Below are 53018 nucleotides of genomic sequence, written 5' to 3'. Positions count from 1 at the left end.
CGCCTGCTGCCGGAACTCCGCCCGCCTCACCGCAGGCTGGCGCGCCGCCCCGGCCGCCGGCACCTCCCGCCGGCGCGGCAGCACCGAGTGTCGTCCCCGGCTCGGCGGCCGCAGCGCCGCCGCCGAACAGGGCGCAATACGCTCCGCCGACGGTTGCCCCGGCCTTCCGGGCCGCCCCGACGGTCGCAGCGCCCTTGCCGCCTGCCCCGCGTCCGCCGCAGCGTGACCTCACGCCGCTCGCGGTCGGTGCAGGCGTGGTGGCCGGTGCCGTGATCGGCGCCACCATCGCCGACATGCACAATCAGCGACGCGAGACCATCGAAGGCGGCCGCACCGTCTACACCGAGCCGGACCGCATCATCATCCGCGATCCGGGCGGGCAGGCCTATGTCCGCGGCAACGACCTCTATCGTTTCCGTTACGGCGCCCGTGACATCCGCACGGACACGGTCGGCGGCGAAACCCGCACGGTCGTCGTTCGTCCTGACGGCAGCGAAATCATCACCGTCGTCGGCGCCGACGGCCGGCTGATGCGGCGCATCCGCAGGGATCCCCGTGGACACGAGCTCATCATCATCGACAACACCTACCGCGATCCACGGGCAGTCGGCGGCTTCTATGTCGACGTGCCGCCGCCGGTCGTGAACATTCCTTACGACCGCTACATCGTCGACGCCCAGGAAGCGTCACCTGATGTCATCTACCAGACCATGGTGGCACCGCCTGTGCAGCGGATCGATCGGCGCTACTCGCTCGACGAGATCCGCTACAGCCCGAATGTTCGCATGCAGATGCCGAGCATCGACGTCAACACGATCGTCTTCGAAACGGGATCGTGGACCATCCCGCCGGACCAGGCGGCCCGGCTGCAGACGATCGCCGACGGCCTCAACCAGGCGATCCAGCGCAATCCGCGCGAGGTCTTCCTGATCGAGGGACACACCGACGCGGTCGGCAACGAGGTCGACAATCTGTCGCTGTCCGACCGTCGTGCGCAGGCCGCGGCCGAATTGCTCACGCAGCAGTTCGGTGTCCCCGCCGAGAACCTGACGTCGCAGGGCTATGGCGAGCAGTATCTGAAGGAGCAGACGCAGGGGCCGAGCGCGATCAACCGTCGCGTCACGATCCGCAACATCACGCCGCTGCTCAACGGCGGCCAGGCCTCGCTGCCGCCGCCCCCGCCCGGCACCGCGCCGCCGCGGTAACGGCACACACAAATGCAAAATGGCCGGGAGCGATCCCGGCCATTTTTGTTTGTGCCTTTGGAGGCCGTAGCCCGGAAACTCAGCCCTTGTCGCTCTCGAGCCGGAAGATCTGCGAGCCTTCGCTGCCCGAGAGCAGGCCGGTCTTCGAATAGAGGCCGAGCTTGGCGCGGGTATCGTTGATGTCGAGGTTGCGCATGGTGAGCTGGCCGATGCGGTCGGCTGGCGTGAAGGCGGCGTCCTCGACCTTCTCCATGCTGAGCCGCTCGGGCGCATAGGTGAGGTTCGGACTCTCGGTGTTGAGGATCGAATAGTCGTTGCCGCGGCGCAGCTCCAGCGTCACCTCGCCGGTGACGGCGCGCGCGACCCAGCGCTGCGCGGTCTCGCGCAGCATCAGGGCCTGCGAGTCGAACCAGCGGCCCTGATAGAGCAGACGCCCGAGGCGCATGCCGCTGATGCGGTACTGCTCGATGGTGTCCTCGTTGTGGATGCCGGTGACAAGGCGTTCATAGGCGATGTGCAGAAGCGCCATGCCGGGCGCCTCATAGATGCCGCGGCTCTTGGCCTCGATGATGCGGTTCTCGATCTGGTCGCTCATGCCGAGACCATGACGACCGCCGCTCGCATTGGCTTCGAGGAACAGCGCGACGGGATCACTGAACGTCTGGCCGTTCAGCGCCGTCGGCTGGCCTTCCTCGAAACGCACCACGACCTTCTCGGCCTTCACGGCGCAATCGTCGCGCCAGAACGGCACGCCCATGATCGGGTTGACGATCTTGATGCCGCTGTCGAGGCTTTCGAGATCCTTGGCCTCGTGCGTGGCGCCGAGCAAATTACTGTCGGTCGAATAGGCCTTCTCGGCGCTCATCTTGTAGGCGAAGCCTTGGGCAGTCATGAACGCCGACATCTCGGCGCGGCCGCCGAGCTCGTCGATGAACTGCTGGTCGAGCCAGGGCTTGTAGATCTTCAGGCCGGGATTGGTGAGCAGGCCGTAACGGTAGAAGCGCTCGATGTCGTTGCCCTTGAAGGTCGAGCCGTCGCCCCAGATGTTGACGCCGTCTTCCTTCATCGCCGCGACCAGCATCGTGCCGGTGACGGCACGGCCGAGCGGCGTGGTGTTGAAATAGGTGATGCCGCCGGTCGAGATATGGAAGGCGCCGGACTGGATCGCGGCGATGCCCTCGTGGACCAGCTGCGTGCGGCAATCGACGAGCCGGGCCTTCTCGGCGCCGAACTCCATCGCCTTGCGCGGGATCTCGTTGTAGTCGGCCTCGTCGGGCTGGCCGAGATTGGCGGTGTAGGCGTAGCAGCGCGCGCCCTTCTGCTTCATCCAGAGCAGCGCCGCGGAGGTGTCGAGACCGCCCGAAAAAGCGATGCCGACTTTCTCACCCTTGGGCAGGCTTTTCAGGATCGTGGTCATGGGGCTTCCAATCGGGTCTCAAGGGGCTGATGTGAGGACGGATTGACCGCGCGAATAACAAATTTCGCGGGGCTCGGCACCCATTTAATGGCCTAAACGGACGGTTCGGCACTCGTCTTGCGGCCGAACAGGCGCTGGCGGAGCCGGTAGGCAGGCATGTTCAGCCGGGTCAGGGCGGCATCGACCGCCGCGTCCGAGAACCGGGTCCGCGACCAGCGGTAAATCATGGCGTAGGCAAACCAGATCACGACGAAGGTGACGAGGCCGGCAATTGAGACGTCGGTGAAGAAGTGCCCGCCAAAGGCCATGCGCAGCCCGCTGGTGACGGCGCCGAACACCACGGCGGCGGCATAGGCGAGCGGCCGCCACGCCGGGGGCGCCAGCGCGGCCGGCGCCAGCGTCCAGAACGCGGTCGCACCTTCGCCCGAGAAGAACGAGCAATTGCGCGCGCAGCCGCCGCGCGGATCCCACCACGGCACGAATTGCTGGTCGCCAGCGAACTGCGTCACCACCACCGGACGCGGCCGGCCCCAATAGGTCTTGAAGGTGAGATTGGTGAGAATGCCGGCCGACAGGATGATCGTGACCAGCAGGAACACGATCGCGCGCCCCGACACCATCAAGGGCCGGTCGGGCCTGACCATCTTGACCACGAGCGCCACCAGCGACGGCAACACGAAGGCCCAGGCGACCCACATCGCAGCGTCGCGCGCGAAGCCGGCCCAATCGTTCAGCTTGAGCGGAAAGGTTTTCGTCTGGGGGTCGAAGAACAGCGAGGCGAGCTTGAGATCGAGCTCGGGATAGAGGCCGAAAACGACGCCGATCACGAGCCACAGCGAAAGGCCGATGAAGAGTCCGGTACGGTTCATGGCGCGCGGTTTAGCGGAGTGAGGCGGAGATGGAAACCCTTGCAGCGGTCATTCCGGATTGACGGCGTAAACTACGGCGCATCCGGTCTTGAATTCGACGGCAACGGCGGAGGCGGCATGCGCGGGGGCGGCGGGATGCGCCAGGCGCCGGCGTTGCGGCCGGCGATCAGCCAATAGACCACGCCGGCGACGATGCCCGCGCCGGTCATGATCTCCAGATGACGCCGCACGATGCCCTCGAACTGAAATGTATCGGAGTGGAACGGGACGAGGCCGAGATAGCAGGCGAGCCCGACGAGGCCGCCGCCGACGGCGTAAGCGAGTGCGCTGCGAATGTAGAGCGCCTCGGTGATCGCGACGATCACCATCGCCGGCACCAGTGCAAAGCCCGAGACGAAGATGAAGCCGAAGCCGAGCAGAACGTCGATCGTGCCCTGGTCGACGGGACCGGCGCCGAGATCGGCGAACTCCGGAAACAACAGGGCGACGACGACGATCATGCCGCCGACGAAGCAGGCGGCGAGGAAGCCGATGAAGATGACGACGAGGCGGCCGATCAGGGACATGACGCGAAAGCCACCGTTGCGGTCATTGCGAGAGCGTCGCCGCCATCATCAATCCGTCATCGCCATGGCGCGCAGCGCCTGGCGTTCCCTGGCCGAGAGCTTCTCGGTCTCCGACTTGAGCTGGCCGCAGGCCGCAAGGATGTCGCGGCCGCGCGGGGTGCGCACCGGGGATGAATAGCCGGCGTTGAAGATGTATTCGGAGAATTTTTCGATCTGGTCCCAGTCCGAACATTCATAGGCCGTGCCGGGCCAGGGATTGAACGGGATCAGATTGATCTTGGCGTGAATGCCCTTGAGCAATTTCACCAGCAGTTTTGCATCGTCGAGCGAATCGTTGACGCCCTTGAGCATCACATATTCGAAGGTGATACGGCGCGCGTTCGAGGCGCCGGGATAGTCGCGGCAGGCCTGCAGCAGCTCCTTGATCGGATATTTGCGGTTGAGCGGCACCAGCTCGTTGCGCAGCTCGTCGCGCACCGCATGCAGCGAGATCGCGAGCATGACGCCGATCTCCTCGCCAGCGCGCACGATGTTCGGCACCACGCCCGAGGTCGACAGCGTGATGCGGCGGCGGGAGATGCCGATGCCTTCGTTGTCGCCGACGATCAGCAGCGCATCGCGCACCGCGTCGAAATTATAGAGCGGCTCGCCCATGCCCATCATCACGATGTTGGTGACGCGGCGCGTGCCGTCCTCGCGATCGGCCCAGTCGTTCAGGCGATCGCGCGCGACCATGATCTGGCCGACGATCTCGCCCGCCGTGAGGTTGCGCACCAGGCGCTGCGTGCCGGTGTGGCAGAACGAGCAATTCAGCGTGCAGCCGACCTGCGAGGAGACGCACAGCGTGCCGCGATCGGTCTCGGGGATGTAGACGCACTCGACTTCATGCGCCTTCTGAACATTGTCGCCGCTCGGCAAACGCAGCAGCCATTTGCGGGTGCCGTCGTTGGAGATCTGCTCGGCGACGACCTCGGGACGGTCGACGGTGAAATGCTGCGCGAGCTCGGCGCGAATGCCCTTCGAGATCGATGTCATGTCGTCGAAGCTCTGGGCGCCGCGGAAATAGAGCCAGTGCCACAGCTGCTGCACCCGCATCTTGCGCTGCGCCGGCGCGACGCCGATCTCGCCGAGGCGATCGGCAAGCTCGGTGCGCGACAGGCCGATCAGCGACGGCCTTGCCGGCGGCACATAGGTTTCGAGCGGAGTCTTCTCCACCAGGATTGCGTTGTGCGGCTCGGTCGTCGGTTGCATTGAATAGGCCCGATTGTGTTGTCGTTCCGGGGCGATGCGAAGCATCGAACTATGGTGCGCAATTGCGCACCTGAGAACCTCAAGAATCCGGGTTTGGTCCTTCGGACCATCCCGGAATGACGGAAGAAAATCTGGAACCGCCCCTATATAGCAACCGGAACCGCCGATTGCGACCTTCCCGCCGGCAGGCTTAACGCCTGCAATCCTGCGCGATCTTGTCGAGCGCCTGGGCGAGGCCCTTCAGCGAGAACGTGTCGGTCGTCTCGGTGCCCTTGGCCGAGACCCCCTTGACGACGAGGTCGGCGGATTTGCGCATGGCCTCGACCATCCGCTCCTCCTCGGCCGCGTTCTTGATCCAGAGGCCGTCGCCCTGCGTATACATGGCAAAGGCGGCGCCGCCGACCTCGACCGAGGATTCCGAGCCCGGCTTCAGCGCATAGCCGATCATCACCGAGACTTCGTTGTTCACCTTCTCGGCCGGCCGGGTCGAGACGAAGGCATAGGCGGGATCGCGCGGCCGGTTCGGCGGATTGGTCTTCGACGACGACGGCTTGGCCAGCGCGAAGCAGACCTTCTTGCCGTTGGGCGTCGCCGAATAGGCGCCCCAGGTGCCGAACTGGCCGATCAGGGTCGGCTCCGCGCCACCTGCAACTGAAGCGGGCGGTGCTGCCGGCTTGCTCTCCGGCTTTGCAGCCGATTTTGCGGTCGTGGGAGCAGGCGCGGCCGCCTTCGGTGCAGCGCTCTTGGGCGCCGTCTGCGCCCGCGCGGAATCGGTGATTCCACCGGCCATCACACCAGTCATCAAAGCTAAAATCAGCACCCGCCACATGCTGGAGTGGTTCCCTCAATATTGTGACTGGAAGATGGCCCGGCCGCGCTTTGTCCCCGCGGCAGGGATAGCGGGGAAAGTTCAATTTGGGAAGGCAGTTAGCGGTCTCAACCTTTGGATCGCGCGGCACGCTGGGCGGCCCATTGCGCCTCGGTCCAGCCAAGCAAATCCTCGGCGCCTGAACTGCGCAAATGTGCACCACCGTCAATGACGACCATCTCGCCATTGATGTAACCGGCGCGATCCGAGACCAGGAAGCTGGCGAGATCGGCAAGCTCGCCGTGCTCTCCGGTCCGGCCCAGCGGATTGCGCGCGGTCCAGCCGTCGTCCCGGCCTTCGGGGCGGAGCTGCCCCGACGCGCCCGCGGTCGGGAACGACCCCGGCGCGATGGCGACGGTGCGGATGCCCTTCGGCCCCCATTCCACGGCAAGACTTTTGGTCATCGCCAGCAGCGCCGACTTCGCCATCGCCGACGGCACGGTGAAGGCGCGGCCGGTGATGGTCGAGGTCGAGAGGATCGAGAGCACGACGCCGCCGTGCTTGTCCTCGATCCAGCGCCTGCCGGCCGCAAGCGTGCAGTACATCGCACCGTGCAGCGTCGGCGCCAGGATCGCATCGGCCGCACGGAGCGACAGATGCTCGCTCTGTGCGATGAACGTGGCGGCAGCGTTGTTGACGAGGATATCGAGCGGCGCCTCACGCCAGATCTGGTCCATCATGGTCTCGACGGCAACGCCGTCGCGGATGTCGCAGGCGATGGTGGTGACCTTGCCATTGGTCTGTTCGCGCATCTCGCTTGCCGTGGCCTCGAGCCGGTCGCGCTTGCGGCCGCAGATCACGAGCTCGGCGCCAAGCGCGAGGAAGCGGCGTCCCATCGCGGCGCCGAGGCCCGAGCCACCGCCGGTGACGAGGATGCGCTTGTTCTTGAGCAGACCCGTTTCAAACATCGTTTGAATCCTTCTTCCGTCATTGCGAGCGCCGGGAAGCAATCCAGAGTCCGTGCCGCGGAAATAGCCTGGATTGCTTCGCTGCGCTCGCAATGACGAGGATAAGCCGGTGCGTCGCCGCAGACAAAGAATCCGGATTGTCGCCCGCGGCTAAATCCGGCAGAAACGGCCCAACTATAATTCCACTCGAAACGCTTCAGGTGCCGCCATGAAAGCCATCCTCTGCTCGCAATATTGCCAGCCCGACGATCTCGTGATGGCCGAGGTGCCGGATCCGGTGGCGGGTCCCGGCGAGGCCGTGATCGCGATCAAAGCCGCGGCGCTGAATTTCTTCGACATCCTGATGATCCAGGGCAAGTACCAGATCAAGCCGCCGTTCCCGTTCTCGCCGGCCGCTGAAGTTGCCGGCGTGATCGAGAGCATCGGCGCTGGTGTGAGCGATCTGAAAGTCGGCGATCGCGTCGTCGCCTCCTGCGGCCACAACGGCGCGCGCGAGAAGATCGCGCTGCCTGCGGCCTCGATCGTGAAGATCCCCGACAATCTCGATTACGACCGCGCCGCCGGCATCATCATCATCTACGGCACCGCGCTGCATGCGCTGGAGGATCGCGCCAGCCCGAAGCCGGGCGAGACGCTCGCGGTGCTGGGCGCGGCCGGTGGCACCGGCCTTGCCGCCTGCGAGCTCGGCAAGCTGATGGGATTGAAGGTGATCGCCTGCGCCTCGTCGGACGAGAAGCTCGAATTCGCCAAAGCGCACGGCGCCGAGCTGACGCTGAACTACGCCAAGGAGGACCTGAAGGAAGGCCTGCGCAAGCTCACGGGCGGCAAGGGCGTCGACATCATCTTCGATCCCGTGGGTGGTGCGTATGCCGAACAGGCGCTGCGCTCGATTGCCTGGGAAGGCCGCTTCCTCGTGATCGGCTTTGCCGCGGGCGACATTCCGAAGATGCCGCTCAATCTCGCGCTGCTGAAGGGCTGCGACATCCGCGGCGTGTTCTGGGGCGCCTGGACCCGGCAGAATCCGGAGAAGAACCGCGCCAATCTCGAGAAGCTCGTGAAGTGGACGGCGGAAGGAAAGATCTCATCGCATGTCGACCGCACCTTCCCGCTGGCCCAGACCGCTGACGCGCTGAAGGTGCTTGCGGGACGCCAGGCCATGGGCAAGGTGATTTTGCATCCGTGAGGTCATGCCGTGGCGAATGGTGTCGCGACGCCATCGCCACGAAGGGCCGCGGCGTACTGGATTCCCCACCTTCGCGGGGAATGACAATGGTGGGTGTGGCCGAGACGGCAGCTGTTACGCCGCTTCCGCGTCCCCTTCCTCCACCCCACGCTTCAGCGCGGCGCGGGCAGCCTCGCGGTGCTCGTTGGTGATGTGGCCGGCGACCATGCGGATGGCGGTGGCGAGCACGGCGGCGTCGTCGGCGAAGCCGAGGATCGGCATCACGTCGGCGACGAAGTCGAACGGCAGGATGAAATAGGCGATCGCCCCTAACAGCGAGGCCTGGACGTGGCGCGGCGTCTGCCGGTCGAACGCGCAGTAGTAAGCCGCAAGCAGGTCTTCGGCGAATGGCAGATGCGAGGCGCCACGCTTCAGCTTGCGCCAGAAGCGGCGGCGCACGCTCTCGCGATCTTCCGCGAGCCGATCGGCCGGCTCGAAACCGACACTGTGTTCGGCAGCCATGTTCGATAAACTCCCCGTTCAGCCCCGAAGCGGCGGACCGCCGCATCCTGGTTGATCACAAGATGGGGATGTGGCCGGTCCCTGCAAGACGCCGGTAGGGTCTCAGCCTGCGATCGCGTTCATCGCCTTGGCCAGCGTGACGTCGAGCGCCGTGACGCCGCCGGCGTCGTGGGTCGACAGCACCACCTCCACCGTCTTGTAGACGTTACGCCATTCGGGATGGTGATCCATCTTCTCGGCGACCAGCGCGGCGCGGGTCATGAAGCCGAACGCCTCGTTGAAATCCTTGAAGATAAAGGTCTTGGCGATGGCATCCCGGCCTTGAACCTCGGTCCAGCCGGGCAATCCACCCAAAGCCTGCTTGCGCGCCTCCGCCGAGAGCCGTTCTGCCATGGTCATCTCCGTTCTTCAGGGGAACTTTACCCTAACACGGTGCTGACGCCCGGGTTCATACGGGGATTTCCGGCATCCGCTAACCATGACGGAGATGTAACCCCGCCGGACAAGAAATTTGCTACAATTGCGGGCGTAAATCGCCGGCCAAGATGAAACTGAGCCTCAAGCGCCTGTTTGGGAGATCGATGACCGGGGGATTGGACCTGGCCGAAGCGCCCCCTCCGCCTTCGCCGCGATCCACGGCGCGGAAGACGGCGCTGGTGACTCTCGCATTCGTGCTCGCGATCGTCGGCGCGCTCGCCGGCGGCTATTACTTCGCGATGCGGCCTTTTGCGCTGAGGATCGCGGTCGGCCCCGCCAACAGCGATGACGTCAAGGTCGTGCAGGCGCTGACGCAGGCCTTCACGCAGAGCAAGAGCCAGGTGCGGCTGCGGCCGATCCAGACCGACGGCGCCACAGCCAGCGCAAATGCGCTCGCGGAAGGCAAGGTCGATCTCGCCATCGTGCGCGGCGACGTCGATGTTCCCAAGAACGCGCAAGCGGTCGCGACCCTGCGCAAGAACGTCGTGGTGCTGTGGTCGGTGCCCGGCAAGGGCAAGAAGCGCGGCGCGAAGATCACCAAGATCTCGCAGCTCGCCGGCCACCGCGTCGGCGTGGTCGGCCGCACCCAGGCCAACGTCAATCTGCTCAAGGTGATCCTGCAGCAATACGGCGTCGATCCCGCCAAGGTCGAGATCGTGCAATTCCCGGCCAACGAAGTTGCCGAGGCGATCAAGGGCCAGAAGGCCGACGTCTATCTCGCGGCGGGCCCGGTCAACAGCAAGATCACGGCGGATGCGATCGCCGCCACCACCAAGGATTTCGGCGCGCCCAGCTTCATCGCGATCGATTCGGCGGACGCGATCGCGCAGAACCATCCGGTGTACGAAGCATCCGAGATTCCCGCCGGCACCTATGGTGGCTCGCCGGCCCGCCCCGAGGACGAGGTCAAGACCGTCAGCTTCTCGCACCACATCGTGGCGCGCAAAGGCGTGTCCGAAACCACCATCGCGGCATTCACACGCCAGCTCTTCGCGGTGCGCCAGCAATTGGTGGCGGAATTCCCGCTCGCGGCGAAGATCGAAACCCCTGATACCGACAAGGATGCGGTGATCCCGGTACATCCCGGCGCGGCCGCCTTCGTCGACGGCGAGGAAAAGACCTTCCTCGACAAGTACAGCGATTACATCTGGTGGGGCCTGATGGCACTCTCCGCCATGGGCTCGATCGGCGCCTGGTTCGCCGGCTATTTGAAGAAGGACGAGCGCGACAACAACAGCCATCTGCGCGAACGGCTACTGGACATGATCGCGACCGCGCGCAAATGCGAGACGACCGAGGAGCTTGACCAGATGCAGGCCGAGGCCGACGAGATCCTGCGCGATACGCTGCGCTGCTTCGATCACGGCGCGATCGAAGAGGGCTCGCTCACTGCCTTCAACATCGCGCTGGATCAGTTCCACGCCGCCGTCGCCGACCGCAAGACGGTGCTGTTCAGCCTGCCGCAGAACCTGCAACGCGCGGGCGCGCAGTTCCGGGCCGCCGGCAACGCGTAAGCCCTCGCGCGCGTAATCGCTGCGTCACATTGCCTCAATATAGCTCCTCGTGTCATTCCGGGGCGATGCGAAGCATCGGACCCGGAATCCATCGCGCCGCATTCGCGAGGAGACATGGATTCTCAGGTGCGCAATTGCGCTCCATAGCTCGCGCTACGCACGCCCCGGAATGACTGCCTCTTCTGCAAGCTCGGATTTGGAGCCCTCCTCCATGCACATCAAATTCTCCCGCCGCCGCTTCCTCGCCACCGGCGCCGGTGCGCTCGGCACGATCGCGATGCCCTATCTGTCGCGCGCGGCCGATCGGCCGGCGGTGACGCACGGCGTCCAGTCGGGCGACGTCACGGTCGATGGCGGCGTGGTGTGGGCACGCACCGACCGACCCGCGCAGATGCTGGTCGAGGTGGCAACGACCGATACGTTCAAGAATGCCCGGGCGCTGCCGCCGATCACAGCGCTCCCCGAGAGCGACTTCACCGCAAAGATGCTGATCGAGAACCTGCCGGGCGGCCAGGACATCTTTTACCGCGTCCGCTTCCGCGATCTCTCGCACAGCTCGGTCGAGGGCGAGGCGGTCGTCGGCCGTTTCCGCACCGCGCCGGCCGACCGCCGCGACGTCAGCTTCGTGTGGGGCGGCGACGTTGCGGGCCAGGGCTGGGGCATCAACCCCGACGACGGCGGCATGTTCACCTTCTCGGCGATGCGCACGCACCGGCCGGACTTCTTCCTGCATTCCGGCGACACCATCTACGCCGACGGCCCGATCGCATCCGAGGTCAAGCTCGCCGACGGCAAGATCTGGAAGAACCTCACCATTCCCGAGAAGGCCAAGGTTGCCGAGACGCTGGACGAGTTCCGCGCCGCGCACAAATACAATCTCACCGACGGCAATCTTCGCGCCTTCAATGCCGAGGTGCCGATCTTCGTGCAGTGGGACGACCACGAGGTGACCAACAACTGGTCACTGTCGAAGGAGCTGCCGGCGGCCTACAAGGAACGCAATATCCCGCTGCTCGCCGCGCGCGCGGGCCGCGCCTTCCACGAGATGTATCCGCTGCGCGAGAGCATCAACGAGCCCGGCCGGGTCTATCGCCAGATCGCCTACGGCCCGCATCTCGACGTGTTCGTGCTCGACGAGCGCAGCTATCGCGGCGCGAACGGCCCGAATCAAGAAACGGAATACGGCCCCGCCAGCTATTTCCTCGGGCCGGAGCAGATCGCCTGGCTGAAGCGCGGCCTCATCAATTCGCGCGCGACCTGGAAGGTGATCGCCTCCGACATGCCGCTGAGCCTCGTCGTGTCGGACACGCCGAAAGGCGGCTCGGAAGCCGTCGCGCAAGGCGACGGTCCGGTGCGCGGCCGCGAATTCGAGATCGCCGACATCCTGCGCTTCATCAAGATGGCGCCGATCAGCAACACGGTCTGGCTGACCGCCGACGTGCACTACGCCGCCGCGCATTATTACGATCCGAACAAGGCGCAATTCCAGGAGTTCGAGCCGTTCTGGGAATTCGTCTCGGGCCCGCTGCATGCCGGCACATTCGGTCCGGCCGCGCTCGACAACACCTTTGGACCAGAGGTGCGCTTCGTCAAGGCGCCGGGCAAGGACAGCCAGAACCTGCCGCCGTCCGCCGGCATGCAGTTCTTCGGTCACGTCAAGATCGACGGCGCCTCCGGCCAGATGACGGTAACGCTGCGCGACCGCGCCGATGTCGCGCTGTGGTCGACCACGCTCGATCCGAAGCAGAGCTGACCGCCGGAGGCCTCTTCCGTCACTGGAAAGCGCTTCTATTCGGTGGCGCGCAGCTTCAGCGCCGCCTCCAGGGCGTCGCTCGAACAGGGCTTTTGCAGCCGGGCCTGGCCGGAGAATTCGGGCGGAATGCGCGCTTCGGCACCGTAGCCGGTGACGAAGACGAACGGGATCTTCAGCGCGACCAGCCGCTCGGCGACCGCAAAGCTCGTCTCGCGGACCAGCTCGACATCGAGCAGCGCGAAGTCCGGCGCACGCTCCGCAATGGCGGTCAGCGCCTGGGTTACCGAGCCGACAGTCCGCACATTCGTCACGCCGAAGCCGAGCAGCCGGTCCTCGAAATCGATCGCGATGATCGGGTCGTCTTCGACAATCAGAACGTCAGCCGGCCAGCCTGTGCCATCGGGAACTACGGGTGTCATGATCGGATCTTGGTGCGGGGGTTTTGGATCAGGACAGCCGCGACACGATGCCTGCGCACAGCGCATCGGAGGGTTCCCGGAACGAAACCCACCACATCGCCGTTTCCTAGTCTGTCCACTTGTGCACACAGGACCTCGACGGAACTCGCTAGGGTAGGGAGGAGGATGGGAGTTCACGATGGATGCGCGTATCGGCAAGACAATCGAGGCCGAGAGCCGGCCGGCCAACAATTTGTTGCGGCGTTTGAGCCAGGCGGACTACGCCCTGCTTGCGCCGCATGTGACGGTCGAGACCGCCGCGGCCAATCAATTGCTCTACAGTCCCGGCGATGACGTCCAGGTCGTCCACTTCCCCTGCGGACCGGCGCTCGCAACCTTTCTCGTTCCCAACGAGGACGGCCGCGACGTCGAAACCATCCTGGTCGGCCGCGAGGGCGCGGTGGGCGGCATCGTCAGCGAGGGATACCTGCCGGCCTATACCCGGATCTGCGTGAAATTCGGCGGGCCGTTCGCGCGCATTCATGTCGCCAAGCTGGAAGCGGCCAAGCTGCGCTCGGCGTCGCTGCGCAACATCTTCGCCCGCTATGCCGATTGCATGCTGGCCCAGATCTTCCAGTCGACCGCCTGCAACGCGATCCATTCGATCGAGCAACGCACCGCCAAATGGATTTTGGCGGCGATGGAGCGGACCGGCGACGAGAGCAGCGTGCCGCTGACCCACGAGCAGCTTGCGACGCTGCTCGGCGTTGGCCGCTCCTATGCCAGCCGCGTGCTTCAGTCGTTCAAGGCAGAACGGATTCTCGACACGCGGCGCGGCTCGATCCTGGTCCTCAACCGCGACGGCCTGAGGCTTCGCGCCTGCCTGTGCAACGACGCGGTGAAGATGCACTTCGAAGAGGTGCTGCGCGGCGTCTACCCGACCGAGGAGCGGGAGGCCGGGTAGCGGCTTCTTCCCACTATCCCGCACCGCCTGAACCTGCGCTAGTATCCCCGGCATGAGCGGGGCTTTGCTGCACACTATCTTCGACATCCTGGCGTGGCTGGCGGCGACCGCCGCCGTCTGGTGGCTGTCGCGACAACGCCTGCAGTTTCCAGCACAATCCTTCCAGCTGCCGTATGTCGCCGCGCTGGTGTTCGGCGCCGGCCTCGGCGCCTATCTGTTCGGCTCCGCCAATCTCTGGCTGTCGGGCCAGAGCGGCATTGCGCGTTCGGTGGAAGGCGCGCTGGCCGGCGGCATCGTGGCCATCGAGCTCTACAAATGGACGGCCGGCATCACCTTGCGCACCGGCGCGCGGTTTGCGCTGCCGCTGGCCGTCGGCATCGCGATCGGCCGGCTCGGCTGCTACTTCGCGGGCCTCGACGACTTCACCTATGGCACGCCGACATCGCTGCCCTGGGGCCATGATTTCGGCGACGGCGTTCTGCGTCATCCCGTGCAACTCTACGAGAGCGCGGCCATGGCCGTGTTTGCCCTCATCTATGTGCCGGCAGTCTTGAACCGGAACGCGTTTGTAATCACCAATGGTTTCTACCTGGCGCTCGCCTATTATGGAGCGCAACGCTTTCTATGGGAATTCCTCAAGCCCTACGGCGCGCTGATCGGCCCCCTCACCCTGTTTCACCTGCTGTCGCTGTCCATCCTGCTCTACGCCGGCGTCATGCTGGCGACGACGCCCAAAGCGAGACCCTTGCAGAATGAGTTACTTGCATGAACGCGCCGTTGCGTAGATCGCGCCCCTATATTTTCTGGGGCCAGACCCAATCTCTCTGCGAGACCTGCCTGAAGCTGGTGCCGACCAAGATCCAGATCCTGGACAACGAGGTCTGGTACGAAAAGCGTTGCAGGGAGCACGGTGTCCAGTCGACCCTGGTCTCGACGGACGCAGCCTATTGGCGCCTGTGCAAGGACTTCATCAAGCCCGGCGACCGGCCGCTGCAATTCCAGCAGCGCACGGAGTTCGGCTGTCCCTATGATTGCGGTCTCTGCCCCGACCACGAGCAGCATTCCTGCCTGGCGCTGATCGAGATCACCGAGCACTGCAACCTCACCTGCCCGGTCTGCTTCGCAGAATCTTCGCCGGCGCGAACGAAATTCACCCCGCTCGCGACGATCGAAAAAATGCTCGACGCGCTGGTCGCGAGCGAGGGCGAGCCCGATCTCGTGCAGATCTCAGGCGGCGAGCCGACGCTGCATCCGGACTTCTTCGCGATCCTCGACGCCGTGCGCGCCCGCCCGATCCGCCACGTCATGATCAACACCAACGGCCTGCGCATCGCCCGCGAAAAGGATTTCGTGGCGCGGCTGGCCGAGAACAAGCGCGGGCTGGAGGTCTATCTCCAGTTCGATTCGCTGCAGCGCGACGCGCTCATCAATCTGCGCGGCGCGGATTTGCGCAAGATCCGCCAGCAGGCGCTGGAAAATCTCGAGCATTTTGGCGTATCGACCACGCTGGTGGCGACCATCAAGCGCGGCGTCAACGATGCCGAGATCGGCGACATCGTTCGCCACGCGCTCACCTGGACATGCGTGCGCGGCGTTACGCTGCAGCCGGTGCAGGACGCCGGCCGCAACGATGATTTCGACGCGAAGACCGACCGCATCATGCTGTCGGAGATCCGCAAGCGCGTGATCGAAACCGGCGTGTTCGGCGACAAGGACATGATCCCGCTGCCGTGCAATCCCGAGAGCATCTCGATCGGCTATGGCCTGCGCAATGGCGAGAAGGCGCTGCCGCTGACCTCGCTGATCCCGCAGGAGCAGCTCGTCGCGGTGATGCCCAACACGATAAGCCCGGAGAAATACCCGGTGCTGCGGGAAAAATTCGTCGATCTGTTCTCGCTGTCGTCGGGCCCGCTCAACACGAGCGAGCGCGTCTGCGAACTCTTGTGCTGCCTGCCGAGCTTCCAGGTGCCGGACGGGCTGTCTTACGAGAACGTCTTCCGCGTCACCATCGTGCAGTTCCTCGACCGCTTCAATTTCTGCGTCGGCAACGTCAAGCGCAGCTGCATCCATTTCGTGACGGAGCAGGGGGCGATCATTCCGTTCGACACCTACAATTTGTTCTACCGCAACGGCAAAATCGACGGCATCCGCGCCGAGTTGGCCGGCGAGACCTATCGGGACGCCGGGCAGCGTGAGGAGATGCCGCGTTGAGCGAGACGCCTTCACCTCCAGCGTCGCGGAGCGGATGTGTCACCGCGTTCATGGTAATGTGCGGGGTGATCCTGCTGCTGCCCGGCATCTGCGCCCTGATCTTTGCCTTCGACCAGACCCAGTCGTCACACTTCGACACCCGTTTCATCCCCGTCCTCGTGCTTGCAATGCTGGTGGCCTTTGCCGGCGTGATGTTGATCAGGGCAGCGAGAAAGAGACCATGAGCGATTCCAGCCCCACCCCACCGGCAGTGCCTCCACAGATCCAGCAACCGCGCAGCGGCTGCCTGACCGCACTGATGGCGATCGCCGGGATCTTCATGCTGCTGCCGGGACTCTGCGCGCTCCTGTTCGGCGGAATGTCGGTGGTCGAGGGTGGCCAGATCCCCTCCGACATCGCCTCGCTGGTCTTTTTGGGGTTGGTCATCGGCATCGGAGGCGTCGTCATGATCTGGGCGGCCATCGTGGGCCGAAAGGCGCCGCCGGCCCGGAACGGGGGCTAACCCCCGGGGATTCCCGGACAAAATTCAGTCAACCAAGGCCCAAAGAACGCATTGTTTTTTGGCCGTTTTTGCATATATTGCGCCGCAACGCGTAAGGCGCCCGGTCTGATATGGCCGGGCTTCCTTTTTGGGCGGAAAGCGCCCCGTTTCCAGTCTTCCAGCGTTGTTTCGAGAAGAGGTCCCGGTCTGACCGGCGAGATCGCGCTTAACCCATTGTTCGACCGCAAAGAAGCTCATCCATGAATCTTCGTAACGTCGCCATCATCGCCCACGTCGACCACGGCAAGACGACCCTCGTCGACAAGCTCCTCCAGCAGTCCGGCACGTTCCGCGAGAACCAGAAGGTGACGGATCGCGCCATGGACTCCAACGATCTGGAGCGCGAGCGCGGCATCACCATTCTGGCCAAGGCGGCCTCGGTGCAGTGGAAAGACACCCGCATCAACATCGTCGACACCCCCGGCCACGCCGATTTCGGCGGCGAGGTCGAGCGCATCCTGAACATGGTGGATGGCGCCCTGGTGCTGGTCGACGCCGCCGAAGGCCCGCTGCCGCAGACCAAGTTCGTGGTCTCCAAGGCGCTCAAGGTCGGCCTCAAGCCGATCGTCGTCATCAACAAGGTCGACCGGCCCGACGCGCGCCCGACCGAAGTCATCAACGAGGTGTTCGACCTGTTCGCGGCACTCGATGCCAGCGAGGAGCAGCTCGACTTCCCGATCCTCTACGGGTCGGCCAAGCAAGGCTGGATGGCCGACAGCCCGGAGGGTCCGAAAGACAAGGGCATGGAGCCGCTGTTCGACCTGATCCTGCGCCACGTCGCGCCGCCGAAGGTCGAGGAGGGTCCGTTCAAGATGATCGGCACCATTCTGGAAGCCAACCCTTATCTCGGCCGCATCATCACCGGCCGCATCTCATCCGGCGTGCTCAAGCCGAACCAGCAGGTCAAGGTGCTGAACGCCGAGGGCAAGCTGGTCGAGTCCGGGCGCATCACCAAGATCCTGGCCTTCCGCGGCCTCGAGCGCACGCCGCTCGATGAAGCCGAAGCCGGCGACATCGTCGCCATCGCGGGCCTGACCAAGGGCACCGTCGCCGACACCTTCTGCGACCCGACCGTCGAGGTGCCGCTGCCGGCGCAGCCGATCGATCCGCCGACCGTGTCGATGTCCTTCATCGTCAACAACTCCCCGCTCGCCGGCACCGAAGGCGACAAGGTGACGAGCCGCATGATCCGCGACCGTCTGCTGCGCGAGGCCGAAGGCAATGTCGCGCTGCGCGTAGTGGAAGCCGCGGACAAGGACGCGATGGAAGTCTCGGGCCGCGGCGAATTGCAGCTCGCGATCCTGATCGAGACCATGCGCCGCGAGGGCTTCGAGCTCTCGGTGTCGCGTCCGCGCGTCGTCTACCAGAAGGACGAAGCCACCGGCGGCGCCCTGGAGCCGATCGAGGAAGTCGTGATCGACGTCGACGAGGAGCATTCCGGCGTCGTCGTGCAGAAGATGAGCGAGCGCAAGTCCGAGCTGATCGAGATGAAGCCGTCCGGCGGCAACCGCCAGCGCCTGGTGTTCTACGCGCCGACCCGCGGCCTGATCGGCTACCAGGGCGAACTGCTCACCGACACCCGCGGCACCGCGATCATGAACCGCCTGTTCCACGGCTATGCGCCGTACAAGGGTGAGATCCAGGGCCGCCGCAACGGCGTGCTGATCTCCAACGACCAGGGCGAAGCGGTGGCCTACGCCATGTTCAAGCTGGAAGATCGCGGCCCGATGATGATCGAGCCGGGCTGGAAGGTCTACAAGGGCATGATCGTCGGCGAGCACACCCGCGACAACGATCTCGAGATCAACGTGCTCAAGGGCAAGCAGCTCACCAACATCCGCACGACGTCGAAGGACGAAGCCGTGCGCCTGACCCCGCCGATCCGCATGACGCTGGAAAAGGCGCTCGCCTATATCGAGGACGACGAGCTCGTCGAGGTCACCCCGAAGTCGATCCGCCTGCGCAAGAAGCACCTCGACCCGAACGAGCGCAAGCGCGCGGAAAAGGCCAAGGAAGCGGTGGCGTAAGCCACCTCTCTCTCGTGCCCCGGACGCGGCGCAGCGCGATAGCGGTGCGCTGCCGAGCCGGGGCCCAGACGTTCTACCCTCCTGCACATCACCTTGGATCCCGGCTCTGCGGAGCGGCGTTACACGCCGCACCGCGTCCGGGACACGAGATCGGCATATCCGTCCGGCTTCAGCACATCCAGCGAACATGCTAGAGCCCACCCATGTCGCTTCCCTCCTCCGTCGACGTCGCGATCATCGGCGCCGGTGCCGCCGGCCTCGGCGCGGCGCATGCGCTGGCGGGCTCCGGCCTCTCGGTGATAGTGCTCGAGGCGCGTGACAGGCTCGGTGGGCGGGCCTGGACGGTGCAGGCCTCGCCCGAGGTCACATTCGACGTCGGCTGCGGCTGGCTGCATTCGGCAGACAAGAACTCCTTCGTCCCCATCGCGCAGCAGCTCGGTTTCGAGCTCAACAAGGACCTGCCGCCGTGGCGCGAGCGCGCCTATGGCAACGCGTTTCCACAAGGCGAGCGCGACGATTTCATGCGCGCGATGGACGCGTTCTATGAGCGCCTCTGGCAGGCCGCGCACAAAGGCAAGGACGAGCCCGCGAGCATGAGCCTCGACGTGGGCAATCGCTGGAATCCCATGATCGACGCGATCTCGACCTACATCAACGGCTGCGAGCTCAAGGACATGTCGACGCTGGATTGGGACGCCTACGAGGACACCGGCCTCAACTGGCGCGTCCGCCGCGGCTATGGCGCGCTTGTGTCGGCCTACGGCGCGCCCTGCCCGGTGGCGTTGAGCTGCAACGTCACCCTGATCGATCATTCCGATAGGCGCATCCGCATCGAAACATCGCAGGGCAGGCTGACCGCCGACAAGGCGATCGTCACCGTGCCGACCAATCTGCTCGCCGACGAGACGATGCGCTTCTCACCGCCGCTGCCGTCCAAGGTCAATGCTGCCGCCGGCCTGCCGCTCGGCGTCGACGACAAGGTGATGCTGGCGCTCGAGGGCGCTGAAGCTTTTCCGAAGGACGGCAATTTGCGCGGCGCCACCATGCGCACCGAGATGGGCACCTATCACATTCGCCCGTTCGGCCAGCCCTGCATCGAAGGCTTTTTCGGCGGCAGCTTTGCCCGCGCGCTGGAGGATTCCGGCGAAGGCGCCATCGCCGCGCAAGCCATCGACGAGATCGCGGGCTTTCTCGGCAACGATATCAGGCGCAAGCTGAAGCCCCTGTACGAGTCGCGCTGGGCGCACGACCCCTTCGCGCGCGGCTCCTATTCGCACGCGCTGCCCGGCCACGCCGGCGATCGTGCGGTGCTGGCAGCGCCAGTGGATGGACGGCTGTTCTTTGCCGGCGAGGCGACCTCGCCGGAGTTTTTCACGACTGGGCACGGGGCGAGGGACAGCGGGGAGCGCGCGGCTGGGGAAGTGCTGGCTGCAATCGGAAAGCGCTAGCCTCCCTGCCAATGTCGTCCTGGGGAACGCCGGGACGACACCAATCATGTGGCGCCGCTGTCGCGTCACTCGATCACCCGCGCTCGCAAGTCCGCATCCGGCACGAAGCACGCGTCGTACTTCCCAAAAATGCGATAGCGGTTGCGTGCGATGAGGCTGTACACCGCATTCCGCAGCGGCTTCGGCACGGCGAACAACGCGCGCACCCAGCTCCAGCCAGGAAGCTGCGACAGCACCGTCAGCGCGGCATCGGACTTCATGAAGACCGCCCCGCCATGAACGACCGCGTTGGTATCGGGATCATGGGGATCGATGCCGAAGGTGCGCGCGAGCCGGGCGCCATAATCCGACTGGATCGGCGTGAAGCGAAACCGCCTCGCCGTATCGCGCTTCGCCACGAACCGCACCCAGCGCGAGCAGAAGATACAGACACCGTCGAACAGGATCACGTCATCGTCGGGCCATCTACTCATCAGACTCTCTTTTTGACGCGTTGTCTTCACGCGAAGCCGGAATTCCACTTCGCTCGAAGACGCTACCGGTTATCCAGCATCAGCAGTGCGACGAGCATCAGCACGATCGCCGGCCCCGTCTTCACCAGCGCACCGAGCGGTTCGATCCAGAGATCTGGCGTCAGGATCGCCGCGCCGACCATATAGCCGAGCGAAGCCATGACACCCGCGGCGAGCCCGATTGCCGCCGTGCGGCGGAAGGCGATCAGCACGCCGATGCTCATGTCCATCAAGCTGGTACCAATGGTGATGGGATCGACCAGCGCCGGTGGAAAATTGTGCGCCGTCAGGATGCCGGCGGCGGCACGATAGGACACGAACAGCGCGATGCAGCCGGAGACGAGCCAGAACGCGACCAGGCTCGCGAAGATCAACGCCTTGATCAGGAACAGGCGCGCGAACCATTTGTCCTGGACGGTGGCGGGATGGCGGCCGATCGTCTCAACCAGCGTCTCTGGCGTGATGCCGATCGCGGCAATCCAGGCGGCGGGATGGCCCGTGACGCCGCGGCGAAGCTCGGCGATGGCCGTGGAGCGCATCGGTGGCATCCAGCCGAGAGCGTTGGCGAGATCGCCGATTTTGGCCCCGAGATCGAGCATGAAAGCCGGCATCGCGATGCGCGGCCAGCCGGATGTGCCGAACGAGCGGCGGAATTGCCCGATGACGGCGGCCATCGCGACAGGCTCAGCCTGCATGAGATCCCAGCTCACCGCGGTCACCGCGGCATCGCCAATGTCGCGCCTGGCGAGCCAGGCGATGGTGGCCGAAATATCCTCCACCGCGACAGGCTGGAACGGTGTTGCCATCTCCTTGGCCGGCAGGTCGAGCGGAAAGGCGGCGAGCGCGCGGAGCATGGCGCTGCCGCCATAGGCTGACGGTGCCACGACAAAGCCGGGCCGCAGGACGGCATGTGGAATGCCGGAGGCGGCGATCAAGCGCTCGGCCTCGCGCTTGGTCGTCGCGAAGGCGGTGCGGTCGGCCTCCGCCGTTCCCGGAATCGAGATGTGCACCAGCCGGATTGCGCGACCGCTATCGCCGATCGCCGCCAGCAGCCGCGTGACGAAATCGCGATGCACGGCGCCCGTATCGCTGCCAGGCCCGTCCTGGAGCACGCCGAGGCAGTTCACGACGACGTCGACTTCACGCTCGCGCAACAGCCGCGCCAGAGCTGCGGCATCCAGCGCGAGGATCGGCAGCTCGATGTCCAGCGCGCTCATCCTTTGCGCCGGCGACAGGCTGCGTGCAAGGCCTACGACACGAAATCCCCGCGCGCGCAGATCATCGGTGACGAAGCGACCGATCAGGCCGGAGGCACCGAGCACCAGAATGGTTCGCTCACTCATTGCGCCTCTCAAAACGGTTTTGCGATCATCAGCCACAGGATCAGCATCGTCGCGCCGAAGCCGGGGAAGCCGAATGCGAACCAGCGGCGGAACAGGATGAAGTAGCGCTCCGGCAAGGCGGCGCGCTGATCGGCAGCCTGGCGCGCGAGATCGCGCATCTCGATCTGCATGAACACGACGGGGATCCAGAACAGGCCTGCGACGACGTACAGCGCGAGCGAGGCGAGCAGCCATTGCTCGGTGATCGGCGTCGCAGAGAGCATCATCAGCAGCCCGCCCGTCAGCGGCTGCAAGAGCACAGCGGAGAGCGTGAAGATCGTATCCGCGACCACCACCACCGACGCCGTGCGCGCAATGAACGCCACGTCGTTCGTGCGATGCGCCATCAGCATGAAGAAGGCGATGCCGCTTCCGGTGCCAAGGATGACGATGGCGCCCAGCACGTGCAGATATTTTGCCAGGAAATACAGCGTCATGGCTTCTTGGTCGCCACGGGCTTCGACGGGTTCAGCACGCGAGCGAGCGCGTCGCTTGCGGCTTTGACACCGGCCTGGCTCTCGATCAGCCAATGCCCCTCGCCGCCGACCGCGGGCAAGGTGCGAAAATTGGCCTTGCCACCGCTGCCGCGAAACGCATCGGCCAGCGCCTTCGAGAATGACGGCGAGAAGTAGCTGTCGTTGGCCGCAACGAGCCATGTGACGGGGACGCGCGCGCCCTTGCCGAACTCCGCGGCAGCGGCAAGCAGCGTGTGCGGCGCGCAGATTTTGGTCGCCTCGTCATTGGCATGGCCGCCGCGCCCCGGCGCGAATACTGCAATCGCGGAAATGGTTTTCGGATCGGCATTGGCGAGCGCCAGCGCGCCCCAGCCGCCGGCGGAATGGCCGATCACGATGGCGGCTTCCTTGCGAATGAAATCCTGCTTTCGCAAATGCTCTAGCGCGAGCCGGATTTGCTCGGCCGTTGCACGGCCCGAACGCGCATAATCGGCTTCGTCACATCCGCCTTGGTCCTCGACATAGCGGCCGCCGGTCGCGCCATGGCCGAGCCGCTCCGGCACCAGCACGGCAAAGCCGCGCGCGACCAGGAAGGCTGCGAGCGCGCGGTATTCCGGCTGCGGCATCTGCGCACGACGCAAGACGTTCTGCGTCGAGGCGTGCGCGATCACCGCAAGCCGGAACGGACCTGTGCCGGCGGGGCGAAACAGCAGGGCATGCGCGGCAATGTCGGTATCCGGCGACGGCACCAGCCATTCTTGTCGGCGCAGCGGTTCGCCCTCCTCGCCCGATGGGCCGAACGTGACCTGAGCGCACAGAGGCGGCGCAGTCAGCGTGGCCAGCAGAAGCAGGAGCGCGATGGTGTTGAGGAGCCGCATGAATGGCCGAGGCGAACGCGAATTGCGACAGTCACACTAGTAGGAACGAATCAGGATGGGCGGACTTTCTGCGTCGCCATTGCCGTTCATTCATCGCCGCAGCTGGAGTTTTGCACCGACGCACGGCGAGCCGGCGCCATTTCAGTTGGCGTCTTGTCTTTTTTCGGTACAACATGGCTTAGATACTGATGCACAAAGTCCACACGTTAACCGATAATTAACGATAGGTCTTGCCGCCGACGCGGCGACTTGGTTTGATTGCGTCCATGAGCACAACCCTGATCGAGGTCCGGCCGGCCAAAGCTGCAGATGCAACTGCGGTGGCGTCCACTCATGACGAAGCCTGGCGTTCCGCCTATCAGGGCATCATTCCCGGCGCCGAGCTGGAAAAGCTCATCAACCGCCGCGGCCCGCAATGGTGGGACAGCGCGATCCGCAAGGGCAGCCGCGTCAGCGTGCTCGTGTTCGGCGACAAGATCGCGGGCTATGCCAATTACGGTCGCAACCGCGCCCGCAGCCTGCATTTCGACGGCGAGATCTACGAGCTTTATCTGCGTCCGGAATTCCAGGGTCTCGGCTTCGGCCGCCGCCTGTTCGCCTCCGCCCGCCGCGACCTGATGCAGAGCGGGCTGAAGAGCATGGTGGTGTGGGCGCTCTCGGACAACGACCCGGCGACCGAGTTCTACCGGGCGCTGGGCGGCCGTATGGTGGCGCGCTCGTCGGAGCGGTTCGGGCCGAAGGCGCTCGACAAGGTCGCCTTCGCCTGGACCAATTAAGATCTGGACCAACCAAATTTGGACCAATTGAGCTGCTGAAAGCCTAAGCGGCAGCCGTCCCCCTTCCGTCGATACCGTTCGCCTTCGCGCCGGTGATTTCCGGATTCATTATTTCACAAAAACGCGATGGATCAGCGGGCCAAGCCCGCGTATGACAGCGCCAAAATCGGCTGCCGGGCGCGATTTTACCTCGGCAACAACGGAGCCTTGAATGCGTATCGATGCGATCTCGATCGGGAAGAACGTACCGCACGAAGTCAACGTCCTCATCGAAGTCCCCGTGGGCGGCGAACCGATCAAATACGAGATGGACAAGGAGGCCGGCACGCTGGTGGTCGACCGCTTCCTCTACACGCCGATGCGTTACCCCGGTAACTACGGCTTCATCCCGCACACCCTGTCGGATGACGGCGACCCCTGCGACGTCCTGATCGTCAACACCCGCGCCATCATTCCCGGCGCCGTCATGAGCGTGCGCCCGGTCGGCGTGCTGTTCATGGAGGATGAAGCCGGCGGCGACGAGAAGATTCTGGCGGTGCCGTCGTCGAAGCTCACGCAGCGCTACGACAAGGTGAAGTCGTATTCCGACCTGCCCGACATCACGCTGCAGCAGATCCAGCACTTCTTCGAGCACTACAAGGATCTCGAGAAGGGCAAATGGGTGAAGATCCTGCGCTGGGGCGGCCCCGAGGAAGCGCACAAGCTGATCCTCGAAGGCATGGATCGCGAGAAGAAGAAGAAGGGCTGAGTTCTTGGTTTCCCGGACGCGCCGCAGCGTGAAACGCTGCTGCGCAGAGCCGGGACCCAATGCCAATACATGGCGCAACGAAACTGGGTCCCGGCTCTGCGACGCGTCATTGCATGCCGCGCCGCGTCCGGGACACGAGAGTTCGCCTACACCGCCGGCTTCGGCAGCCCGGCGATCGCGCAGGCCGCGCGCAGCGTGTTCACCAGCAGGCAGGCCACCGTCATCTGACCGACGCCGCCCGGCACCGGCGTGATGGCGCCGGCAACCCCGAGCGCTTCCTGATAGGCGACGTCGCCGACGAGGCGCGTCTTGCCGTCTTCCTTGGGGATGCGATTGATACCGACATCGATCACGGTCGCACCCGGCTTCAGCCAGTCGCCGCGCACCATCTCCGCCTTGCCGACCGCGGCATAGACGAGATCGGCCTGCTTCACGAGGCCGGGCAGGTCGCGCGAGCGCGAATGCGCGATCGTCACCGTGGCGTTCTCGTTCAGCAGCAATTGCACCAGCGGGCGGCCGACCAGATTGGAGCGGCCGATGACGATGGCGTTCATGCCTTCCAGCGAGGCATGCACGCTCTTGGTCAGGATGATGCAGCCGAGCGGCGTGCAGGGCGATAGCGCCTGGAAGCCGCCGGCGAGCCGGCCGGCATTGTTCGGATGCAGGCCGTCGACATCTTTGGCGGGATCGATGGCGTTGATGACGGCTTCGGTGTTCAGCCCCTTCGGCAGCGGCAGCTGCACCAGGATGCCATGCACGGCCGGGTCGCTATTGAGCTTTGCGACCAGCGCCAGCAGATCTGCCTGCGAAACGTCGGCCGGCAGCTTGTGCTCGAACGAGGCCATGCCGGCGGCCTGGGTCTGGGTGTGCTTGGAGCGGACATAGACCTCGCTGGCGGGGTCGCTGCCGACCAGGACCACGGCGAGACCCGGCACCAGATTGTGCTCGCGCTTGACCCGGGCGACCTCCTCGGCGACGCGCGCCCGAAGCTCCGCGGCGATGACTTTCCCATCGATGATTTTGGCGGTCATGTCAGTTCCTCAGTCTGTCGATTTGGCGTCAGCCGATTTGGCCTGGACGAGCTGGCGCAGGGCTTCGCCGAGCCGCGCCGGATCGCCGTCGACCGCGATCTGCTTCAGCCGCGAGGTAGCTCCCGACAGGAGCCTCACGCTGGCCTTGGGCACGCCAAGCGATTTCGCCAGCAGGACCAGAACGGCCTTGTTGGCCTCGCCGCCATCGGCGATGGCGCGCACCCGCACCTTGAGTACGCTGCGGCCGTCGGCCAGTTGCTCGATCCCGTCGATGTCGTCGCGACCGCCGCGCGGCGTCACCCGCAGCGCGATGCTGATACCGGAGGCCCCGTAGCGCCAAGGTTCCTTGTGAGCTTGCTTGCGAGCTTCGTTCGCGACCAAGGCGCTCCAGCCCGCTCAGATCACATTGGGGTAGATGTAGTACAGGATCACCCGCTCGATGAACATGATCAGCAGGATCAGGATGATCGGCGAGATGTCGAGGCCGCCGAGGCTGGGCAGGAAATTGCGGATCGGCGCCAGCACCGGCTCGGTGATTCGGTACAGGAACTCCGCCACAGCCGACACGAACTGGTTGCGGGTGTTCACGACGTTGAAAGCGATCAGCCAGGACAGGATCGCAGACGCGATCAGCAGCCAGACGTAGAGGTCGAGCACGATGATGACGATGTCGAGAACGGCACGCATGATTTTTCAGGGCTCTGGCTTTTGAAGACTGCGGCTTTTGAAGACTGGCTGCGGGCGGAAGTGACGCCTTTTGCTAGATATCGGTTCCCCCCCGCCCAAACAAGGGAAGTCGGCACCCCGAATGGCTAAAACCGGGCGACACCCGTCCTTGACTTGACCTTGGCGGGGACTTAAATGGCGCCCGGTTGTCGGCCGCGTTTACCAGAGCGGCCAGCAAAGGGGCCATAGCTCAGCTGGGAGAGCGCGTCGTTCGCAATGACGAGGTCGGCGGTTCGATCCCGCCTGGCTCCACCAGCCTTCGCAGGCTGCGCCTGCTTCGGCTCGGCAAGCCCTTTCGTAGCGAAGGCTGCCGCGGCGTAGCCCGCAGGTCGAAGCCGGGCTCTCTCCGATCTCCCCTTACCTCCCCGTAAACCGTGGCGGCCGCTTCTCCATGAAGCTCGCCACCCCCTCCCGGAAATCGCTGCCGGCCAGCGCCACCATCATCTCGCGGTTGGCTTCGATCGTTGCCTCGGCCAGCGACTGGAACGGCACCTCGTAGAGCTGACGCTTGATCACGGCCATCGCACTCGGCGAGACGAAATCGGCGAGATCGCGGGCATAGGCGTAGGTCTCCTCGCGCAGCTTGTCGGGCGCGCAGAGCCGGTTGACCAGCCCGATCCGAAAGGCTTCCTCGCTCGACACGCGCCGCGCCGAAAGCAACAGATCCATCGCGTTGGCATGACCAACGATGCGCGGCAGCATCCAGCTGATACCGTGCTCGGCAATCAATCCACGCCGCGCGAAGGCCGTGGTGAACACCGTGTTGTCGGCGGCAAAGCGCAGGTCGCAATAGAGCGCGTGGACGAGGCCGATGCCGGCGGTAGCGCCATTGAGCATGGCGATGACCGGCTTCTTGATCGACGGATAGAAGCCATAGCGCGTCTGCCAGTCCGGCCGGCGGTTCATGTCGAAGGGCGGCAGGTTCGACGCACGCCTGATATCATCGGGGTCGAGCCCCTTCAAAGCATCCATATCCGCGCCGGCGCAAAACGCGCGGCCCGCGCCGGTGAGGATGATGACGCGAACATTGTCGTCGGCGCTTGACGCTTCCATCGCATGACGCACATCGCGCTCCATGGTGGGCGTCCACGCATTCATGCGATCAGGGCGGTTGAGCGTGATGGTCGCGATCTTGTCGCTGACGTCGTAGAGAATGTGCTCGTAGGCCATGGCGCTCTCCCTTGTTCGCCGGCACGCATTGGTGCGCGCGCGTTGGCGGAGAGCCTAGCATATCAAGGATGGAGGCAGCGACTTGCGCCAAGGACCTGCGCCAAGGACTTGCGCGAAGAACTTGCGCGAAGGCGCGGGTTACTCGGCGGCTTGCGCCAGCACGGGCCGGCGCGCCAGCCAGCCGTCGATGAAATGGTCGAGCCAGGCGCGCTCTGCGGCATCGTACACGGCACGATCCGCGAAATGATGATGCCGCTGTCGCGCACCGGGCGCGCTGAAGCCGTCATAGCCGCGCGTGGTCCAGCGATGCATCATTGCGTAGGTCACATCGGGATGAAACTGCACGCCGAAGGCATTGCCGGCGCGGAACGCCTGCACCGGAAAATCATCGCCTTCCGCCAGCAGCTCGGCGCCGACAGGCAGCTCGAACCCCTCGCGATGCCAGTGATAGACCTGCGCCGGCCAGGCCGGGCAGAGCGCGTGGCCCGCGGCTGTGGGGCGGATCGGGTAATAGCCGATCTGGGTCAGCCCATCGGCATGCGGCGCGACGCGCGCCCCGAGCTGCATCGCGAGCATCTGGGCTCCAAGGCAGATGCCGAGGAACGGCCGCTGCTCGCGCAGCGGAATTTCGATCCAGTCGATCTCACGGCGAATGTAGTCGTCGGAATCATTGGCGCTCATCGGACCGCCGAAAACCACGGCGCCGGCATGCTGATCGAGCGTCCCGGGCAGGGGATCGCCGAAGCGGGGACGGCGGATGTCGAGGCGATGGCCCAGCGCGCGGAGCGCATTGCCGACGCGGCCCGGGGTCGAGGATTCCTGATGCAGGATAATGAGAACCGGCAGGCCGCTCGCCGAATCAGAGGCAGCCGCGCCAGGCGCCCTTCGCGGGAAAGGCACCACCTCTGCGCCACCAAACCTGTCCGTCCGGAACGACATTGCCCTTGCGAAAGCTATTGGTTCAGACCGCCAGCATAACTAAGCGATCGTTAATTTCGTGTGAGTTCGCGCACACACCGAAGAGGAAGCAAGCTCCGGGCCAATACGGACGCTGGGAGGCTCTCAGCGCCTCTGCCTCTGGAACCGACTGGTGGCGGCCAGGATGAAGCCCCGCGGGAAGAAGCGCAGCGCAAACGGCACGATCTTGATGCCCAGACCGGGCAGCACTGCCCGTTTATTGGCCATCAGGCCACGATAGGCCTCCTGCGCGACATCGGCTGCAGACACATTGAGAAGGGCCGTATCGTGCTGCGACCCGACACCGGCGCGCGCCTGGAATTCGGTGGGCACGGGGCCCGGGCAAAGCACGGTGACGCGAACGCCGCGCGGCGCGAGCTCCGCCCGCAGCGCTTCGGTGAAGGATATTACGTAGGCCTTGGAGGCATAATAGACGGCCATGCCGGGGCCGGGCAGGAAGCCCGCGACCGACCCGACATTGAGCAGACCGCCCTTGTTCCTGATGAGCTGATCGGCAAAGCGCAGCGACAAATCCGTCAGGGCCCGCACGTTGACATCGACGATCCCGATCTGCGTATCGCGATCGCGCTCGATGGCATCGCCGAACACGCCGAAGCCGGCATTGTTGACGAGGTGATCGAGCTCGACGCCCTCAGTGGCGAGCCTTGCAGCGATCTTCTCTCCGGCATCCGGGGCCTCGAGATCGCAGGCGATCACGATCGGCTTCTTGCCGCCCTTGGCAACGAGTTCGCTCGCGAGCGCCTCCAATCGATCCGCGCGCCGCGCGGTCAATGCCAGGCGATGTCCGTTGGCGGCAAATACGCGCGCCAGCTCCGTGCCTATGCCCGCCGAGGCACCGGTGATCAACGTTACCCGCTCAATCACGATCGAAGTCTCTTGAATTGAAGTCTTTGGCCCCGCAATGGCTGAACGAGAGCATAAGCCGTGCGCGACAGGCAAGCGGCGTTGGCGGAATGGCGGCTTGAGCGGGCGACAGGGGGGCAGGAAGGACAGGGATTTGCTGGCGAATCCGCCAGAACGGGGACGGCCGGCGATTACATTAAAGTTTCGTCATGTGGTTCGCAGGCCAGGCCATCCGCCGTGCGGGACGGGTCAGCCGCCGACGGCGTCATTCTTCACCTGACCGCCGACGCGCTCCGCAACGAAATGCTTCAATTCGATCCGGTCGCGCTGGGAAATCCCGAGGAGATCGGAGGCGCGCCAGACGACGTTGTCCTCGAACTCGCTGACCTGGCCGTCGGCATAGACCAGCTCCCACATCATCCGGACGATGCGCTTGCGACCCTCTTCGTCGAGCGAGCGCATGATCACACTGGTGAAGTGATAGAGGTCCACCGCCTCGCCCTCGACCTCGGTGGCGTCCGCGATCAGGCGATCCGCCGTGCCGTGATCGAGCCCAAAATGGCTTTCGATCAGGCTGTGCAGCTTGCGCCGCTCGGCCGCCGTCGGCTGGCCGTCCAGCGAGACCACATGGACCAGCAGCGCCGTGGCCGCCAGCCGGTAATCGCTGTCGCCGAAGCTGCGGCTCTGGTCGTGGGGAGCGACAATGTCGGCGATGAATTGGCGCAGGCCGTCGAGCATAAGGTCCTACCGAAATCGATGCCGCTGCGGGGAGCGCGGCTGTTACCAGCATTATATGAGCAGGAAACTCAACCGGCGCAACGTGCGTCAGTTCCGCGCGCCGGATTACGTTTCGGCAATATGGGCGCTGCCATTCCGGGGCGCTCAAAGCGCGAATCCGGAATGACGATCCAAAGCTCAAGGAATCTCGTACACCACCATCTTGTCGGCGATGCCGCGCAGCGCCGCCTGTTTCTGGATCGGCGTGATCTCGCGCTGCTTCAGCACCTCGGCAACCGCGGGCGCGTCCAGCACCGGGCCGGTGATGTGGATCTCCTGCGCGGTCGACAGGCTCTGCACGCGGGCGGCGATATTGACGGTCTGTCCGAAATAATCCTGCCGCTCGTTGAGCATCACCGCGAGGCAGGGGCCTTCATGGATACCGATCTTGACGATGAGATCGTCGGTGCCGCGCTGCTTGTTGAGCTCGTCCATGGCCGCGCGCATCCGCAAGCCTGCGACGATGGCGTGCTCGGGTCTGACGAAGGTCGCCATCACGGCATCGCCGATGGTCTTCACCACCGCGCCCTTCTCGGAGGAGATGATCTCGAGCAGCGCATGAAAATGCGCGCGCACGAGGTCGAAGGCGGCGAGATCGCCGACCCGCTCATAGAGCGCGGTCGAGCCCTTCAGATCGGTGAACAGGAAGGTGAGCGAGGTGATCTGGAGCCGCTGATCGAGACTGAGATTGTCCGCCTTGAACACATCGCGGAAGGTCTGGTTCGACAGCATCCGCTTGGCGGTGAGGAACGGCTTGCGCTTGCCGATGAGGTGGTGAAGCGCCTCGGCCGCGATGAACACCGACGGCAGCACGCGGACGCCGGCCTGGTTTTCCAGCGACAGCCGCAGCGGACCGGGCCGCATGGTCGTGGTCCCGGTCGGGGCCTGCACCTTATTGTACATGATGGCGAGCTGCTGACGGTCCCTGGTCGGCTCGCCCTGCACGTCGATGAAATGAGCGGCGTGCGTCACCGGCTCGAAGATGATGACGAAGTCATTGGGCAGCTGCAGCGACATGGTCGCCTTCTCGCCCGCCGGCAGCTCCATCGTATCGAGCGTCACCTCGTTGGCCAGCGCCGCGAAGGATTCCTTGTTGAAGTCGACGCCGGAGCTCCAGAACACCTGCTTGAAATAGTCCCAGACCGGAAGCGTATCGGGGTCATGGGCCGCGATTCGGCGGACACGCGGGTTCACCGTGAAGGAGACCTCGACCTGGTCGTCGACGGAGGCCTTGTAGCCGCAGGCGCAGAGGGCGCAATGATAGTCGTCGGGCTTGAGCGCCTTCAGCGTCGAATGCGCGCCGAGCACGCCGCCGCACCCCGGGCACAGCACGTTCCAGCCGAGATCGAACAGCCCGAGCCGCGCCGAATGCAGGAAGGCGGAGATCGCGTGCTCTTCGTCGAGGCCGTGCGCCGTCGAGAAATCGAGGACGTTGACGCGGTTGAGCTCGTGATCCTCGCCATGCTCGATGAGGCGCACGATCGCATCGACCACCTTCGCGTCGGCGGTCTGCTTCAGAACTGAGAACTGGGCCTGGATGTCGCTCATGGCGAGACTCTATCTAGGGTGGACCACGCCATCGGCCAGACGAGAGACCCGTCACCGACGCGTGATGCGGAACATGGGCGAATGGTCCGGCTGGGTCGTGACCACGCCGAGCGGGATCACGGGATCGGCCTGATCGGCGAGTTCGACACGGAACGCACCGATCAGCCGGGCCAGCGCCAGCACGGATTCGGCTTGCGCGAACGGTGCGCCGATGCAAACGCGCGGACCCGCGCCGAACGGCAGATAAGCGAAGCGGTCGGGCGCCTCCGCCGACATGAAGCGCTTTGGAATGAACGCGTTCGGCTGATCCCACAGCCTCTCGTGCCGGTGCAGCAGCCAGGGAGCGATCATGATGATGTCGCCCTTGCCGATCTCGATTCCGGCCGCATTGTCCTTCTCGCGCGCGGCACGCGCGACCAGGAACGCCGGCGGATAGAGCCGCATGGTCTCATCGATCACCGCGCGGGTGAATTTTTGCCGGTCGATGTCGGCGATGCTGTCGAGATGCTCGCCGCGCGCTTCGGAGGCGATCTCCTCCTGCGTGTCCGGATCGAGCGCGAGCAGATAGAGCGCCCAGAACAGCGCCGTCGCCGTGGTCTCGTGACCCGCAAGGATCATGGTCGCAACCTCGTCGACGAGCTGCTCGTCGGAAAAACCCTTGCCGGTTTCAGGATCACGCGCCGCGTCCATGAGATCGAACAGGTCCCGCGGCGGCGCGCCGTCCTTCTTGCCAGCCGCGCGCCGCTCGGCAATCAGCATGGCGACGAACTCGGTCCAGCGCTTGCGGAAACGGGCGCGGGCAAGATCCATCGGGCTCGGCCACGACACCGGCAGAACCATGTCGAGGAGATACGGGCGCCCCAACCGCGCGGCATATTCCATGATGAAATTGCGCAAGGTCGCGCCATGCCGGTCCATGCCGAACGAGAACATCGTGCGCCCGGCGATCTCCAGCGTCATGCGCTGCATGATCTCGCGCAGGTCGAGGTCTTCGCCCGTGCGCGCATCCAGCTTGGCAATGGTCTCGTCGAGCACCGCCGTCATGTGCGGAACGAGATTGGCGGTGGCGCGCGGCGTGAAGGCCGGCGCGAGGGTGCGGCGCTGGAACGTCCAGGAATGGCCTTCCGCGATCAGAAGGCCGTCACCAAGCACGGGACGCAGCATGCGAATGCCCGCCGGCGTGCGCGTATAGTTCTCGTAATTGGTCAGCAGGACATGCCGGATCGCGTCCGGCTGGTTCAGGATGAAACTGTTGCGGAGGAAGAAGCGGCCCTTGATGACGTCTTCCTCATAGGCGCGCTGTCCCCAGGTCGCGATCATGTTCTGCCGGATCACGGCAAGCCGGCCGAAGAACGACATGTCGTCGGGCGCACGCGGGGGAGCCGGAGGGATGATGGGCCGACGCACGCTGGCGATATTCATGGCTCTCTCCCGCTGATGTGACGCAGGCAACAGCTAATAAGTCAGCTCGGCAATCGCAATCCTGTTCTCGGAAGCGGGCCAGGCCCGCGCCACAATCCGTTCTTCGCCGAATTGAGCCACGATGTTACGTCCAACCTCGCCGGCCGCAAGCCGCAATGTTGCCGCCGAATCCGTCGGCACGCCCGGCTTGACGTCGGCCGGCTCCTTGCCGTCCAGCAGCACCACGTCCCGCGGCAGGCCGAAATAGCCGCGCGGCCGCGACATGATGACGACGGCGCCGGCGTCCTTGTCGGCCGGCCCGAGCGGCCGTGCGGCGCGCAGATGGACGACGTCGGACGAGCGCGGGAACGGCGAGCGATAGATATGCGTGATCGGCGCGCCAGGCGACGTCAGCACGAATTCGAGCGACCAGGAGGGATCGACCGGCGCGGGGCCCCAGCGACCGTCGGCGCCGGTCTGCGCGCTGTACACTGCGCCGTCCTTGCGCTCACCGGTATCAGGATCGACGCGGAAGACATCGACGGTTGCACCCGCGACCGGACGGTTGGTCGACACGCCGCCGGGCGTACCCGTGACCAAGCCGCTCAACTTCACATTGGCTTCCGGCAGGATCGCGATGCGCGCGGGCTCGCGGCCGGCAATGAACTTGTAGATCTCGCGGAACGCCCTCGGGTGGAACGCCACCTCGCGATGGTCGAGCGCACCGAGCACGAGGTTGGTTGCGCCCTTCAGCTCCGGCCCTTCATTGGTGACGCCGGTCGGCGTGCCGGGCTTGCCGATGAAACGGCCATCGGCCTGGGCGTATTTGTCCATGCCGTCGCTGCGCAGCGTCAGGAAGGCGACGCCCGGCGTCACCTCGCTCTCGCCCTCGTTCAGGCCGCGCAGAAATGGGCCGCGGCCGTTGAACTCGTTGTTCTGCTGATCGTCGGTTGCGAACACGCCGTGATTGGGCGTGCCGCACAAAACGGCGTGGCTGACATCGGCGGCACCGCCGTTCTTGATGACGTTGCGGATCGCATTGCCGCCGCGCGAGCTGCCGACCAGTGCGACCCGCGCTGCGCCGGTCCGGCGCTTCAGCTCGGCGATGGCAGCCGTGAGCTCGCGGCGCTGGTCCTCGGTGGAGGAGCGGTTCGCCTGCTCGACCTTGTCGTCGGTACGCGCATTGGGATCGGTGAAATTGATCGCCATCATGCGATCGCGCGCGACGCCGTTAGATTCCATCCGCCACAGCGTGGTCATCCAGAGCGCGTCGTAGTCGCCATTGCCGTGCACGAACAGGATCGGCGGCACCTCATTGCCCGGCGTAGCCGGCGCGGCCTGGGCGAATGCCCCGGTCCGCAAGCTCGCAGTTGCGAAGGGCAAGCTGCCAGCCCCCAGCAAGATCGTCCGTCGTGACAGCTTCATCTGTTCCTCCCCGGCAAACCGCCTCTTTGCACCGCTTATAGCGGCCTAACCACTGGACAGCGAAGGACTTTCGCGGGCATCAAAGAAATTGCCGGAATCGCCCGAAACCCGTTCTGCCAGCCCATATGGAAGGGGATATGACCGAGCAGCCAAACCGTCAGAAAATGGCCGCCGACGGCATCACCGCGCCGCTGCGCTACACCGTGTTCCGGCGCATCTGGCTCGCCAGCCTACTCTCCAATCTCGGCCTGCTGATCCAGGGCGTGGGCGCGGCCTGGGCGATGACGCAGATGGCGGCATCGGCCGACCAGGTTGCGCTGGTGCAGACCGCCCTGATGCTGCCGATCATGCTGATCTCGATGCCGGCCGGCGCCATCGCCGACATGTATGACCGGCGCATCGTCACGCTGGTCTCGTTGATGATTGCTTTGATCGGCGCAAGCGCGCTCACCGTGCTGGCCGGCCTCAACCTGATCAGCCCCGAATTGCTGCTGGCCTTCTGCTTCGTGGTCGGCAGCGGCAACGCACTGTTCGGCCCGGCATGGCAATCTTCGGTCAGCGAGCAGGTGCCGCCCGATGCGCTGCCTTCGGCCGTCGCGCTGAACGGCATCAGCTACAACATCGCGCGCAGCTTCGGTCCCGCGGTCGGCGGCGTCATCGTCGCCGCCCTCGGCGCTGTCGCGGCCTTCGCCTGCAACGCGATCCTTTATCTGCCGCTGCTGGTGGTGCTGCTGCTCTGGCGGCGCAGCACCGAGCCCTCCCGGCTGCCGCGCGAAAAGCTCAACCGGGCCATGGTGTCGGGCTTCCGCTACATCACCAATTCGCCGCCGATCAAGATCGTGCTGTTGCGCACGCTGGTGATGGGCCTGATCGGCGGCGCCATCATGGCGCTGATGCCGCTGGTCGCGCGCGACCTCCTGCATGGCGGCGCGCAGACCTACGGCATCATGCTCGGCGCCTTCGGCATGGGCGCCGTGATCGGCGCGCTGAACATCCACGAATTGCGCAAGCGTATGAGCGGCGAGGCCGCGATCCGCGCCTGCACCATCTCGATGGCGTTCGCGATGGCTGCGCTCGCCCTCAGTACGGAGCCGGTGCTGACGGCGGCGGCGCTGGTGCTGGCCGGCGCGGTCTGGATGGCTGCGATTGCACTGTTCAATATCGGCGTGCAGCTTTCGGCGCCGCGCTGGGTCGCCGGTCGCTCGCTCGCCGCGTTCCAGGCCTCGATTTCCGGCGGCATCGCCATCGGCGCCTGGGGCTGGGGCCATCTCACCGACTATGCCGGTGTCGAGGTCGCGCTGCTGACCGCGGCTGGCCTGATGCTGATCTCGCCGCTGCTCGGGCTTTGGCTGACGATGCCGCGCGTCGGTGCCCGCAACGAGGATGCCGACGTGCTCGCCGACCCCGAGGTGAAGCTGTCCCTGACCGGGCGCAGCGGCCCGCTGGTGGTCGAGATCGAATATCGCGTCGCGCAGGACAACGCGCGCGCCTTCCACAACGTGATGCAGGACGTGCAGCTCTCCCGCCAGCGCAACGGTGCCTATGGCTGGTCGATCGCCCGCGACATCGCCGATCCTGAATTGTGGACGGAGCGCTACCACTGCCCGACCTGGTTCGACTATCTGCGCCAGCGCAACCGCTCGACCCAGAGCGAACGCGCGCTGCACCAGGAGGCGATCGCCTTTCACATCGGCCCCGAGCCGGTGCGGATCCGCCGCATGCTGGAGCGCCCGTTCGGTTCGGTGCGCTGGAAGGAAGACACGCCGGACCGCGCCAGCTCCGAGGTGCTGCCGGTGGTCGCGACCGCGGCGGGAAGCAGCACGTAGACGTCGTCATTCCGGGGCGCGCCGTCAGGCGCGAGCCCGGAATGGCATCACTGCCCGTGCTCGGTCAGCACCTTGTCGCAGCCTTTGCTCAGCTTCGTGCGGTTCTGCTTCAGGCAGGCGAGCACGGCGCCATCGCCATTGTTCATCACGGCACGGCAGAAGCGCGAGACATCGCGCGCGCAGGCATCATGGCCAGGCTGCTGTTGGGCGGAGGCGCTCGATGCGCACAGGAGCAGAGAAATAACGAAAAGAAATCTGGTCATCGCGTAATGCCTCTTGCCCGGAAGGACGTGCGGGGAAGCTAGTGCGATGATCCCACACCTGCAACGCTTTATTGCGAGCAGGAGCCGCGCCGCCGCGTGGCCCCGGCTTGACGCCGGGGCACATCGCGAAGGGAGCTAATCACACGACGATGTGGTCGTGCGCTGTTACTGACTGTCCTGGGCGTCAGCGACCTTGCGCGAGGCGCCCTTGGCGAGATCCTTGTCCATCACCGCGCGGCAGCCGGCGCTCAGGTCCGAGCGATGCTTCATCATGCATGCCGTGATCTTCGGGATGTTGGGGATTTCCGACGAGCACAGGCGGAAGGCATCGCCGGTGCACATCTGCTGCGCCTCGGCCGAGAAGGCGAAGCTCGAGGTCGTCGAGATCAGAGAGACGATGGCGGCAAAGCCCAGAGCCAGGCTGGTGTCGCGGATATTGGCAGAGAAGGACTTGGTGTCAGAAGACTTGGTCATTTGAGGCTCCCATTGGCGCCGTCGCAACGGCGCCCGTTGTTGATGGGAACTACGATGCTCCAGCAAAACAGTTTCCACTGTGATGACAGTCACGCGCCCCACCCCGACTGTGATCTCAGTCACATTGGCGCACCGCCCTGAAATTCCTCCACAACCGCCGTCGTGTTGGTGTCACGTTAACTGTTACTTCGCATTAATGGCTCGTCGCGCGGGAAATTCCGCAGGTTTGGTTGCGTAATTGGAAAGAGTAGCGATGCGTAATGCGTTGGGCCTGATGCTGGCCAGTGTAGTTGCGGCGGTCGTGATCGCCGCCGGCGGTTGGTTTTATTATTCCGCGCGCGCCGATCAGGGCGCTCCCAAAACAATTGCCGCCCGTGCCGCCGATCCGTTGCCGGCGCCGGCGAAGCTCGCCGCCAGGGATGACGTCGAGACCACTGCGACGGTTGCGGCCAAGCCGGCGGCGATGGCCCAGGCGCCTGCGCCCGCTCCCGTCATGCCGGTGCAGCCGAAGCAGGCCTGCGCCAATCCGAATGCGCTGGGCGTCTCCCGAATTGTCGAGATCGACACCACCGGCGGTCCCGGCTTCGGCTTCGATCATTTCAAGCAGTTCGACTTCCTCACCGAGAAGGAAGTCGTGCTGACCTTCGACGACGGTCCCTGGCCCGTGAACACGCCGAATGTGCTGAAGGCGCTCGCGGATGAATGCACCAAGGGCCTGTTCTTCTCGGTCGGCAAGCACGCGACCTATCATCCGGAAATCCTGCGCCAGGTGCTGGCCCAGGGCCATACGGTCGGCACGCACACCTGGTCGCACGTCAATCTGAACGGCAAGAAGATGACCGAGCAGATGGCCAAGGACGAGGTCGAGAAGGGCATCAGCGCGGTGAAATTCGCGCTCGGTGCCAACCCTGCGCCGTTCTTCCGCTTCCCGCAGCTTCAGCATAATCCGGCGATCGTGAGCTATTTCGGCACCCGCAACGTCGCGATGTTCTCGACCGACGTGGACTCCTTCGACTTCCGCAAGGGCGCCACGCCGGAGAAGATCGTCGAGACGGTGATGACGCGGCTGGACAAGCTCGGCAAGGGCATCGTTCTGATGCACGATTTCCAGAAGAACACCGGCATCGCCCTGCCGACGCTGCTCGCGCGGCTGAAGGCCGGCGGCTACAAGGTGGTGCAGATGAAGGCCAAGACTCCGCTGCAGACGCTGCCGGAATATGACGAAGCGATCATGAAGGACATGAAGGTGCCGACCGCGAGCACGAATACGCGTCCGATCTCGAGCGTGGTGCAGACGGTCTCGCAGTAAACGCGACCACCAAGGCGGGAATGCGCATGGCCGGGCTTTTGCCCGGCCATTTGCTTTGAGCGAGCGGCTTACCAATAGATGCCGTGGCGGTGCAGCTCGCTGATGATGCGGCGCTCGGTCCAGCTGCGCTTGGGCTTCGGCTTGTCCGCCCTTGCGGTCTTCCTGGTGGCGGGCTTGGCCGTCGTGGCCGGCGCCGCGGTGGTGGCAGGCGCGGCCGCCGCAGGTGCGACCGTGGTGGCCGGTGGCGCGGAGAGCGACACGGCCGGCGGACGGTCGGAATATTTCGGCGCCTCGGTGGCCGGCGCTGGCTCGCTCACTTGTGCCGTAGTCGCCGACGTCGGCGTGGTCAGCGGAGCCGGTGCCTGAGCGCCTGACGCTGACAGCGACAGGCTGCGGGAGCCGTCCGCCTGGGCGGATCCGGCGGTCAGGACCATGGCGGCAACCAGAATGATCTTGCGCATGTGAAAGTCTCCCCGTGTTGGCGTGACCGGGACATTACGGGGGATGCGCGTGGGGTTAAGTGATTGGCCTCACACAATCGCTGCACAATTTCGAACCGGCCGCCTGCGCTCAACACCCGCGCCGATAGACCCGCAGAGTCACGTCCGGAAAGCTCATGCTGTCGAGCAGGCAAACGCCCTTCTCCGCGTCCATGCGGGCGATGAGTTCATCGCCGACGCGCGGCCCGACCAGCGTGTGCTGGATCGAGCTCGAGAGCACGAGAATCTCCGACTTCAACAACGCATCGCCCGTTTCCTGCGCGCTCCGGAAATACAGCTCGTCGCGTACGACGAGATTCATCTTCGCCCGCGCCGCGTAGAGCTGGATGGCCGCCGACGTCACCGGATAAGGGCTGGAGAAGCCGACATAGAGCGGGCCGGGCGCTTGCGGCTTGATCTCGCGCAGCAGCGACCAGAGCCGCCCGGTCGCGAGGCGGATGCTCTCCTGCTGCTGCGCGCTCAGCGGTGTCGCCGTGCTGATCTGACCGATGACGACGTGCCTGACAAAAAGCTGAAGAACAAAGGCGAGCGCCAGCACCCGGCAGGCGGTGAGAAGGTAGCGGCGGATATCGTTGCGGAGGCCGAAGCGGATGAGCAGCTCTTCAATGAGCGCCATGCTGGCGCAGCCGTTGAGCACCATCGCGACGATGAACAGGCCATAGAACATCGCGCCGAAATAATAGGTCTTGATCGCCGCGACGGAGGGAATGGCATAAGCGATCAGCACAGCCGCGAGCAGAACGACGGCGTCGCGCAGCGCGGCGCGTCCGCGGATGGCCGCCAGCACCAGACGCAGCAGCATCAGGCCCGTCCCGATGGCGAACCAGTGATGCAGGCCGAACTGACCTTCGCCGCCGATCGAGAAGCGCAGCAAACCGGCCGAGAAACTTTCGCCTGTCGTCCAGAGGTCGCGCTGACCGACGAAAACGTGAAGGATGTAGGTGACGGTCTCGACCAGTGCAGGCCCGATCAAGAGGGCCGTTGTCGCAAGCAGCGGCAGCACGAACCACAGCAGCGCAGCGAGCGCCTTGCGGATCGAGATGCGCAATCCGCCCGCCTCCAGGCAATCGACGAACAGCCGGATCGCAAATGAACTGCCGAGCAGAGCGAGCGTGGCAAAGAACGCGGTCGGCTTGATGCTGACGGCCAGTGCGCAGGCAATGCCGAGACCGGCCAGGGCACGTGCGCTCCGATCGAGCACGCCGCGGTGAACGATCGCCCCGGCAGCAAGGCCAATGGCAAGACCCGAGGGCAGATCCGGTCGCGCCTCGGTCACCGTGTGCCACAGCACCGGGACGCAAGGAACCGCGATCAGGCACGCCGCGATCTCGAGCACCGGCCGCCGCCACGCCAGCCAGACGATCCCGAGCAGAAATGCAAAGACCAGCACCGAGTGGACGACATAAGGCCCGATGAAGCTGCCGGGAAACAGCGCAAACCCCGTAATCGCCACCATCGTCGAAAACGGCGCGTGGTCGTGAAGCAGAGTCCAGCTACTTGCGGCGATGCTCCGGTCACCGACCGCATTCATCCACCTGATGGCATCCAGGAAATAGGAGACGTCGTCATAAAGCGGAGGAACGGACAACCGCCCGCGCAGCTGCGAGGCATCGAGCGATCTCGATGCGACGATGGCGGTGATGCCGGCGGCGAGACTGACGAAGCCGAAGATCCGCAGCCATGCGCTCCAATTCGTCCTGGCCGTCGTCTCGGTACCCACCACTTGCCCCGTTGCGCGCATTTCCGTCCCTCAGGCATCGTAGTGACACGAGGGCGAAGCGCAACGCGCGGGCCGGCCTCAAGGAGCAAAGCGCTGGCGCTTGTTGGGAGGACCGGGATGAACCGAGGCGCTGGTGCCGCAAGAGGGATTCGAACCCCCGACCCCGTCATTACGAATGACGTGCTCTACCGACTGAGCTATTGCGGCGAACCCTGCCGGGGCCCGGGCGATGCCGGCCCCGATACGCGCGCTCCTGATATCGGGCATGGCCCGAATTGGCAAGGACAAGCCGGCTTCGAAATGCGGCTCACGCGCCCCAGCGGGACCAGAATCCCCGCCAGCCGCCGGCCTGGGCCTTGGGCGTGCCGATTTGTTCCGTAAATTCATCGCTCGGACCCTCGTCGTCGATCCCGGGATCGTCGGGGGCCCGGACGATGGGGATGACTGCGGGAATCGGCGCTGGCGCGGGTTTGCCGAGATCGGCGCGGGACCGGAACACCGGTGTCGCCGCCGGCGGCGATGATTCGGCGGGCTCGGGGGCCGGCTGGACCGGTTCGGCGGCGGCGACAGCGGCCGGCTCTTCTTTGGCAATCGGAGGCGAATTGTCCTGGGCGGCCGGCACGGGGGCTGGCTCGGGCTCGACTGCTGCCGGTTCCGCCGGGCTTTCGCTGGGAGCCACCGTCACGCGCTTCGGCGGCGGGGCCGCCAGCATGGCTTCCTCGAAGGCCGAGGATTCGATCGTGGTGCCTTTGTCCGAGGGCAGGCTGGCGACCGGCGTCTGCCACTGGAACGCATCGAGCCGGCCGGTGACCGGGGAGACCGGGCGCCAGCGATCGCTGACGTAACCGTCTGCAGTCCAGGCGGGATCGTGACGGGCGCGCACCGCGCGCAAGGTCCAGGCGCGGGCGCGCCCGCTATCGCCGTGTTCGGCGCGCTCGATCTCGGCCATCAGCAGCGCCACGCGCTGGGTCGGGTCATTGACGTAGGGCGCCAGCACCTCGCGTGCGCGGGCGAATTCGGAGGCGTCGATCGCGGCACGCGCGATCGCGAGCTGGCCCTCGACATGGCCTGACTTGTCGGCGGGCGTCTTGGCCGCGAGCGCCTCGACCCGCTGCAGGCGCTGGCGCGCGGAATCGCCGAGCTTCACATGGGCATAGGCATCGGCGAGATCGGGATGCGGATTGGCGAGCCAGGCGGCCTCGACCAGCTTCATGGCGCGGCGCACCTGATGCGCCTCGCTCTCGAATTTCGCGGCGAGCACCGCGGCCGGCACCAGGGTCGGCGCGAGCTTGATCGCTTCCATCACGCTCTCGCGCGCGACGTCGCGGTCCATGGTTTCCAATTCCAGCGCGCGCGCCGTGAGCAGCACGCCGCGCTGGCGGCGATAGGCCGGCTTGTCGATCAGGCCTGCGGACAAATTCGAATCGAGGATCGCGAGCGCGCCGCTCCAATCGCCGCGCGCGCAGCGGAAGCCGAGCACCGCATGCGAGGCCCAGGTCGAGGATGGCGACAGCTTGATCGCTTCCTCCGCGATCATCACCGCGCCGACCGCATCGTCGGCACGCTGCGCCTCGATGAACAGGCCGCGCAGCCCGAGCAGGCGCGTGTCCTCGCGCTCGGCCATGGCGCGGAAGGCGCGCTGCGCCTCGTCGCGGTTGCCTTCGAGCTGCGCCGACTGCGCGTGGAGCAGCAGCGCAAGCGGATCGTTCGGCGCGTGCCGCCGCGCCGCCTCGGCGTGACGGCGGGCGAGCGCGCTGTCGCCATGGCCGATCGCGAGCAGGCCGTGCGTGATGGCGTGGCGGCCCTTCGCGTGGCGCTTGTCGTGGCGGCGGCGGCGCAGGCGCCCCGGCGTGCGCCAGATCGTCGTCAGGATGCTCCAGAGCAGGACGATCGCAACGGCGAAGACGCCGAGAAGGAGCACGAACGCCGGAATGGTCGGCGAGGCGCGCCAGTGGCCCCAGGTCAAGACCACTTCGCCGGGCTGGTCGGCAACCCAGGCCGCGCCGGCCGCCGCCAGCGCAATCAGGACGAGGAAGAGGACGATGCGAAGCATGACGATCCCTATACGCGCTGATTGTTGCGCGAACCTTTATTGAGCAGATTTGGCGAGATCCGCCATCGCATCGTCGGCGAATTTGCGTGAGGCGGCGAGCGCGGCGTCGCGGGCATCGGCCTTGTCGAGCCAGGCCTGCGCCGGTGCGCGATCGGCCTCGGGCAGCGTCTTGAGCTCGCGCCGCGCTTCCACGAAATCATTGCGCAGCGCGGCCGCCGTGACGCGTGTCACGATCGCGCCACGGTCGTTGCCCACGCCGTCGGTGCGTTCGATGCGGACCAGTTTTGACGCGCCTGCCTGAAGGCGCTCGACGATGCCGGCACTCGCGGCCGGGGCTTCCGCCGGCGGTGACAGTTTCGGCACGATGGTGAGCAGCTCGCGGCTCAGCGCGACCGGCGTCGGGATGCCCGACGATGCAAACGTGTCGAGCGGCTTCAGCATGTCAGGCTTAGCGGCAAGCGTGCGCGCCGCGGACAGCTGCGACTGGTAGGGATCGCCATGACGAACGGCGACGTCGAGCAGCGCCGCCGCCACCACGAAGCGCAGCGGCTTGTCATCCCTGGCTTTTGCATCGGCGATCTTCTCGCCCTGTTGCGCGAGCTCGGCCCGCTCCGTCTTGCTGGCGCGCTCGAGCTGCGCGATGCGCTCGTTGAGCGCGGCAAGATCGGGCGCGGCCGTGGCGGGCGTCGACTTCGTGTCGTTCAGCGCGTTCGCGGTCTTGTCGAACTGCGTACGCAGATTGGCGACGTCGCTGCGCAAGCTGTTTGCGGACTTCTCCAGCGCGTCGATCCGCGCCGCCATGGCCGGATCGGGGACAGGCTTGCCGGCCCTGGCTTCGACCGCCGCAACACGGCCGCTCAGCGCATCGACCGTCGCGCCGGTGACTTGCGGCGCGGCCGGCGGTGCCTGCACGGCGGGCCAACCCAGCATCCAGCCGACCGCGATGACCACCGTCGCTGCGACAGCGCCGGAGAGCGGCGCAATGACCCAGGGCGAAACCGACGACACGGGAGCCTGCGCTTCGACGGGCTCCGGCTCTGCGTCAACCTTGTCGGAATTTGCCTGCTCGGGCGCAGCCTGTTCCGGTGCTGGCGCGGCCTCCGGCTCGACCGCCGTCTCCTGTGGCTGGGTCGAGACTTCGGTGGCTTCAAGATCAATGGTGGGCGGAATGCGCTTGGCACGACCGCTGTCGGGCGCCAATCCTGCGTCTTCAGGCTTGTCGTCGGCCATCGTGACGGTTCCTCACACTTCCATACCTGGGTAGATCAGATTGCGTCGGATTCGGACCCGACCTCTTACGCCAAACGGGTGCGCAAAGCACGCTCCAAGGTGCCAAACAGGGCGTTTTCATCCGGCGTCTCCGCCACCAGGACCTGTGACGCGCCAGCGTCGCGCAGCACGCTCGCGACCGTCGCGGACAAGCAGCAATGTGGTATGGCGAGCGCCGAGATTTCGACGCCTTCGTCCCGGGCCGCATCCAGGAACGCCCGGGCGCTGCGCCGGGAGTAGTGCAGCACCGCCTCGACCCCGTGAGCGGCAAAGCCCTCGCAGACCGCGCGGGGCAGATGCTTGACCGGAATCATGCGATAGGTCGTCTGCGTGACCACGGAAAAGCCCTCCGCATCGAGCTCGCCGCCGAGGTCGCGCGACAGATCCGCGCCCGCGAGATACAGCAGCGTGCTCTTTTTCTTCAGCACCTTGTCGCGAGCGCTCTGCATCACCTTGTCGCGCAAGGAGGCGGCATCGCCACCGGCGACGATCACCCGGACAAAGCCGGCGTCGCGCGCCGCAGCGGCCGTATGTTCGCCGACCGCGAACAGCGGCAGCTCCAGGAGACCAAGGTCCCGCAATTGTGGCGCGACGGCACGGATCGCGTTGGCCGACGTGACGAGGATGGCACCGTAGGGAGCTTCACCTTCGTCATGAAAGGCGACCGGCTCGAACTTGAGCGCCGGCGCAAGCAGCACCTCGTGCCCGCGCGCGCGCAGACTTTCCGCCGTCGTTTCATTGTCGGGATGCGGCCGTGTGACGAGAATGGACATCGCTGGTGTTCCCGAACCAATTGGCGGTGACGCATGACCGATTGCGCTATCCGGCCCCGGAATGCTACCGGACGTACCAGAACTCTGCTTTACGGATGAGCGCAAGGGCGCAAATTGGATAACAATTCGCCAATGCTGGTACTCGGCATCGAAACCACCTGCGACGAGACCGCCGCGGCCGTGATCGAGCGCGCGTCCGACGGCAGCGGCAAGATCCTGTCCAATATCGTGCGGTCGCAGATCGAGGAGCACGCCCGCTTCGGCGGCGTGGTGCCGGAGATCGCCGCCCGTGCCCATGTCGACCTGCTCGACGGTATCGTCGATCGCGCCATGCGCGAGGCCGGAATCGGCTTCAGCCAGCTCGGCGGTGTCGCGGCCGCCGCGGGGCCGGGCCTGATCGGCGGCGTCATCGTCGGACTCACCACCGCGAAGGCGATCGCGATGGTGCACGACACGCCGCTGGTCGCAGTGAACCATCTGGAGGCGCATGCGCTGACGCCGCGCCTCACCGATGCAATCGAATTTCCCTATTGCCTGTTTCTCGCCTCCGGCGGCCACACCCAGATCGTCGCGGTCACCGGCGTCGGACAATATGTGCGGCTCGGCACCACCGTCGACGACGCGATCGGCGAGGCCTTCGACAAGGTCGCGAAGATGCTGGGCCTGCCTTATCCCGGCGGCCCGCAGGTCGAGCGCGCGGCCGCAAGCGGCGACGCCGATCGCTTCGCTCTTCCGCGTCCGATGCAGGGCAGACCCGACGCCAATTTCTCGCTATCGGGATTGAAGACGGCGGTGCGCACCGAGGCGAGCCGGCTCGCCGAGATCACACCGCAGGACATCAGCGATCTCTGCGCGAGCTTCCAGGCTGCCGTGCTGGAATCGACGGCGGACCGGCTGAGTGTCGGCCTAAAACTCTTCCGCGAGCGATTCGGCGCGCCCCGCGCCCTCGTCGCCGCCGGCGGTGTCGCCGCCAATCAGGCGATCCGCGGCGCCCTCGACGACGTCGCAAAGCAGGCCGGGACACAATTGATCATGCCGCCGCCCGAGCTCTGCACCGACAACGGCGCGATGATCGCCTGGGCTGGCGCCGAGCGCCTCGCGCTCGGCATGATCGACACGATGGATGCACAACCGCGGGCGCGCTGGCTGCTCGATGCCAACGCAACGGCGCCGGCAGGCTACGGCAAGACGCGGGCGGGATATTAGAATGTCTGCGTTCAAATCCGTCGCGGTGATCGGCGCGGGTGCCTGGGGCACGGCGCTGGCGACCGTGGCAGCGCGGGCGGGGCGTGCCGTGACGCTGTGGGCACGTAATGCCGAACATGCCGCGCGGATCGCCTCGACGCGCGACAACCCGCGGCTGCCCGGCGTCCGAATCCCGCCCGAGATCAGTGTCACGAGCGATCTCGCCGAGGCGTCGCGCGCGGACATGCTGCTGATCGCAGCGCCGGCGCAGCATGTCCGCGGCGCCGTCAACATGCTGGCGTCGCATCTGGTACGACCGGCACCGGTCATTGCCTGCGCCAAGGGCATCGAGCACGGCACCCACAAATTCATGACCGACGTGATCGCGGAAGCCGCGCCGAGCGCGCTGCCGGCGATCCTGTCGGGCCCGAGCTTTGCCGACGACGTCGCGCGCGGTCTGCCGACGGCGGTGACGTTGGCGGCAGGCGACGAGACGTTGGCGAGCGCGCTCGTGCAAGCGTTGGGCTCGCCGACATTCCGTCCTTACCACTCCACCGACATTCGGGGCGTCGAGATCGGCGGCGCTGCCAAGAACGTGCTGGCGATTGCGGTCGGGATCGCGGTCGGGCGCAAGCTCGGCGCCTCCGCCCAGGCCGCGCTGACCACGCGCGGCTTTGCCGAGCTGACGCGTCTCGGTCGCGCGCTCGGCGCGCGTGGCGAGACGCTGACGGGGCTGTCCGGCCTCGGTGATCTCATTCTGACCTGCTCGAGCCCGCAATCACGCAACTTCGCCCTCGGACTCGCACTCGGCCGCGGCGAGCAGCCGCCCGCCGGCAAGCTTGCCGAGGGCGAATTCACTGCGCCGGTCCTGGTCGAACTCGCAGCTTCGCAAAACATCGAGATGCCGGTATCAGAAGCGGTCGCGTCGATCCTGAGCGGCCGGAGCACGATCGACGCCGCGATCTCGGGGCTGCTGACACGCCCCTTCAAGTCTGAGGAATAGATATGGCGTACTGGCTGGTGAAATCCGAACCGTCGGTGTGGTCCTGGGACCAGCAGGTGGCGAAGGGCGCCAAGGGCGAGGCCTGGACCGGCGTGCGCAATTACACCGCGCGCCAGCACCTCGTCGCCATGAAGAAGGGCGACAAGGCGTTCTTCTATCATTCCAACGAAGGCAAGGAGATCGTCGGCATCGCGGAGATCATCAAGGAAGCCTATCCGGATCCGACCGACAAGACCGAAAAATTCGTCTGCGTCGACATCAAGGCCGACAAACCCTTGAAGACTCCGGTGACGATGGCCGCGATCAAGGCCGACAAGAAGCTCGCCGACATGGCGCTGGTGAAGTATTCGCGCCTCTCGGTGCAGCCGGTGACGGCGGAGGAGTGGAAGCTCGTGTGCAAGATGGGCGGGACGTAGTTTCTCACCTCACGGCAAAGCAAACACCTCGCACGGCGCGGCGATGCCGCGCAGCGAATGCGATCCGAGCGCGACCAGCGGCATGTCCGTCTCGGCGGCGAGCGCGCCCGACACCAGCACGGTCCTTCCCAACGACTTGCACAATCCCTCGAGGCGGCTGGCAAGATTGACGGCGGGACCGATCGCGGTGAAATCGAGCCGATTGGCCGCGCCGATATTGCCCCAGAGCATCTCACCGAGATGCAGCGCGGCACCGAATGCCAGCGGCGGCAGGCCCTTGGCGCCGCGCTCGGCGTTGAGATAGGCCATCCCGGCCTCGGCGGCACCTGCCGCACGCAAAGCGGCCTCGCAGGCCCGTCGCGGCGACGCCTCGACCACAGGAAAGATCGCCAGCACGCCGTCGCCGATGAATTTCAGCACCTCGCCGCCGAAAGCGTGAACGGCGCCGGCGATGCGATCGAACCAGGCGTCGAGCGCGGCGATGACCTCTCCAGGCGGTGAGGTGTCCGACAACGTCGTGAAATTGCGCAAATCCGCATAGAGCAGCGCGGCCTGAATGGTCTCGCCGAGATCGCGCCGCAGGGGTGCCGCCAGCACCCGCTCGGCGCTGCGCTTGCCGAGATAGGCATCCAGCGTCGCCCGCAACGTGGCGCGCGCGGCGAGCACGGCGAGGGGCGTTGCAGCAAAACGCGCGGCCTGACGCAATTGCCCGATTTCATCTGCGGTGAACGGCCGCGGCCCGATCCAGCCGAGCAGCGGCCCGTCGGGCCGTCCGACGGCGTCTTCGTGCACCTCGCCGCGCGCGATGTCGCGTAACCAGCGGCGACCGGCATCGTTCGGCGGATCCGGTGCGAGCCCGCCCGGCGCGAAGCCGAGCGCTTCGATCACCTGGCCGCTGTCGGCACGCCACAGCCACGTTCGCTTCGCGATCAGCGGATGCGGCACTTCCAGCGTCAGGGCGCCCGCCGCGAGCGGCACGCCGTCGGCCATCAGATGAGCGCCGAGTTCCGCGAGCAGGCGGTCGGCCCCGGCACTATCCGAGGCGACATCGACGAGCCAGGCGAGCGTCGGCGAGAGCTGCATGGTCCGATCATGACGAAGGCGGGCCGGGTTTGTCACGGGCAATCCTTGACGGGCCGCCCGGGCGCCGCCATGTCGTGATGTCAGCGAAGGGATGATGGCCCATGACTGAACCGTTCATCGTGCGACGCGAGACCCAGATCGCAGCACCCCGCGCGACCGTTTTCGCTTACCTGACCGACCCCGAAAAGATCTTGAGCTGGATGGGATCCGACGCGACCACGGAGCCGCATCCCGGCGGGCTCTATCTGCTGAGGGGCGTCGGCCCGCGCGGCGGCGTCGCCCGCGGCGCCTTCCGCGAGGTCGTGCCGGTGCACCGTCTGGCCTACACGTTCGGCTGGGAGGGTGGCCAGGAAGTGCCGCCGGGCTCCAGCCTGATCGAGATCGACCTGATCGAACGCGATGGCGGCACGCTGCTGCGCATGACCCATAGCGGCCTGCCGAGCGAAGCGCAGGCCGCTGCGCACGCGACGGGGTGGGGGCATTATCTGGGTCGGCTGACGATCGCAGCTGCGGGCGGCGATGCCGGTCCCGATAACGGCGTCTCGACCAAGTCGTAGCTCTGTGGGGTAGGCAGAGCGTCGCGCGCCCACCATCCTGCGGTTGGAGAGGTGGGCACGGCGCTAAGCGCCTTTGCCCATCCTCCGGCACTGTCTTGGCCGGTTACACCGCCGCGGTCGCGACGACCTGCGCCAGCAGCTGCTCGCGCCTTGCTTGCGAGCGCTGGCCCTTCATGGTCGCCGCAAAACGTTCGAGGATGCCGTCCTCGAAGGCGGTGACGATGGTGTCGTGGACATAGCTCTTGCGGCAGATCGCCGGCGTGTTCGAGAGCTTGTCGGCGGCGGCGCGGATCGCGTCGAGCACCTGCTTCTTGCGGCCGCGCTGGCTGGTCGCCGGCGTGATCCGCGACAGCGATTCCACGACGACGGCCGAGGCCATCAGCGTGCGAAAATCCTTCAGCGAGATCTTGATGCCGGCGATCTCGCGCAAGAACGCGTTCACCTGCGTGGTGCTGACCGCGCGCACGATGCCGTAGGCATCGCGATACTGGAACATGCGCTTCCCGGGGACGCCCTGCAGAATGCCGATGGCGCGCACCAGCTTGGCCGCGTCGCATTCCTTGCGTACCGCCTTGCCGCCCTTGGCCTTGAAGGTCAGCACGAAGCAATCGTCTTCCAGCGTGACGTTGGACTTCAAGAGCGTGGTCGCGCCGCGCGTGCCGTTGAGGCGAGCGTAGGATTCGTTGCCGGGGCGGATCGCGGTGCGCGCGATCAGCTCGATCACGGCCGAGAGCGCGAATTCACGCGTCGGCTCGTCACCCGACAGGAACGCCGAGACCTTGCGCCGGATTTTTGGCAGCGCGCCGACGAGCTTCTCCAGGCGATGCGCCTTGCGATGCTCGCGGACCTTCTCCCAATCGGCGTGATAGCGATATTGCAGCCGGCCCGCCGCATCCCGGCCCACGGCCTGAAGATGCGAGCTCGGATCGGCCGAGTAGCGCACCTCGCGATAGGCCGGCGGCACCGCCATGGAATGCAGCCGGCGGATGGTGCGGGCGTCGCGGATGTGCGCGCCGTTGGGACGGACGAAGGAATAGCCCTTGCCGCGCTTGATGCGGCGGATGGTCAGCTCATTCTGGTCGCCGAGCCGCAGGCCAAGCTCCTTGGCGAGCGCCTCGACCGTCGCGGGCGCGGTGTCGTAGGTCTTTTTCGGACTGGGACGCCTGAAACCGGTCGGTTTCGGCCATTGTCCAAGGGCTTTGGCCAGCGCAATGGCCGCCGGATCGGCTGAAGCGGGCCGTATCGTCCCGAGATTCTGCTGATCCATCATAGTCTTATGCCTTAGCCCTGTCTGTTACCGGTCAATGCCGCTGTTCTGATTTTTGTTCCAAGGGGTCTCTTCGGACCCGGGTTGGCCATTTAGGGTGTTCCGAACCGTATTGCGAGTCCCGAATCAGTGACAGACGGTCTCTAAATACCTCTAGGAATGCATGGAGGCTCTGCGCAGGCTTGCTCCATGGTTTGAGTAAACTCAGTGAAAGCCGCCCCTGGGCCTGTTTCAGATCTGCGACAATCGCAGCAGGTGGCCTTGATCCTCCGCATGGTCAGCGGCCCGCCGAAGGTCCAGCTTGTGCTCCTTGTCGGGTCCGGTTAGCCCGACGCATAATCAGTCAATGATCAAGTCGGCTCGCCAGTCGCTAGCGTTCGGCCTGCCGTATGTGGAGGGAAAGCATGTCCGAGAAGATCTACGACGTCCCCGCGGAGTGGGCGAAGCGCGCCTGGGTCGACCAGGCCAAGTACAAGGAGATGTACGCTCGCTCGATCTCGGACCCCAACGGTTTCTGGGCGGAGCAGGCCAAGCGCATCGACTGGATGCACGCGCCCACGAAAATCGAGAACGTCTCGTTCGCGCCCGGCAACATCTCGATCAAATGGTTCGAGGACGGCATCCTCAACGTCGCCTACAATTGCATCGACCGGCATCTCGCCAAGCGCGGCAACCAGACCGCGATCATCTGGGAAGGCGACGATCCCTCGCAGTCCAAGCACATCACCTATCAGGAGCTGCACGACGAGGTCTGCCGGATGGCCAACATCCTGCGCACCCGTAACGTCAAGAAGGGTGACCGCGTCACCATCTACCTGCCGATGATTCCGGAAGCGGCCTATGCGATGCTCGCCTGTGCACGCATCGGCGCTGTTCACTCCGTGGTGTTCGCGGGCTTCTCGCCGGACTCACTCGCCCAGCGCATCAATGACTGTAAATCCAAGGTCATCATCACCGCGGACGAAGGCCTGCGCGGCGGCAAGAAGGTGCCGCTGAAAGCCAATGTCGACGCGGCGCTGGCCAAGGCCGACGGCGTCGACTGGGTCGTCGTCGTCAAGCGCACCGGCGGCAAGGTCGACATGAACCCGACGCGTGACCTCTGGTATCACGAGGCGGCGGCCATGGTGACGACGGAATGCCCCGTCGAGCACATGCACGCCGAGGACCCGCTGTTCATCCTCTACACCTCAGGCTCGACCGGCCAGCCCAAGGGCGTGCTGCACACCTCCGCCGGCTATCTCGTGTTCGCCTCGATGACGCATCAATACGTCTTCGATTATCACGATGGCGACATCTACTGGTGTACCGCCGATGTCGGCTGGGTCACCGGTCACAGCTACATCCTGTACGGGCCGCTGGCGAACGGCGCGACCACCCTGATGTTCGAAGGCGTGCCGAATTACCCTGATAATTCCAGGTTCTGGAACGTCATCGACAAGCACAAGGTCAATATCTTCTACACTGCGCCGACCGCGATCCGCGCCTTGATGCAGTCGGGCGACGAGCCGGTGAAGAAGACCTCGCGCGCCTCGCTCCGCCTGCTCGGCTCGGTCGGCGAGCCGATCAACCCGGAAGCCTGGGAGTGGTATCACCGCGTCGTCGGCGACGACCGCTGCCCGATCGTCGACACCTGGTGGCAGACCGAGACCGGCGGCATCCTGATCACGCCGCTGCCGGGCGCGACCAAGCTGAAGCCCGGCTCGGCGACGCAGCCGTTCTTCGGCGTGGTCCCCGAGATCGTCGACGCCGACGGCAAGGTGCTGGAGGGCGAAACGTCGGGCAATCTCTGCCTCACCCGCTCCTGGCCCGGCCAGATGCGCACCGTCTATGGCGACCATGCCCGCTTCGAGCAGACCTATTTCTCGACCTACAAGGGCAAGTATTTTACGGGCGACGGCTGCCGACGCGACGCCGACGGCTATTACTGGATCACCGGCCGCGTCGATGACGTCATCAACGTCTCCGGCCATCGCATGGGCACCGCGGAAGTCGAGAGCGCGCTGGTCGCACATGAGAAGGTCTCGGAGGCCGCGGTGGTCGGCTTCCCGCACGACATCAAGGGCCAGGGCATCTACGCCTATGTCACCCTGATGGCCGGCATCGAGCCGACCGAGGATCTGCGCAAGGAGCTCGTGACCTGGGTGCGCAAGGAGATCGGCCCGATCGCCTCGCCCGACCAGATCCAGTTCGCGCCGGGCCTGCCCAAGACCCGCTCCGGCAAGATCATGCGCCGCATCCTGCGCAAGATCGCCGAGGACGAGCCGGGCAGCCTGGGCGACACCTCGACCCTGGCCGATCCCGCCGTGGTCGACGACCTCGTCAAGAACCGGCAGAACCGCAGGCCGGCGTAAGGCAGGCTCTCGTGCCCCGGATGCAGCGCAGCGCCTCCTTGGCGGTGCGCTGCTGAGCCGGGGCCCATCTGACGAGGGAACGTGCGGCCTGCTGGGTCCCTGTGTATCGAAATTCTGTCATGGTGGAGTGGGCGGGAAGCCGTTGGGTCCTTGGCGCTTGACGCCGTGAGCCGGCTCGGTCTCCCGCCCGTTCCATCTATCAACCTGAACAGTTGCAC

The 53018-nt window shown here is 65.6% G+C and carries 52 protein-coding genes and 2 tRNA genes; 21 read left to right on the top strand and 33 right to left on the bottom strand.

The window, feature by feature from the left end; translation table 11 throughout:
- Window positions 1–1205: OmpA family protein (locus tag RPS27_RS08230; RefSeq protein WP_313753957.1), on the top strand; the 1205-nt coding region annotated here is incomplete at its 5' end.
- A gap of 79 nt (window positions 1206–1284) precedes the next feature.
- On the opposite strand, the gene argG is transcribed toward RPS27_RS08230, so the two are convergent.
- From argG to RPS27_RS08200, 6 genes are all read right to left on the bottom strand, one after another.
- The gene (gene argG / locus RPS27_RS08225; protein WP_212064612.1) at window positions 1285–2622 is read right to left on the bottom strand and encodes an argininosuccinate synthase; all 1338 of its coding nucleotides are present in this window, start codon (window positions 2620–2622) and stop codon (window positions 1285–1287) included.
- A 92-nt stretch (window positions 2623–2714) separates the two neighbouring features.
- Window positions 2715–3491 carry a phosphatase PAP2 family protein gene (locus tag RPS27_RS08220; RefSeq protein ID WP_212064614.1) on the bottom strand — a complete coding sequence of 259 codons (777 nt, stop codon included), beginning with the start codon at window positions 3489–3491 and terminating at the stop codon, window positions 2715–2717.
- Between the two features lie 71 nt (window positions 3492–3562).
- Window positions 3563–4057, bottom strand: a complete 495-nt coding sequence (locus RPS27_RS08215) for a hypothetical protein (RefSeq protein ID WP_194405371.1) — start codon at window positions 4055–4057, stop codon at window positions 3563–3565.
- A 48-nt stretch (window positions 4058–4105) separates the two neighbouring features.
- The gene (gene rlmN / locus RPS27_RS08210; protein WP_211415126.1) at window positions 4106–5308 is read right to left on the bottom strand and encodes a 23S rRNA (adenine(2503)-C(2))-methyltransferase RlmN; all 1203 of its coding nucleotides are present in this window, start codon (window positions 5306–5308) and stop codon (window positions 4106–4108) included.
- Between the two features lie 190 nt (window positions 5309–5498).
- Entirely contained in the window at window positions 5499–6137 is a 639-nt protein-coding gene (locus tag RPS27_RS08205) for an invasion associated locus B family protein (protein WP_212064616.1), read from the bottom strand.
- Between the two features lie 107 nt (window positions 6138–6244).
- Window positions 6245–7084, bottom strand: coding sequence for an SDR family oxidoreductase (locus RPS27_RS08200; protein WP_212064618.1), 840 nt, complete (start codon window positions 7082–7084; stop codon window positions 6245–6247).
- 208 nt (window positions 7085–7292) lie between these two features.
- Between RPS27_RS08200 and RPS27_RS08195 the strand changes: the two genes are divergently transcribed.
- On the top strand, window positions 7293–8267 hold the full coding sequence (locus RPS27_RS08195) for an NADPH:quinone oxidoreductase family protein (protein WP_212064620.1): 975 nt from the start codon (window positions 7293–7295) through the stop codon (window positions 8265–8267).
- Between the two features lie 114 nt (window positions 8268–8381).
- Here RPS27_RS08195 and RPS27_RS08190 read toward each other — a convergent pair whose 3' ends face one another.
- Window positions 8382–8768 carry a YkvA family protein gene (locus tag RPS27_RS08190; protein WP_194405366.1) on the bottom strand — a complete coding sequence of 129 codons (387 nt, stop codon included), beginning with the start codon at window positions 8766–8768 and terminating at the stop codon, window positions 8382–8384.
- Window positions 8769–8870: 102 nt separating this feature from the next.
- Window positions 8871–9161: a 4a-hydroxytetrahydrobiopterin dehydratase gene (locus tag RPS27_RS08185; protein ID WP_194405365.1), complete on the bottom strand. Its 291-nt coding sequence runs from the start codon at window positions 9159–9161 to the stop codon at window positions 8871–8873.
- Window positions 9162–9313: 152 nt separating this feature from the next.
- Between RPS27_RS08185 and RPS27_RS08180 the strand changes: the two genes are divergently transcribed.
- Entirely contained in the window at window positions 9314–10759 is a 1446-nt protein-coding gene (locus tag RPS27_RS08180; RefSeq protein ID WP_212064622.1) for a TAXI family TRAP transporter solute-binding subunit, read from the top strand.
- A gap of 211 nt (window positions 10760–10970) precedes the next feature.
- A complete protein-coding gene (locus RPS27_RS08175) occupies window positions 10971–12512 on the top strand; it encodes an alkaline phosphatase D family protein (RefSeq protein WP_212064624.1) in 1542 nt (513 codons plus the stop codon).
- Between the two features lie 35 nt (window positions 12513–12547).
- On the opposite strand, the gene RPS27_RS08170 is transcribed toward RPS27_RS08175, so the two are convergent.
- Entirely contained in the window at window positions 12548–12931 is a 384-nt protein-coding gene (locus tag RPS27_RS08170; RefSeq protein ID WP_249131339.1) for a response regulator, read from the bottom strand.
- A gap of 178 nt (window positions 12932–13109) precedes the next feature.
- On the opposite strand from RPS27_RS08170, the gene RPS27_RS08165 reads away from it, so the two are divergent.
- The 7 genes from RPS27_RS08165 (at window position 13110) to RPS27_RS08135 (ending at window position 20101) form a co-directional block, all read left to right on the top strand.
- Window positions 13110–13874 carry a Crp/Fnr family transcriptional regulator gene (locus tag RPS27_RS08165; RefSeq protein WP_194405361.1) on the top strand — a complete coding sequence of 255 codons (765 nt, stop codon included), beginning with the start codon at window positions 13110–13112 and terminating at the stop codon, window positions 13872–13874.
- Window positions 13875–13926: 52 nt separating this feature from the next.
- Window positions 13927–14643 carry a prolipoprotein diacylglyceryl transferase family protein gene (locus RPS27_RS08160; protein WP_212064629.1) on the top strand — a complete coding sequence of 239 codons (717 nt, stop codon included), beginning with the start codon at window positions 13927–13929 and terminating at the stop codon, window positions 14641–14643.
- A complete protein-coding gene (locus RPS27_RS08155) occupies window positions 14640–16085 on the top strand; it encodes a radical SAM protein (protein WP_212064631.1) in 1446 nt (481 codons plus the stop codon). The genes RPS27_RS08160 and RPS27_RS08155 overlap by 4 nt, the downstream gene beginning before the upstream one ends.
- On the top strand, window positions 16082–16309 hold the full coding sequence (locus RPS27_RS08150; protein ID WP_194405358.1) for a hypothetical protein: 228 nt from the start codon (window positions 16082–16084) through the stop codon (window positions 16307–16309). Before RPS27_RS08155 ends, RPS27_RS08150 begins: the two co-directional genes overlap by 4 nt.
- Entirely contained in the window at window positions 16306–16587 is a 282-nt protein-coding gene (locus RPS27_RS08145) for a hypothetical protein (RefSeq protein WP_212064633.1), read from the top strand. The genes RPS27_RS08150 and RPS27_RS08145 overlap by 4 nt, the downstream gene beginning before the upstream one ends.
- 239 nt (window positions 16588–16826) lie before the next feature.
- Window positions 16827–18653: a translational GTPase TypA gene (gene typA, locus RPS27_RS08140; RefSeq protein ID WP_194405356.1), complete on the top strand. Its 1827-nt coding sequence runs from the start codon at window positions 16827–16829 to the stop codon at window positions 18651–18653.
- 203 nt (window positions 18654–18856) lie between these two features.
- Entirely contained in the window at window positions 18857–20101 is a 1245-nt protein-coding gene (locus tag RPS27_RS08135) for a flavin monoamine oxidase family protein (RefSeq protein ID WP_212064635.1), read from the top strand.
- 65 nt (window positions 20102–20166) lie between these two features.
- Here the strand turns inward: RPS27_RS08135 and RPS27_RS08130 are convergent, their stop codons facing one another.
- The 4 genes from RPS27_RS08130 to RPS27_RS08115 all read right to left on the bottom strand — a co-directional run bounded on the left by RPS27_RS08130 (window position 20167) and on the right by RPS27_RS08115 (window position 23328).
- Window positions 20167–20574 (bottom strand): thiol-disulfide oxidoreductase DCC family protein, encoded by a 408-nt coding sequence (locus tag RPS27_RS08130; protein ID WP_212064638.1) that lies wholly within the window; start codon window positions 20572–20574, stop codon window positions 20167–20169.
- Window positions 20575–20636: 62 nt separating this feature from the next.
- Window positions 20637–21956 carry an SDR family oxidoreductase gene (locus RPS27_RS08125; RefSeq protein WP_212064640.1) on the bottom strand — a complete coding sequence of 440 codons (1320 nt, stop codon included), beginning with the start codon at window positions 21954–21956 and terminating at the stop codon, window positions 20637–20639.
- Between the two features lie 8 nt (window positions 21957–21964).
- Entirely contained in the window at window positions 21965–22432 is a 468-nt protein-coding gene (locus RPS27_RS08120; RefSeq protein ID WP_211415137.1) for a DUF2269 family protein, read from the bottom strand.
- Window positions 22429–23328: a dienelactone hydrolase family protein gene (locus tag RPS27_RS08115; RefSeq protein WP_212064642.1), complete on the bottom strand. Its 900-nt coding sequence runs from the start codon at window positions 23326–23328 to the stop codon at window positions 22429–22431. The genes RPS27_RS08120 and RPS27_RS08115 overlap by 4 nt, the downstream gene beginning before the upstream one ends.
- A gap of 266 nt (window positions 23329–23594) precedes the next feature.
- Here RPS27_RS08115 and RPS27_RS08110 point away from each other — a divergent pair, with 266 nt between their 5' ends.
- Both RPS27_RS08110 and ppa read left to right on the top strand, forming a co-directional pair.
- Entirely contained in the window at window positions 23595–24104 is a 510-nt protein-coding gene (locus RPS27_RS08110) for a GNAT family N-acetyltransferase (protein ID WP_194405350.1), read from the top strand.
- Window positions 24105–24315: 211 nt separating this feature from the next.
- The gene (gene ppa, locus RPS27_RS08105; protein ID WP_194405349.1) at window positions 24316–24852 is read left to right on the top strand and encodes an inorganic diphosphatase; all 537 of its coding nucleotides are present in this window, start codon (window positions 24316–24318) and stop codon (window positions 24850–24852) included.
- Window positions 24853–24998: 146 nt separating this feature from the next.
- Here the strand turns inward: ppa and folD are convergent, their stop codons facing one another.
- Genes folD through RPS27_RS08090 form a run of 3 tightly spaced genes read right to left on the bottom strand, consistent with a single transcriptional unit; the run spans window position 24999 to window position 26570 of the window.
- Window positions 24999–25883 carry a bifunctional methylenetetrahydrofolate dehydrogenase/methenyltetrahydrofolate cyclohydrolase FolD gene (gene folD / locus RPS27_RS08100; RefSeq protein ID WP_212064644.1) on the bottom strand — a complete coding sequence of 295 codons (885 nt, stop codon included), beginning with the start codon at window positions 25881–25883 and terminating at the stop codon, window positions 24999–25001.
- Between the two features lie 9 nt (window positions 25884–25892).
- A complete protein-coding gene (locus tag RPS27_RS08095) occupies window positions 25893–26264 on the bottom strand; it encodes a DUF167 domain-containing protein (RefSeq protein ID WP_212064646.1) in 372 nt (123 codons plus the stop codon).
- A 15-nt stretch (window positions 26265–26279) separates the two neighbouring features.
- Window positions 26280–26570 carry a YggT family protein gene (locus RPS27_RS08090; RefSeq protein WP_007598721.1) on the bottom strand — a complete coding sequence of 97 codons (291 nt, stop codon included), beginning with the start codon at window positions 26568–26570 and terminating at the stop codon, window positions 26280–26282.
- Between the two features lie 218 nt (window positions 26571–26788).
- Here RPS27_RS08090 and RPS27_RS08085 point away from each other — a divergent pair.
- Window positions 26789–26864, top strand: a tRNA-Ala gene (locus tag RPS27_RS08085).
- Between the two features lie 102 nt (window positions 26865–26966).
- On the opposite strand, the gene RPS27_RS08080 is transcribed toward RPS27_RS08085, so the two are convergent.
- The 7 genes from RPS27_RS08080 to RPS27_RS08050 all read right to left on the bottom strand — a co-directional run bounded on the left by RPS27_RS08080 (window position 26967) and on the right by RPS27_RS08050 (window position 34751).
- Entirely contained in the window at window positions 26967–27779 is an 813-nt protein-coding gene (locus RPS27_RS08080) for an enoyl-CoA hydratase (RefSeq protein WP_194405346.1), read from the bottom strand.
- A gap of 138 nt (window positions 27780–27917) precedes the next feature.
- A complete protein-coding gene (locus RPS27_RS08075; RefSeq protein ID WP_212064648.1) occupies window positions 27918–28718 on the bottom strand; it encodes a glutamine amidotransferase in 801 nt (266 codons plus the stop codon).
- 123 nt (window positions 28719–28841) lie between these two features.
- The gene (locus RPS27_RS08070; RefSeq protein ID WP_212065205.1) at window positions 28842–29621 is read right to left on the bottom strand and encodes an SDR family NAD(P)-dependent oxidoreductase; all 780 of its coding nucleotides are present in this window, start codon (window positions 29619–29621) and stop codon (window positions 28842–28844) included.
- Window positions 29622–29849: 228 nt separating this feature from the next.
- The gene (locus tag RPS27_RS08065) at window positions 29850–30338 is read right to left on the bottom strand and encodes a TerB family tellurite resistance protein (RefSeq protein ID WP_211415142.1); all 489 of its coding nucleotides are present in this window, start codon (window positions 30336–30338) and stop codon (window positions 29850–29852) included.
- Between the two features lie 177 nt (window positions 30339–30515).
- Entirely contained in the window at window positions 30516–31925 is a 1410-nt protein-coding gene (locus RPS27_RS08060; RefSeq protein ID WP_211415143.1) for an adenylate/guanylate cyclase domain-containing protein, read from the bottom strand.
- Between the two features lie 51 nt (window positions 31926–31976).
- A complete protein-coding gene (locus RPS27_RS08055; protein ID WP_212064651.1) occupies window positions 31977–33347 on the bottom strand; it encodes a cytochrome P450 in 1371 nt (456 codons plus the stop codon).
- Window positions 33348–33380: 33 nt separating this feature from the next.
- The gene (locus RPS27_RS08050; protein ID WP_212064654.1) at window positions 33381–34751 is read right to left on the bottom strand and encodes a hydrolase; all 1371 of its coding nucleotides are present in this window, start codon (window positions 34749–34751) and stop codon (window positions 33381–33383) included.
- Between the two features lie 137 nt (window positions 34752–34888).
- On the opposite strand from RPS27_RS08050, the gene RPS27_RS08045 reads away from it, so the two are divergent.
- Complete coding sequence (locus RPS27_RS08045) at window positions 34889–36577, top strand: MFS transporter (RefSeq protein WP_211415146.1); 1689 nt, start codon at window positions 34889–34891, stop codon at window positions 36575–36577.
- Between the two features lie 47 nt (window positions 36578–36624).
- Here RPS27_RS08045 and RPS27_RS08040 read toward each other — a convergent pair whose 3' ends face one another.
- The gene (locus tag RPS27_RS08040; RefSeq protein WP_194405339.1) at window positions 36625–36840 is read right to left on the bottom strand and encodes a cysteine rich repeat-containing protein; all 216 of its coding nucleotides are present in this window, start codon (window positions 36838–36840) and stop codon (window positions 36625–36627) included.
- A gap of 165 nt (window positions 36841–37005) precedes the next feature.
- A complete protein-coding gene (locus tag RPS27_RS08035; protein ID WP_212064656.1) occupies window positions 37006–37314 on the bottom strand; it encodes a hypothetical protein in 309 nt (102 codons plus the stop codon).
- Window positions 37315–37567: 253 nt separating this feature from the next.
- Here RPS27_RS08035 and RPS27_RS08030 point away from each other — a divergent pair, with 253 nt between their 5' ends.
- On the top strand, window positions 37568–38623 hold the full coding sequence (locus tag RPS27_RS08030) for a polysaccharide deacetylase family protein (protein WP_212064658.1): 1056 nt from the start codon (window positions 37568–37570) through the stop codon (window positions 38621–38623).
- 68 nt (window positions 38624–38691) lie between these two features.
- Here the strand turns inward: RPS27_RS08030 and RPS27_RS08025 are convergent, their stop codons facing one another.
- The 6 genes from RPS27_RS08025 to RPS27_RS08000 all read right to left on the bottom strand — a co-directional run bounded on the left by RPS27_RS08025 (window position 38692) and on the right by RPS27_RS08000 (window position 44938).
- Window positions 38692–39084: a hypothetical protein gene (locus tag RPS27_RS08025; protein WP_212064660.1), complete on the bottom strand. Its 393-nt coding sequence runs from the start codon at window positions 39082–39084 to the stop codon at window positions 38692–38694.
- A 109-nt stretch (window positions 39085–39193) separates the two neighbouring features.
- Window positions 39194–40843, bottom strand: coding sequence for a hypothetical protein (locus tag RPS27_RS08020; RefSeq protein ID WP_313753956.1), 1650 nt, complete (start codon window positions 40841–40843; stop codon window positions 39194–39196).
- Between the two features lie 131 nt (window positions 40844–40974).
- A tRNA-Thr gene (locus tag RPS27_RS08015) sits at window positions 40975–41050 on the bottom strand.
- Window positions 41051–41150: 100 nt separating this feature from the next.
- Window positions 41151–42896, bottom strand: a complete 1746-nt coding sequence (locus RPS27_RS08010; RefSeq protein ID WP_212064663.1) for a heme biosynthesis protein HemY — start codon at window positions 42894–42896, stop codon at window positions 41151–41153.
- A gap of 36 nt (window positions 42897–42932) precedes the next feature.
- On the bottom strand, window positions 42933–44126 hold the full coding sequence (locus tag RPS27_RS08005; RefSeq protein ID WP_212064664.1) for a COG4223 family protein: 1194 nt from the start codon (window positions 44124–44126) through the stop codon (window positions 42933–42935).
- 65 nt (window positions 44127–44191) lie between these two features.
- Window positions 44192–44938, bottom strand: coding sequence for a uroporphyrinogen-III synthase (locus RPS27_RS08000; protein ID WP_212064665.1), 747 nt, complete (start codon window positions 44936–44938; stop codon window positions 44192–44194).
- Window positions 44939–45070: 132 nt separating this feature from the next.
- Between RPS27_RS08000 and tsaD the strand changes: the two genes are divergently transcribed.
- Genes tsaD through RPS27_RS07985 form a run of 3 tightly spaced genes read left to right on the top strand, consistent with a single transcriptional unit; the run spans window position 45071 to window position 47542 of the window.
- Window positions 45071–46144: a tRNA (adenosine(37)-N6)-threonylcarbamoyltransferase complex transferase subunit TsaD gene (gene tsaD / locus RPS27_RS07995; RefSeq protein ID WP_212064666.1), complete on the top strand. Its 1074-nt coding sequence runs from the start codon at window positions 45071–45073 to the stop codon at window positions 46142–46144.
- Between the two features lies 1 nt (window position 46145).
- Window positions 46146–47126: an NAD(P)H-dependent glycerol-3-phosphate dehydrogenase gene (locus RPS27_RS07990; RefSeq protein WP_212064667.1), complete on the top strand. Its 981-nt coding sequence runs from the start codon at window positions 46146–46148 to the stop codon at window positions 47124–47126.
- 2 nt (window positions 47127–47128) lie between these two features.
- Window positions 47129–47542, top strand: coding sequence for an EVE domain-containing protein (locus tag RPS27_RS07985; RefSeq protein ID WP_212064668.1), 414 nt, complete (start codon window positions 47129–47131; stop codon window positions 47540–47542).
- Between the two features lie 9 nt (window positions 47543–47551).
- Here RPS27_RS07985 and RPS27_RS07980 read toward each other — a convergent pair whose 3' ends face one another.
- Window positions 47552–48625, bottom strand: a complete 1074-nt coding sequence (locus tag RPS27_RS07980) for an adenylate/guanylate cyclase domain-containing protein (RefSeq protein WP_212064669.1) — start codon at window positions 48623–48625, stop codon at window positions 47552–47554.
- 101 nt (window positions 48626–48726) lie between these two features.
- Between RPS27_RS07980 and RPS27_RS07975 the strand changes: the two genes are divergently transcribed.
- Window positions 48727–49182, top strand: a complete 456-nt coding sequence (locus RPS27_RS07975) for an SRPBCC domain-containing protein (protein WP_211415157.1) — start codon at window positions 48727–48729, stop codon at window positions 49180–49182.
- Between the two features lie 103 nt (window positions 49183–49285).
- Here RPS27_RS07975 and RPS27_RS07970 read toward each other — a convergent pair whose 3' ends face one another.
- Window positions 49286–50452 carry a DNA topoisomerase IB gene (locus RPS27_RS07970; protein ID WP_194405326.1) on the bottom strand — a complete coding sequence of 389 codons (1167 nt, stop codon included), beginning with the start codon at window positions 50450–50452 and terminating at the stop codon, window positions 49286–49288.
- Between the two features lie 401 nt (window positions 50453–50853).
- Here RPS27_RS07970 and acs point away from each other — a divergent pair, with 401 nt between their 5' ends.
- Window positions 50854–52800, top strand: a complete 1947-nt coding sequence (gene acs, locus RPS27_RS07965; protein WP_212064671.1) for an acetate--CoA ligase — start codon at window positions 50854–50856, stop codon at window positions 52798–52800.
- Window positions 52801–53018 lie beyond the last annotated feature (218 nt).

Source organism: Bradyrhizobium sp. WYCCWR 12699 (genome assembly GCF_032144035.1).
Taxonomy (GTDB): domain Bacteria; phylum Pseudomonadota; class Alphaproteobacteria; order Rhizobiales; family Xanthobacteraceae; genus Bradyrhizobium.
This window is presented reverse-complemented; position numbering and strand designations above follow the sequence as displayed.

Bases quoted from the DNA above. Each gene is read 5' to 3' on its own strand.
- argG (WP_212064612.1), bottom strand. From the start codon at position 2,622: ATGACCACGATCCTGAAAAGCCTGCCCAAGGGTGAGAAAGTCGGCATC.
- RPS27_RS08220 (WP_212064614.1), bottom strand. From the start codon at position 3,491: ATGAACCGTACCGGACTCTTCATCGGCCTTTCGCTGTGGCTCGTGATC.
- RPS27_RS08215 (WP_194405371.1), bottom strand. From the start codon at position 4,057: ATGTCCCTGATCGGCCGCCTCGTCGTCATCTTCATCGGCTTCCTCGCC.
- rlmN (WP_211415126.1), bottom strand. From the start codon at position 5,308: ATGCAACCGACGACCGAGCCGCACAACGCAATCCTGGTGGAGAAGACT.
- RPS27_RS08205 (WP_212064616.1), bottom strand. From the start codon at position 6,137: ATGTGGCGGGTGCTGATTTTAGCTTTGATGACTGGTGTGATGGCCGGT.
- RPS27_RS08200 (WP_212064618.1), bottom strand. From the start codon at position 7,084: ATGTTTGAAACGGGTCTGCTCAAGAACAAGCGCATCCTCGTCACCGGC.
- RPS27_RS08195 (WP_212064620.1), top strand. From the start codon at position 7,293: ATGAAAGCCATCCTCTGCTCGCAATATTGCCAGCCCGACGATCTCGTG.
- RPS27_RS08190 (WP_194405366.1), bottom strand. From the start codon at position 8,768: ATGGCTGCCGAACACAGTGTCGGTTTCGAGCCGGCCGATCGGCTCGCG.
- RPS27_RS08185 (WP_194405365.1), bottom strand. From the start codon at position 9,161: ATGGCAGAACGGCTCTCGGCGGAGGCGCGCAAGCAGGCTTTGGGTGGA.
- RPS27_RS08180 (WP_212064622.1), top strand. From the start codon at position 9,314: ATGAAACTGAGCCTCAAGCGCCTGTTTGGGAGATCGATGACCGGGGGA.
- RPS27_RS08175 (WP_212064624.1), top strand. From the start codon at position 10,971: ATGCACATCAAATTCTCCCGCCGCCGCTTCCTCGCCACCGGCGCCGGT.
- RPS27_RS08170 (WP_249131339.1), bottom strand. From the start codon at position 12,931: ATGACACCCGTAGTTCCCGATGGCACAGGCTGGCCGGCTGACGTTCTG.
- RPS27_RS08165 (WP_194405361.1), top strand. From the start codon at position 13,110: ATGGATGCGCGTATCGGCAAGACAATCGAGGCCGAGAGCCGGCCGGCC.
- RPS27_RS08160 (WP_212064629.1), top strand. From the start codon at position 13,927: ATGAGCGGGGCTTTGCTGCACACTATCTTCGACATCCTGGCGTGGCTG.
- RPS27_RS08155 (WP_212064631.1), top strand. From the start codon at position 14,640: ATGAACGCGCCGTTGCGTAGATCGCGCCCCTATATTTTCTGGGGCCAG.
- RPS27_RS08145 (WP_212064633.1), top strand. From the start codon at position 16,306: ATGAGCGATTCCAGCCCCACCCCACCGGCAGTGCCTCCACAGATCCAG.
- typA (WP_194405356.1), top strand. From the start codon at position 16,827: ATGAATCTTCGTAACGTCGCCATCATCGCCCACGTCGACCACGGCAAG.
- RPS27_RS08135 (WP_212064635.1), top strand. From the start codon at position 18,857: ATGTCGCTTCCCTCCTCCGTCGACGTCGCGATCATCGGCGCCGGTGCC.
- RPS27_RS08130 (WP_212064638.1), bottom strand. From the start codon at position 20,574: ATGAGTAGATGGCCCGACGATGACGTGATCCTGTTCGACGGTGTCTGT.
- RPS27_RS08125 (WP_212064640.1), bottom strand. From the start codon at position 21,956: ATGAGTGAGCGAACCATTCTGGTGCTCGGTGCCTCCGGCCTGATCGGT.
- RPS27_RS08120 (WP_211415137.1), bottom strand. From the start codon at position 22,432: ATGACGCTGTATTTCCTGGCAAAATATCTGCACGTGCTGGGCGCCATC.
- RPS27_RS08115 (WP_212064642.1), bottom strand. From the start codon at position 23,328: ATGCGGCTCCTCAACACCATCGCGCTCCTGCTTCTGCTGGCCACGCTG.
- RPS27_RS08110 (WP_194405350.1), top strand. From the start codon at position 23,595: ATGAGCACAACCCTGATCGAGGTCCGGCCGGCCAAAGCTGCAGATGCA.
- ppa (WP_194405349.1), top strand. From the start codon at position 24,316: ATGCGTATCGATGCGATCTCGATCGGGAAGAACGTACCGCACGAAGTC.
- folD (WP_212064644.1), bottom strand. From the start codon at position 25,883: ATGACCGCCAAAATCATCGATGGGAAAGTCATCGCCGCGGAGCTTCGG.
- RPS27_RS08090 (WP_007598721.1), bottom strand. From the start codon at position 26,570: ATGCGTGCCGTTCTCGACATCGTCATCATCGTGCTCGACCTCTACGTC.
- RPS27_RS08080 (WP_194405346.1), bottom strand. From the start codon at position 27,779: ATGGCCTACGAGCACATTCTCTACGACGTCAGCGACAAGATCGCGACC.
- RPS27_RS08075 (WP_212064648.1), bottom strand. From the start codon at position 28,718: ATGTCGTTCCGGACGGACAGGTTTGGTGGCGCAGAGGTGGTGCCTTTC.
- RPS27_RS08065 (WP_211415142.1), bottom strand. From the start codon at position 30,338: ATGCTCGACGGCCTGCGCCAATTCATCGCCGACATTGTCGCTCCCCAC.
- RPS27_RS08060 (WP_211415143.1), bottom strand. From the start codon at position 31,925: ATGAGCGACATCCAGGCCCAGTTCTCAGTTCTGAAGCAGACCGCCGAC.
- RPS27_RS08055 (WP_212064651.1), bottom strand. From the start codon at position 33,347: ATGAATATCGCCAGCGTGCGTCGGCCCATCATCCCTCCGGCTCCCCCG.
- RPS27_RS08050 (WP_212064654.1), bottom strand. From the start codon at position 34,751: ATGAAGCTGTCACGACGGACGATCTTGCTGGGGGCTGGCAGCTTGCCC.
- RPS27_RS08045 (WP_211415146.1), top strand. From the start codon at position 34,889: ATGACCGAGCAGCCAAACCGTCAGAAAATGGCCGCCGACGGCATCACC.
- RPS27_RS08040 (WP_194405339.1), bottom strand. From the start codon at position 36,840: ATGACCAGATTTCTTTTCGTTATTTCTCTGCTCCTGTGCGCATCGAGC.
- RPS27_RS08035 (WP_212064656.1), bottom strand. From the start codon at position 37,314: ATGACCAAGTCTTCTGACACCAAGTCCTTCTCTGCCAATATCCGCGAC.
- RPS27_RS08030 (WP_212064658.1), top strand. From the start codon at position 37,568: ATGCGTAATGCGTTGGGCCTGATGCTGGCCAGTGTAGTTGCGGCGGTC.
- RPS27_RS08025 (WP_212064660.1), bottom strand. From the start codon at position 39,084: ATGCGCAAGATCATTCTGGTTGCCGCCATGGTCCTGACCGCCGGATCC.
- RPS27_RS08010 (WP_212064663.1), bottom strand. From the start codon at position 42,896: ATGCTTCGCATCGTCCTCTTCCTCGTCCTGATTGCGCTGGCGGCGGCC.
- RPS27_RS08005 (WP_212064664.1), bottom strand. From the start codon at position 44,126: ATGGCCGACGACAAGCCTGAAGACGCAGGATTGGCGCCCGACAGCGGT.
- RPS27_RS08000 (WP_212064665.1), bottom strand. From the start codon at position 44,938: ATGTCCATTCTCGTCACACGGCCGCATCCCGACAATGAAACGACGGCG.
- tsaD (WP_212064666.1), top strand. From the start codon at position 45,071: ATGCTGGTACTCGGCATCGAAACCACCTGCGACGAGACCGCCGCGGCC.
- RPS27_RS07990 (WP_212064667.1), top strand. From the start codon at position 46,146: ATGTCTGCGTTCAAATCCGTCGCGGTGATCGGCGCGGGTGCCTGGGGC.
- RPS27_RS07985 (WP_212064668.1), top strand. From the start codon at position 47,129: ATGGCGTACTGGCTGGTGAAATCCGAACCGTCGGTGTGGTCCTGGGAC.
- RPS27_RS07980 (WP_212064669.1), bottom strand. From the start codon at position 48,625: ATGCAGCTCTCGCCGACGCTCGCCTGGCTCGTCGATGTCGCCTCGGAT.
- RPS27_RS07975 (WP_211415157.1), top strand. From the start codon at position 48,727: ATGACTGAACCGTTCATCGTGCGACGCGAGACCCAGATCGCAGCACCC.
- RPS27_RS07970 (WP_194405326.1), bottom strand. From the start codon at position 50,452: ATGATGGATCAGCAGAATCTCGGGACGATACGGCCCGCTTCAGCCGAT.
- acs (WP_212064671.1), top strand. From the start codon at position 50,854: ATGTCCGAGAAGATCTACGACGTCCCCGCGGAGTGGGCGAAGCGCGCC.